Annotated in this window: 45 protein-coding genes (1 of these 45 running past the window's edge); 17 read left to right on the forward strand and 28 right to left on the reverse strand. The window is 73.3% G+C overall.

From position 1 onward, the window contains the following. Positions 1-197: 197 nt before the first annotated feature. Complete coding sequence (locus tag ACFY2K_RS32620; RefSeq protein WP_380521155.1) at positions 198-872, forward strand: alpha/beta fold hydrolase; 675 nt, start codon at positions 198-200, stop codon at positions 870-872. A 54-nt stretch (positions 873-926) separates the two neighbouring features. Here ACFY2K_RS32620 and ACFY2K_RS32625 read toward each other — a convergent pair whose 3' ends face one another. The 7 genes from ACFY2K_RS32625 to ACFY2K_RS32655 all read right to left on the reverse strand — a co-directional run bounded on the left by ACFY2K_RS32625 (position 927) and on the right by ACFY2K_RS32655 (position 9,608). Beyond that, on the reverse strand, positions 927-2,204 hold the full coding sequence (locus ACFY2K_RS32625) for a thymidine phosphorylase (RefSeq protein WP_380397285.1): 1,278 nt from the start codon (positions 2,202-2,204) through the stop codon (positions 927-929). Positions 2,205-2,348: 144 nt separating this feature from the next. After that, complete coding sequence (locus tag ACFY2K_RS32630) at positions 2,349-2,741, reverse strand: cytidine deaminase (protein WP_375882289.1); 393 nt, start codon at positions 2,739-2,741, stop codon at positions 2,349-2,351. Then, complete coding sequence (locus ACFY2K_RS32635; RefSeq protein ID WP_375882286.1) at positions 2,738-4,003, reverse strand: ABC transporter permease; 1,266 nt, start codon at positions 4,001-4,003, stop codon at positions 2,738-2,740. Before ACFY2K_RS32635 ends, ACFY2K_RS32630 begins: the two co-directional genes overlap by 4 nt. Continuing rightward, the gene (locus ACFY2K_RS32640; protein ID WP_380592790.1) at positions 4,000-5,154 is read right to left on the reverse strand and encodes an ABC transporter permease; all 1,155 of its coding nucleotides are present in this window, start codon (positions 5,152-5,154) and stop codon (positions 4,000-4,002) included. The genes ACFY2K_RS32635 and ACFY2K_RS32640 overlap by 4 nt, the downstream gene beginning before the upstream one ends. A gap of 3 nt (positions 5,155-5,157) precedes the next feature. Then, on the reverse strand, positions 5,158-6,738 hold the full coding sequence (locus tag ACFY2K_RS32645; RefSeq protein WP_387716280.1) for an ABC transporter ATP-binding protein: 1,581 nt from the start codon (positions 6,736-6,738) through the stop codon (positions 5,158-5,160). Positions 6,739-7,042: 304 nt separating this feature from the next. Further along, positions 7,043-8,098, reverse strand: a complete 1,056-nt coding sequence (locus ACFY2K_RS32650) for a BMP family protein (protein ID WP_375882277.1) — start codon at positions 8,096-8,098, stop codon at positions 7,043-7,045. 256 nt (positions 8,099-8,354) lie between these two features. Next, positions 8,355-9,608, reverse strand: a complete 1,254-nt coding sequence (locus ACFY2K_RS32655) for an amidohydrolase (RefSeq protein ID WP_380521158.1) — start codon at positions 9,606-9,608, stop codon at positions 8,355-8,357. Between the two features lie 335 nt (positions 9,609-9,943). Between ACFY2K_RS32655 and ACFY2K_RS32660 the strand changes: the two genes are divergently transcribed. The 7 genes from ACFY2K_RS32660 (at position 9,944) to ACFY2K_RS32690 (ending at position 16,941) form a co-directional block, all read left to right on the forward strand. Continuing rightward, the gene (locus ACFY2K_RS32660) at positions 9,944-10,699 is read left to right on the forward strand and encodes an SDR family oxidoreductase (protein ID WP_380643476.1); all 756 of its coding nucleotides are present in this window, start codon (positions 9,944-9,946) and stop codon (positions 10,697-10,699) included. Between the two features lie 78 nt (positions 10,700-10,777). Continuing rightward, on the forward strand, positions 10,778-12,427 hold the full coding sequence (locus ACFY2K_RS32665; protein WP_380521160.1) for an alpha/beta hydrolase: 1,650 nt from the start codon (positions 10,778-10,780) through the stop codon (positions 12,425-12,427). A gap of 119 nt (positions 12,428-12,546) precedes the next feature. Continuing rightward, on the forward strand, positions 12,547-13,197 hold the full coding sequence (locus ACFY2K_RS32670) for a 2-oxo-4-hydroxy-4-carboxy-5-ureidoimidazoline decarboxylase (RefSeq protein ID WP_375882266.1): 651 nt from the start codon (positions 12,547-12,549) through the stop codon (positions 13,195-13,197). A gap of 299 nt (positions 13,198-13,496) precedes the next feature. Further along, a complete protein-coding gene (gene sdhC / locus ACFY2K_RS32675) occupies positions 13,497-13,877 on the forward strand; it encodes a succinate dehydrogenase, cytochrome b556 subunit (protein WP_033332398.1) in 381 nt (126 codons plus the stop codon). A gap of 8 nt (positions 13,878-13,885) precedes the next feature. Beyond that, on the forward strand, positions 13,886-14,377 hold the full coding sequence (gene sdhD, locus ACFY2K_RS32680; protein ID WP_375882263.1) for a succinate dehydrogenase, hydrophobic membrane anchor protein: 492 nt from the start codon (positions 13,886-13,888) through the stop codon (positions 14,375-14,377). A 51-nt stretch (positions 14,378-14,428) separates the two neighbouring features. Beyond that, positions 14,429-16,171 carry a succinate dehydrogenase flavoprotein subunit gene (sdhA, locus tag ACFY2K_RS32685; RefSeq protein WP_380521163.1) on the forward strand — a complete coding sequence of 581 codons (1,743 nt, stop codon included), beginning with the start codon at positions 14,429-14,431 and terminating at the stop codon, positions 16,169-16,171. Then, complete coding sequence (locus ACFY2K_RS32690; protein WP_375882257.1) at positions 16,171-16,941, forward strand: succinate dehydrogenase iron-sulfur subunit; 771 nt, start codon at positions 16,171-16,173, stop codon at positions 16,939-16,941. The genes sdhA and ACFY2K_RS32690 overlap by 1 nt, the downstream gene beginning before the upstream one ends. A gap of 66 nt (positions 16,942-17,007) precedes the next feature. Here ACFY2K_RS32690 and ACFY2K_RS32695 read toward each other — a convergent pair whose 3' ends face one another. The 3 genes from ACFY2K_RS32695 to ACFY2K_RS32705 form a co-directional block, all read right to left on the reverse strand. After that, entirely contained in the window at positions 17,008-18,627 is a 1,620-nt protein-coding gene (locus tag ACFY2K_RS32695) for a hypothetical protein (protein WP_387716284.1), read from the reverse strand. A gap of 166 nt (positions 18,628-18,793) precedes the next feature. After that, entirely contained in the window at positions 18,794-20,389 is a 1,596-nt protein-coding gene (locus tag ACFY2K_RS32700) for a hypothetical protein (protein ID WP_387716286.1), read from the reverse strand. A 99-nt stretch (positions 20,390-20,488) separates the two neighbouring features. Then, positions 20,489-20,746, reverse strand: a complete 258-nt coding sequence (locus tag ACFY2K_RS32705; protein WP_387716288.1) for an SCO4848 family membrane protein — start codon at positions 20,744-20,746, stop codon at positions 20,489-20,491. A 145-nt stretch (positions 20,747-20,891) separates the two neighbouring features. Between ACFY2K_RS32705 and ACFY2K_RS32710 the strand changes: the two genes are divergently transcribed. After that, positions 20,892-22,094, forward strand: coding sequence for a D-alanyl-D-alanine carboxypeptidase family protein (locus ACFY2K_RS32710; RefSeq protein ID WP_387716289.1), 1,203 nt, complete (start codon positions 20,892-20,894; stop codon positions 22,092-22,094). Positions 22,095-22,122: 28 nt separating this feature from the next. Here ACFY2K_RS32710 and ACFY2K_RS32715 read toward each other — a convergent pair whose 3' ends face one another. Together ACFY2K_RS32715 and ACFY2K_RS32720 are read right to left on the reverse strand one after the other, a co-directional pair. Further along, positions 22,123-23,070, reverse strand: a complete 948-nt coding sequence (locus tag ACFY2K_RS32715) for a YihY/virulence factor BrkB family protein (RefSeq protein WP_380521168.1) — start codon at positions 23,068-23,070, stop codon at positions 22,123-22,125. 66 nt (positions 23,071-23,136) lie between these two features. Further along, positions 23,137-24,135: a glycosyltransferase family 2 protein gene (locus tag ACFY2K_RS32720; RefSeq protein WP_387716291.1), complete on the reverse strand. Its 999-nt coding sequence runs from the start codon at positions 24,133-24,135 to the stop codon at positions 23,137-23,139. 133 nt (positions 24,136-24,268) lie between these two features. Here ACFY2K_RS32720 and ACFY2K_RS32725 point away from each other — a divergent pair, with 133 nt between their 5' ends. Further along, positions 24,269-27,841: a CDP-glycerol glycerophosphotransferase family protein gene (locus tag ACFY2K_RS32725; protein ID WP_387716293.1), complete on the forward strand. Its 3,573-nt coding sequence runs from the start codon at positions 24,269-24,271 to the stop codon at positions 27,839-27,841. 278 nt (positions 27,842-28,119) lie between these two features. Further along, complete coding sequence (locus tag ACFY2K_RS32730) at positions 28,120-30,630, forward strand: CDP-glycerol glycerophosphotransferase family protein (protein ID WP_387716295.1); 2,511 nt, start codon at positions 28,120-28,122, stop codon at positions 30,628-30,630. 1 nt (position 30,631) lies between these two features. Here ACFY2K_RS32730 and ACFY2K_RS32735 read toward each other — a convergent pair whose 3' ends face one another. The 6 genes from ACFY2K_RS32735 to ACFY2K_RS32760 form a co-directional block, all read right to left on the reverse strand. Further along, complete coding sequence (locus ACFY2K_RS32735) at positions 30,632-31,168, reverse strand: 2'-5' RNA ligase family protein (RefSeq protein ID WP_375882236.1); 537 nt, start codon at positions 31,166-31,168, stop codon at positions 30,632-30,634. Positions 31,169-31,182: 14 nt separating this feature from the next. Then, positions 31,183-32,223, reverse strand: coding sequence for a tryptophan--tRNA ligase (gene trpS / locus ACFY2K_RS32740; RefSeq protein WP_375882234.1), 1,041 nt, complete (start codon positions 32,221-32,223; stop codon positions 31,183-31,185). A 30-nt stretch (positions 32,224-32,253) separates the two neighbouring features. After that, positions 32,254-33,579 carry a hemolysin family protein gene (locus ACFY2K_RS32745; RefSeq protein WP_375882231.1) on the reverse strand — a complete coding sequence of 442 codons (1,326 nt, stop codon included), beginning with the start codon at positions 33,577-33,579 and terminating at the stop codon, positions 32,254-32,256. Between the two features lie 347 nt (positions 33,580-33,926). Continuing rightward, on the reverse strand, positions 33,927-34,919 hold the full coding sequence (locus ACFY2K_RS32750; protein ID WP_375882229.1) for a malate dehydrogenase: 993 nt from the start codon (positions 34,917-34,919) through the stop codon (positions 33,927-33,929). A 256-nt stretch (positions 34,920-35,175) separates the two neighbouring features. Next, positions 35,176-35,601, reverse strand: a complete 426-nt coding sequence (locus ACFY2K_RS32755; protein ID WP_387716298.1) for a DUF3017 domain-containing protein — start codon at positions 35,599-35,601, stop codon at positions 35,176-35,178. Between the two features lie 19 nt (positions 35,602-35,620). After that, positions 35,621-36,475 (reverse strand): bifunctional methylenetetrahydrofolate dehydrogenase/methenyltetrahydrofolate cyclohydrolase, encoded by an 855-nt coding sequence (locus ACFY2K_RS32760; RefSeq protein WP_375882225.1) that lies wholly within the window; start codon positions 36,473-36,475, stop codon positions 35,621-35,623. A 472-nt stretch (positions 36,476-36,947) separates the two neighbouring features. Between ACFY2K_RS32760 and ACFY2K_RS32765 the strand changes: the two genes are divergently transcribed. Next, positions 36,948-37,559, forward strand: a complete 612-nt coding sequence (locus tag ACFY2K_RS32765) for a hypothetical protein (protein WP_375882223.1) — start codon at positions 36,948-36,950, stop codon at positions 37,557-37,559. 67 nt (positions 37,560-37,626) lie between these two features. Here ACFY2K_RS32765 and purH read toward each other — a convergent pair whose 3' ends face one another. Together purH and purN are read right to left on the reverse strand one after the other, a co-directional pair. After that, entirely contained in the window at positions 37,627-39,204 is a 1,578-nt protein-coding gene (gene purH / locus ACFY2K_RS32770; protein ID WP_375882220.1) for a bifunctional phosphoribosylaminoimidazolecarboxamide formyltransferase/IMP cyclohydrolase, read from the reverse strand. Then, the gene (purN, locus tag ACFY2K_RS32775) at positions 39,201-39,860 is read right to left on the reverse strand and encodes a phosphoribosylglycinamide formyltransferase (RefSeq protein ID WP_375882217.1); all 660 of its coding nucleotides are present in this window, start codon (positions 39,858-39,860) and stop codon (positions 39,201-39,203) included. The genes purH and purN overlap by 4 nt, the downstream gene beginning before the upstream one ends. 378 nt (positions 39,861-40,238) lie before the next feature. Between purN and ACFY2K_RS32780 the strand changes: the two genes are divergently transcribed. Next, complete coding sequence (locus ACFY2K_RS32780) at positions 40,239-40,922, forward strand: hypothetical protein (RefSeq protein ID WP_380521181.1); 684 nt, start codon at positions 40,239-40,241, stop codon at positions 40,920-40,922. A gap of 47 nt (positions 40,923-40,969) precedes the next feature. Here the strand turns inward: ACFY2K_RS32780 and ACFY2K_RS32785 are convergent, their stop codons facing one another. Then, positions 40,970-42,430 carry a DUF6350 family protein gene (locus tag ACFY2K_RS32785; RefSeq protein ID WP_387716301.1) on the reverse strand — a complete coding sequence of 487 codons (1,461 nt, stop codon included), beginning with the start codon at positions 42,428-42,430 and terminating at the stop codon, positions 40,970-40,972. Positions 42,431-42,562: 132 nt separating this feature from the next. On the opposite strand from ACFY2K_RS32785, the gene ACFY2K_RS32790 reads away from it, so the two are divergent. After that, entirely contained in the window at positions 42,563-44,395 is a 1,833-nt protein-coding gene (locus ACFY2K_RS32790; protein WP_387716303.1) for a LuxR C-terminal-related transcriptional regulator, read from the forward strand. A 75-nt stretch (positions 44,396-44,470) separates the two neighbouring features. Here the strand turns inward: ACFY2K_RS32790 and sucD are convergent, their stop codons facing one another. From sucD to ACFY2K_RS32815, 5 genes are all read right to left on the reverse strand, one after another. Continuing rightward, entirely contained in the window at positions 44,471-45,361 is an 891-nt protein-coding gene (sucD, locus tag ACFY2K_RS32795; RefSeq protein ID WP_375882209.1) for a succinate--CoA ligase subunit alpha, read from the reverse strand. Positions 45,362-45,379: 18 nt separating this feature from the next. Then, positions 45,380-46,552, reverse strand: a complete 1,173-nt coding sequence (gene sucC, locus ACFY2K_RS32800) for an ADP-forming succinate--CoA ligase subunit beta (protein ID WP_375882207.1) — start codon at positions 46,550-46,552, stop codon at positions 45,380-45,382. 342 nt (positions 46,553-46,894) lie between these two features. Next, positions 46,895-48,076, reverse strand: a complete 1,182-nt coding sequence (locus ACFY2K_RS32805) for a VWA domain-containing protein (protein WP_380521186.1) — start codon at positions 48,074-48,076, stop codon at positions 46,895-46,897. 42 nt (positions 48,077-48,118) lie between these two features. Next, on the reverse strand, positions 48,119-50,503 hold the full coding sequence (locus ACFY2K_RS32810) for a DUF5682 family protein (protein WP_387716306.1): 2,385 nt from the start codon (positions 50,501-50,503) through the stop codon (positions 48,119-48,121). After that, a complete protein-coding gene (locus tag ACFY2K_RS32815; RefSeq protein ID WP_380521189.1) occupies positions 50,500-51,582 on the reverse strand; it encodes an AAA family ATPase in 1,083 nt (360 codons plus the stop codon). The genes ACFY2K_RS32810 and ACFY2K_RS32815 overlap by 4 nt, the downstream gene beginning before the upstream one ends. A 179-nt stretch (positions 51,583-51,761) precedes the next feature. Here ACFY2K_RS32815 and ACFY2K_RS32820 point away from each other — a divergent pair, with 179 nt between their 5' ends. Both ACFY2K_RS32820 and ACFY2K_RS32825 read left to right on the forward strand, forming a co-directional pair. Then, on the forward strand, positions 51,762-53,075 hold the full coding sequence (locus ACFY2K_RS32820) for an SWIM zinc finger family protein (protein WP_387716308.1): 1,314 nt from the start codon (positions 51,762-51,764) through the stop codon (positions 53,073-53,075). A 65-nt stretch (positions 53,076-53,140) separates the two neighbouring features. After that, entirely contained in the window at positions 53,141-54,787 is a 1,647-nt protein-coding gene (locus ACFY2K_RS32825) for a DUF5691 domain-containing protein (protein ID WP_387716310.1), read from the forward strand. A gap of 123 nt (positions 54,788-54,910) precedes the next feature. Here ACFY2K_RS32825 and ACFY2K_RS32830 read toward each other — a convergent pair whose 3' ends face one another. Continuing rightward, positions 54,911-55,318, reverse strand: coding sequence for a cobalamin B12-binding domain-containing protein (locus ACFY2K_RS32830; protein ID WP_375882192.1), 408 nt, complete (start codon positions 55,316-55,318; stop codon positions 54,911-54,913). 338 nt (positions 55,319-55,656) lie between these two features. Between ACFY2K_RS32830 and ACFY2K_RS32835 the strand changes: the two genes are divergently transcribed. Further along, positions 55,657-56,445: a M23 family metallopeptidase gene (locus ACFY2K_RS32835; protein WP_375882190.1), complete on the forward strand. Its 789-nt coding sequence runs from the start codon at positions 55,657-55,659 to the stop codon at positions 56,443-56,445. 24 nt (positions 56,446-56,469) lie between these two features. Here ACFY2K_RS32835 and pcrA read toward each other — a convergent pair whose 3' ends face one another. After that, positions 56,470-57,671: the end of a DNA helicase PcrA gene (pcrA, locus tag ACFY2K_RS32840; RefSeq protein ID WP_387716312.1), read on the reverse strand. 1,441 nt of this gene lie beyond the right edge of the window; only the last 1,202 of its 2,643 coding nucleotides appear in the window; the start codon falls outside the window, past its right edge; its stop codon occupies positions 56,470-56,472.

Consider the following 57,671-nt stretch of genomic DNA (forward strand, 5'->3'; position numbering starts at 1 on the left):
GCCGCTCGTGATCCGACAACACCAGCTCGGCCAGCCTCGGCCCAGGACGTCCCATGCACTGACCAACGACGGATCAAGGACTCAGGACACTAGTGGACCCTCGACACCGGCGTGCTGCGGACGTACGCCTGACACCCCGCCCGGCGGGCCCGTAAGTTTCCTCTCGTCAGTTCGTACGAACAGCAGAGGAATTCGCCATGGCCACCTTCGTCCTCGTCCCCGGCGTCCTGCACGGCGGCTGGTGGTACCGGCCGTTGACCGGGCGGCTGCGGGCGGCCGGGCACGAGGTGTACCCGGTGACGCTGAGCGGGGTGAGCGAGCGCGGGCACCTGAACAACGGGGCGATCAACCTGGACACCCACGTCCAGGACGTGCTGGGCCTGCTGGAGGCGGAGCAGGTCACCGACGCCGTGCTGGTCGGGCACAGCTACGGCGGCATGGTGATCTCGGCGGTCGCCGACCGGGCGCCGGAGCGGGTGGCCGCGCTGGTGCACGCCGACGCCTTCGTCCCGCGCGACGGCGAGTCGGCCCACGCGATCGTCGACGACCTCTGGAAGCAGCGGTACCTGGCCGGCGCCGCCGCCGGGAACGGGCACACCATGGTGGGGCTCCACCCGGCCCTCGACCCGCGCGCGACCGTCCACCCGATGGGGACCCTGCTCCAGCCGGTGCGCCTCACCGGGGCGGTGGACGGGATCGCCCGCCGCGTCTACATCCACGCCGAGCGCTTCGAGGGCACCCCGTTCCTGGAGACCTACGAGCGCCTGCGCGACGACCCGACCTGGGCGGTGCACGCCCTCCCGGTCGGCCACGACCTGGTCCGGGAGGCGCCGGAGGAGTTCCTCAAGATCATGCTCGCCGCGGCGGAGTAGCCGGGCCGCGGGGGGCGCGGCGCGATGCGGTCGCGCCACGCCCCCGTCCGACCACTACGCGATGCGGTCGAGGACGATCGGGTTCGGGGTGAACGCCGTACCCGCCGGGGAGACCCCGATGCCGCCGGCCAGCGCCTCGATGGCGTACTCGTAGCGCTCCGGGGTGTCGGTGTGCAGGGTCAGCAGCGGCTGGCCTGCCACCACGGTGTCACCAGGCTTGGCGTGCATCTCGACGCCGGCGCCGGCCTGCACCGGGTCCTCCTTGCGGGCGCGGCCGGCGCCCAGGCGCCAGGCGCAGACGCCGATCGCGTAGGCGTCCAGCTCGGTGAGCACGCCGGAGGCGGGCGCCGGGATGACGTGCTGCTCGCGGGCGACCGGGAGCGGGGCGTCGACGTCGCCGCCCTGGGCGGCGATCATGCGGCGCCAGTGGTCCATCGCGGAGCCGTCCCGCAGCGCGTCGGCCGGGTCCTTGCCGTGCACGCCGGCGGCGGCGAGCATCTCGCGGGCCAGGGCGAGGGTCAGCTCGACGACGTCGGCGGGACCACCGCCGGCCAGCACCTCGATCGACTCGCGGACCTCCAGCGCGTTGCCCGCGGTGAGGCCGAGCGGGGTGGACATGTCGGTGAGCAGGGCGACGGTGTTGACCCCGGCGGTGGTGCCCAGGCCGACCATGGTGCGGGCGAGTTCGCGGGCGTCGTCCAGGTTCTTCATGAAGGCGCCGGAGCCGACCTTGACGTCCAGCACGAGCGCGCCGGTGCCCTCGGCGATCTTCTTCGACATGATCGAGGAGGCGATCAGCGGGATGGCCTCGACGGTGCCGGTGACGTCGCGCAGCGCGTACAGCTTCTTGTCGGCGGGCGCGAGACCGTCGCCGGCCGCGCAGATGACCGCGCCGGCGTCGCGCAGCACGTCCATCATCTCGTCGTTGGAGAGCAGGGCGCGCCAGCCGGGGATGGACTCCAGCTTGTCCAGGGTGCCGCCGGTGTGGCCGAGGCCGCGGCCGGACAGCTGCGGGACGGCGGCACCGCAGGCGGCGACCAGCGGGGCGAGCGGGAGGGTGATCTTGTCGCCGACGCCGCCGGTGGAGTGCTTGTCGCTGGTGGGCAGCGGCAGCGAGGAGAAGTCCATCCGGACGCCGGAGCGGATCATGGCCTCGGTCCAGCGGCTGATCTCGTGCGGCTTCATGCCGTTCAGCAGGATCGCCATGGCCAGCGCGGACATCTGCTCGTCGGCGACCTCGCCACGGGTGTAGGCGTCGATGACCCAGTCGATCTGAGCGTCGCTCAGCTCTCCGCGGTCGCGCTTGGTCCTGATGACGGAGATGGCGTCCATGCGTGCTCCAAGAGGGGTTTCAGATGCGTCGTGCACATGCGTCGTGCACATGCGTCGAGAAGATGCGTGGAAAGCGAAGAGTGCCGCGAGATGACCGGGTTCCGACCCACTCGCGACACTCTACGCGCGTAACAATTGCCGAGGCTAGAGCCGCTCCGGACCGAACGCGTCGGGCAGGACCTCGCTCATCGGCTTCACGCCGGAGGCCAGGTCGACCAGCAGTTCCGGCCCGCCGTGCTCGTACAGCAGCTGGCGGCAGCGCCCGCACGGCATCAGCAGTTCGCCCGCGCCGTCGACGCAGGTGAAGGCGACCAGCCGGCCGCCGCCGGAGGCGTGCAGCGCGGACACCAGCCCGCACTCGGCGCACAGCGCGAGCCCGTACGAGGCGTTCTCCACGTTGCAGCCGCTGACCAGCCGACCGTCGTCGACCAGCGCCGCCGCGCCGACCGGGAACTTGCTGTACGGGGCGTACGCGCGGCCCATGGCCTCGCGCGCCGCCTCGCGCAGCCGCTCCCAGTCGACCGCGGGGGCCGTCACTTGCCCTGGCCCTTGCGGTAGACCTGACCGTCGGCCTTGGGCATCCGCAGACGCTGCGAGGCCAGCGAGAGCACCACCAGGGTGATCAGGTACGGCGTGGCGACGATCAGCGGACGCTGCACCTCGTCGGTCAGCGCGTACCAGGCGCCCAGGCCGCCGGCCACCACGAAGGAGACCACGGTCGCGGTGAACTTGCGGCGGTACAGCTGCCACAGGGCGAACAGCGCCATCGCGATCGCGACGACCAGGATCAGCACGTGCACCGACTCCGGGTCGCGCAGCTGGAGGCTGTCGGTGAAGCCGAACAGGCCGGCGCCGATGGCGAGGCCGCCGGGCATCCAGTTGCCGAAGATCATCGCCGCGAGGCCGATGAAGCCGCGGCCCAGGGTCTGGCCGTCCTTGTAGAAGTGCGCGGCGACCAGCGAGAGGTACGCGCCGCCGAGGCCCGCGAAGGCGCCCGAGGCGATGACCGCCAGGTACTTGTACTTGTAGACGTTGACGCCCAGCGACTCGGCGGCCGTCGGGTTCTCACCGCAGGAGCGCAGCCGCAGGCCGAACACCGTGCGCCAGAGCAGGAAGTAGCTGGCCACGATCAGCACGGCCGCCAGCACCACGACCACCGAGAGGTTGGTGACCAGGCCGCCGAGCACGCCGGCGACGTCGGAGACCAGGAACCAGTGGTGGTTCTCGATGCTCTTCAGGCCGGAGGACAGCCCCGGGACGGTGATGTACGGCAGCGGGTCCGCCGGCGGGGACTGGTTCGCCCCGGCACCGGCCGAGATGTAGTCCTTGTAGTAGATCCGGTTGACGTACGCGCAGATGCCGGGGATCAGCAGGTTGATGCCGACGCCGGAGACGATGTGGTCGACGCCGAAGGTGACCGTGATGACCGCGTGCAGCAGACCGCCGAGCGCACCGCCGAGCATGCCGGCCAGCAGGCCGACCCACGGGTTGACCAGGTAGCCGGCCCAGGCGCCGCAGAAGGTGCCGGCGACCATCATGCCTTCGAGGCCGATGTTGACCACACCGGCCCGCTCGGACCAGAGACCGCCCAGACCGGCCATGCCGATCGGCACGGCGGAGCCGAGCGCCGCGGCGACCTGACCGGAGGAGGTCAGCGAGTGGTTGCCGGTGGCCATGCCCACGGCGGCGAAGAGGACCAGGGCGCCCGCGATCAGCAGGAGCACCACGGGCCAGGACAGCTTGCGCTTCTTCGCGGGCGCGCCCGGCGCCTTCGGACGAGCGGCAGTCGCCGTGCTCACGCGGACACCTCCTTCTTCTCAGTGGCCGCGAGCTGGGCGGCGAGCTGGGCGCCGACCTTCTGCTGCTGGCGCTTCAAGCCGTAGCGGCGCACCAGCTCGTACGCGACGACGACGCAGATGACGATGGTGCCCTTCATGACGTCGACGATCTCGAAGGGGAACCCGCCCTTGAGCGGCAGCTGCGAGCCGGTGGCGTCCAGGAAGGCGAAGAGCAGGGCCGCGAAGGCGATGCCGATCGGGCTGTTCCGGCCGAGCAGGGCGATCGAGATGCCCAGGAAGCCGAGGCCGGGCTGGAAGCTCTGGCCGTAGTAGTACGAGTTCTGCAGGAGTTCGGGCAGGCCGATCAGACCGGCGATGGCGCCCGAGACCACCATCGAGATGACCACCATGCGCTTGACGTTCACGCCGGACGCGGTCGCGGCGGACTCCGAGCGGCCGGTGGCGCGCAGGTCGAAGCCGAAACGGGTGCGGCTCAGGGTGAACTGGAAGACCACACCGACCAGGGCGGCGATGAAGATGAAGCCCCAGAGGTCCCCGCCGGCGGTGGGGATGGTGAAGAAGTGGCTGGACTGCGAGACCGGGTCGGTCTGGATCGAGTTGCTGGTGCCGCTGACCTTCGGGGCGAAGATGCCGGGCACGAGCAGCAGACCGACGATCGCGAGCGAGATCGAGTTCAGCATGATGGTCGAGATGACCTCGCTGACGCCGCGGTAGACCTTGAGCAGACCGGCGATGCTCGCGTACAGACCGCCGACCAGCATCGCGGTGACCAGCAGCAGCGGGATCTGGATGATCGCCGGCAGGTCGACCTGGGCGCCGACGAAGGCCGCGAACAGCGCGGCGACCTTGTACTGGCCCTCGACACCGATGTTGAACAGGTTCATCCGGAACCCGAACGCGGCGGCCGCGGCGGCCAGGTAGTAGGTGGTGGTCCGGTTGAGGATGCTCACCTGGCCGTCCGACTTGGTGGCGTACGTGATCATCACGTTCCACGCGTCGAACGGGTTCTTGCCCGAGGTCGCCAGCAGCACGGAACAGATCGCGACGGAGAGCACGACCGCGAGCACCGGCGCCGCCAGTGCGAGCACGATCCGCTCACCGCTGATCCGCTGCGCCAGGCTGCGCTTGGCGGCGGGGTTGGGACTGGTCATGGGTTACTCCCCCGCCTGCGGGTCGTCGGCGGTGTCGGTGTGCGGGTGCTCGGCCGCGGCCTCGGTGCCCTCGGCGGCGACGGCCTGGGCCTCGGCGACGGCCTCCGGCTCGGACTCGATGTGGCCGGCGGCGGCACCGGTCATCGCGGTGCCGAGGTCCTCGGCGGTGACGGTGGCCGGGTCGGCGTCGGCGACCAGGCGGCCGCGGTAGATGACCCGGATGGTGTCGGAGAGGCCGATCAGCTCGTCCAGGTCCGCCGAGATCAGCAGGACGGCCAGGCCCTCCCGCTGGGCGACCCGGATGTGCTCCCAGATCTGCGCCTGCGCACCGACGTCCACACCGCGGGTGGGGTGGGCGGCGATCAGCAGCTTCGGCTGGTGGCTCATCTCGCGGCCGATGATCAGCTTCTGCTGGTTGCCGCCGGAGAGCGAGGCCGCGGTGACCTCGATGCCGGGGGTACGGACGTCGTACTCCCGGACGATCCGCGCGGTGTCCTCGCGGGCGGCGGCCGGCTTGAGCAGCACACCGCTGGAGTTGGGCGCCTCGGTGACGTGGCCGAGGATCCGGTTCTCCCAGAGCGGGGCCTCCAGCAGCAGGCCGTGCTTGTGGCGGTCCTCGGGGATGTAGCCGATGCCGGCCTCGCGGCGGGCCCGGGTCTGGGTGCCGGAGAGGTCCTTGCCGTCCAGGGTGACGGTGCCGCCGTCCAGCGGCAGCATGCCCATGATGGCCTCGACGAGTTCGGCCTGGCCGTTGCCCTCGACACCCGCGATGCCGAGGATCTCGCCCTTGTGGATGCGCAGCGAGATGTCGTCCAGGACGACGCGCTCGATGCCCTCGGCGTCGGTCTTGGCGATCCTCAGGTCCTCGACCTTGAGCATCTCGGTGGTGGTGACGGTCGACTCGCGGCTCTCCGGGGAGGGCAGCTCGGCGCCGACCATCAGCTCGGCCAGCTGGCGGGCGGTCACGGCCTTCGGGTCGGCGTCGCCGACCGTGGTGCCGCGCCGGATGACGCTGATCGCGTCGGCGACCGCGAGCACCTCGTGCAGCTTGTGCGAGATGAAGATGACGGTGACGCCCTCGGCCTTGAGCTCGCGCAGGTTGTCGAACAGCGCGTCGACCTCCTGCGGGACGAGCACGGCCGTCGGCTCGTCGAGGATCAGGATCTTGGCGCCGCGGTACAGCACCTTGAGGATCTCGACGCGCTGGCGGTCGGCGACGCCGAGGTCCTCGACCAGGGCGTCCGGGCGCACGCCCAGGCCGTACTGGTCGGAGATCTCCTTGATCTTCGCCTTCGCCTTGGCACCGATGCCGTGGAGCTTCTCGCCGCCGAGGACGACGTTCTCCAGCACGGTGAGGTTGTCGGCCAGCATGAAGTGCTGGTGCACCATGCCGATGCCGCGCGCGATGGCGTCACCGGGGGTGTTGAACTCGCACAGCTCGCCGTTGATCGCGATGGTGCCCTCGTCCGGCTTCTGCATGCCGTAGAGGATCTTCATCAGCGTCGACTTGCCGGCGCCGTTCTCGCCCATGAGGGCGTGCACCGTGCCGGTGCGGACGGTGAGGTTGATGTCGTGGTTGGCCACGACACCGGGGAAGCGCTTGGTGATGCCGCGCAGTTCGACGGCCGGGGTCGCCGTCCCCGCGCTGGGGGTTCCGTCCTTGCGCAGGGGGACGGGGTCTGATGCGGTGATGGCGGTCTCCTGGTGGTCTGGAGGCGCGTCGTTGCGCTCGGAGGGCCAAGGGGGGACAGGGGGGAAACGTGGAGACGGAACGGGGCCCGGGGGTGCGCGTCGAGCGCACCCTGCCGGGCCCCTCCCGTTGATCGAGTCGATCGTCACGCTGCCGGGCAGGCGGCAGCGTCAGGTCGCGTCCCGGGACGCGCCGGCCTCAGGAGGTCGGCGCGGTCGGGATGGTGGTCGCGCCGCTGGTGATGGCGTCGCTGGCGGCCTTGAGCTTGTCCTGGATGTCGTCGATCTTGCCGCCGGTGGTGGCGAGCGAGACACCGTTGGCCTTGAGGTCGAAGAGCTTGATGCCGGTGAACGGCGTGCCCTTCTTGACCGAGTCGATGTACGCGAACACCGCGTTGTCGACGTTCTTGACCATCGAGGTCAGGATGCTGTTCTTGAACTTCGCCAGGGCCGGCTGGTTGGCCTGGTCGGAGTCGACGCCGATGGCCCACTTGCCCGCGTTGGCGACGGCCTCGATGGAGCCGTTGCCGGAGGAGCCGGCGGCGGCGTAGATGACGTCCGCGCCCTTGTCGAGCTGGCCCTGCGCGGCCTCCTTGCCCTTGTCGGGCGAGTTGAAGCCGGTGAAGTCCGGGGGGGTGGTCAGGTAGGTGGTCTCGACCTGGATGCTCGGGTCGACGGACTTGGCACCCGCCTTGTAACCGGCCTCGAACTTCTTGATCAGCTCGGACTGCACACCGCCGATGAAGCCGATGTGGTGGGCCTTCGACTTGCTCGCGGCGGCGACGCCGGCGAGGTACGAACCCTCCTGCTCGGCGAAGAGCAGCGAGGTGACGTTGGACGGCTGGTCCTTGTCGTTCGAGTCGATGATCGCGAACTTGACGTTCGGGTTGTCCTTGGCGACCTTGTTGACCGCCGGCTGGTAGACGAAGCCGACCGCGATGATGGTCTTGTAGCCGGCGTCGACCAGGTTCTTGAGGCGGGTCTCCTTGTCGGCCTCGGCCTCGCCCGACTTGGCCTCGGCCTCGGTCACGGAGACGCCCAGGTCGGCCTTGGCCTTGTCGAGACCGCGCGCGGCGGAGTCGTTGAAGGACTGGTCACCGCGGCCGCCGATGTCGTAGGCCATGCCGACCTTGAGAGCGTCGGAAGACCCGGCGGAGGCGTTGGTGTCATTGCTCTTTGCGCCGCAAGCGGCGAGCGAGGCCATGCCCAGGGAACCCGAGAGCACAACCGCGGCGAGCTTCATTGAACGGCGCAAGGGAGTTTCTCCTTCTCACACGCACCCGATTAGCGTGGTCGGACGCCACCGTAACGCGCGTAGAACACGGTTGGGTTACGGGCTGCCGGAGCATTCGGGTTGTTATCAAACCGTGGTCTGACGGCCGTCCCCGAGCCCTTTTCCCGTGCGCGGACGGTGAATCCGAGACTTGGTCCGGCCCAGTCTACGGAACCGTTTCGAAACCCCGGATCTCGACAACGTGCTCACGCGTCGCCCGCAAACCCCCTTGAAACGGTCAGATCCGGTCATCCTCCAGGGCCAGCGCCGCGAACAGCTCCACACCCACGCCGATCGCCCGCTCGTCCACGTCGAACCGGCCCTGGTGCAGGTCACGGACGGTGGTGTCGCCGGGGGCCCGGACGCCCAGCCGGGCCAGCGCGCCCGGGGCGTGCTCCAGGTACCAGGAGAAGTCCTCGCCGCCCAGGCTCTGTTCGGTGCCCTCCACCACCTCGGCGCCGTCCCCGCCGAACCGGGCGGTCATCGTCTCCTCCAGCCGCGCGACCGAGACCGCCTCGTTGACCACCGGCGGCACCCCGCGGTGGTAGTCCAGGGTCCACTTGGCCCGGTAGGTCTCGGCGAGCTTGGCGATCAGCTCGTGCAGCAGGTCCGGCGCCTCGCGCCAGCCGTCCAGCTCCAGGCAGCGGACGGTGCCCTCCAGTTCGGCGTGCTGCGGGATGACGTTGGGCGCGGAACCGGAGGCGATCCGGCCCCAGACCAGGCTGACGCCCCAGCGCGGGTCCATCCGGCGGGCCAGGGCGGCCGGCAGGTCCGCGGCCATCCGGGCGATCGCGGTCACCAGATCGGTGGTCAGGTGCGGGCGGGCGGTGTGCCCGCCGGGGCCGTCCAGGTGCAGCACCAGGCGGTCGCAGGCCGAGGTGATCGCGCCGACCCGCAGGGCGATCCGGCCCACCTCCACCTTGGGGTCGCAGTGCACCGCGAAGATCCGGCCGACGCCGTCCATCCCGCCCGCCTTGATGACGTCCAGCGCCCCGCCGGGCATGACCTCCTCGGCCGGCTGGAACACCAGCCGGACCGGGCGGCGCAGCTCGCCCGAGCGCAGTGCCCCGGCCAGCACCAGCCCGGTGCCGAGCACCACCGAGGTGTGCACGTCGTGGCCGCAGGCGTGGGCCCGGCCGGGGACGGTCGAGCGGTACGGCACGTCGGTCTTGGCGTCGTCGATCGGCAGCGCGTCGATGTCGGCGCGGAAGGCCAGGAACTCGGTGCCCGGAGCGGTGCCGGCCGGGACGAGGTCGACCAGCAGCCCGGTGCCGCCGGGCAGCACCCGCGGCTCCAGGCCCGCCGCGACCAGCCGGTCGCGCAGCAGGTTGGTGGTGCGGAACTCCTGGCGGCCGAGCTCCGGGTGCCGGTGCAGATCACGGCGGAAGGCGATCAGCTCGGGCTCCAGCCTCCGCACCCGGGCGCGCAGTTCGGCGGCGGGGCGTGCGACGGCGGGAGTGACGCCCGGCTGAGCGGGCTCAGGACGGTTCATCTCCCCAAGAGTAGGCCCGTTGGGGGGATTTGGCCCGACTTCCGGAAAACTAGTCCCCGGATGGGCGCATACCGGCCTGACAGGTGGGTATGACATCTCGTTTCAGCCGCCTTCCCCGGGTTGCTTGCCCTGTGCAACGATCACCCTGGCCGGCGGTCACGGCCGCCACCGGCTTGACGGCCGGGCCCCCTGACGGCCGCTCAGCGGGCCCGTTCTGCGGCCGCTCCCCCCGTCGTACGCCCGGCGCCCGGCTGACGGGCCGGACCGGAGCGCTCGCTCCGCGCACCCGGTTGAGATGATCGGACGAACGACCGGATGAGCCCCAGGGAGTGGCAATGACCGAGCAGAAGGTGGCCGTGGTCACCGGTGCCAGCAGCGGAATCGGCGCGGCGACCGCCCGCCGGCTGGCCGCCGAGGGCTTCGAGGTGGTGCTGACCGCACGCCGGACCGAGCGGATCGAGGCGCTGGCCAAGGAGATCGCCGAGCGGGGCGGCGCGGCCAGGGCGCTCACGCTGGACGTCACCGACCGGGCCGCCGTGGACGCCTTCGCGGCCGAGGTCGGCCGGGTGGACGTCCTGGTGAACAACGCGGGCGGCGCGATCGGCGCGGAGAGCGTCGAGCACGGCGACCCGGCCGACTGGCGGGCCATGTACGAGGTGAACGTGCTCGGGGTGCTGCACGTGACCCAGGCACTGCTGCCCGCCCTGCGCGCCACCGGCGACGGCACCGTACTGGTGCTCTCCTCGACCGCCGCGCTGACCGCGTACGAGGGCGGCGGCGGGTACGTCGCGGCCAAGCACGCCGCCCACACCATCGCGGCGACGCTGCGGCTGGAGCTGTGCGGGGAGCCGATCCGGGTGATCGAGATCGCGCCCGGGATGGTGAAGTCCGAGGGCTTCGCCGTCACCCGCTTCCGCGGTGACGAGGAGAAGGCCGCCGCCGTGTACGCAGGCGTGGCCGAGCCGCTGACCTCGGAGGACATCGCGGACACCGTGGCCTGGGCGGTCACCCGGCCCTCGCACGTGAACATCGACCTGCTGGTGGTCCGCCCGCGGGCGCAGGCCGCCAACCACAAGGTCCACCGCGGCTGACCGGCCCCTCCCCCGGCGGGCGGCCCGACGACACCCCCTGATCGAACACGTGTCGTACACGAGTGGTACACACGTGCGATGACGATCTTCCGGGCCGCCCGCCCACGGGTGCTGCTGACCGCCTTGGCGGCAGGCACCCTCCTGCTCACCGCCGCCTGCGACAACACCGTGACGACGGCCCAGGACAAGGCCTCCGGCACCACCGCGCCCGCCGCCGGCAGCCCGACGACGGCCCCGACGCCCACCCCCGGGCCCAAGGGCGAGGCCGACCCGGCGCTCAAGGCCTTCTACGGCCAGCAGATCACCTGGGCGGACTGCCCGGCCGACCCCAAGGCCGACAAGGCGAAGATCGACACCTCCGGCATGCAGTGCGGCAAGCTGCACGTCCCGCTCGACTACGCGAACCCCGCCACCGACGCGATCGACCTCGCCCTGATCAAGTACGCGGCGGCCGACCGGGGCAAGCGGGTCGGCTCACTGATGGTCAACCCCGGCGGCCCCGGCGCCTCCGGCGTCGAGATGGTCAAGTACGGCGCCAAGGACTTCGACGGCACCCTGCACGACCGCTTCGACGTGATCGGCTTCGACCCGCGCGGCACCGGCGACAGCGCGCCCGTGGTCTGCTACGACGACAAGCAGCTCGACGCCGCCAACCAGGAGGACGCGCCGGACGACCCCGCCGAGCGCAGGGCCGCCCACGTCAAGCAGTCCACCGACCACGCCACCGCCTGCCAGGCCAGGTCCGGCAAGCTGCTGCCCTTCGTCGGCACCCGCAACACCGCCCGCGACCTGGACGTGCTGCGCGCCGCCGTCGGCGACCGGAAGCTCAACTACCTCGGCATCTCCTACGGCACCTACCTCGGCGCCCTGTACGCCGAGGAGTTCCCGCAGAACACCGGCCGGCTGGTCCTGGACGGCGCCGTCGACCCGGCCCAGGACACCCTGGACCACGGCGTCGACCAGCAGGTCGGCTTCGAGAAGTCCTTCGAACGCTTCGCCGCCGACTGCGTGGACAACCACCCCGACGAGTGCCCGCTCGGCACGGACCGGACCAAGGCCGCCAAGAAGGCCGCCGACTTCCTGGACGGCCTCCACGACCACCCGCTGACCACCAAGGACGGCCGCAAGCTCGGCCGCGACATGGCCTGGACCGGCGTCATCTCGCTGCTGTACGGCGACGAGAAGACCTCCTGGCAGTACCTGCGGGCCAGCCTCGGCTGGGCGATGAAGCGCGACAAGGGCGACTACCTGCTGGCCTTCGCCGACGACTACAACGGCCGCGACGAGAACGGCCACTACAGCCCGATGGACGAGGCCAACAGCGCGATCAGCTGCGCCGACGCGGCCCGCCCCGCGCCGACCCCCGAGCACGCCCGGCAGGCCGTCGAACGGCTGCGGGCCGAGGCGCCGCTGCTCTCCAAGGACGTCACGGTGGACGACTACACCGAGCCCGGCTGCGCCTACTGGCCGTTCAAGACCCAGGAGAAGCCGCACACCATCCGCGCCGAGGGCGCCGCCCCGATCCTGGTGGTCGGCACCACCGGGGACCCGGCCACCCCGTACTCCTCCGCCCAGAAGCTGGCCCAGGGCTTCGCCAGGGCCACCCTGCTCACCCGGGTGGGCGAGGGCCACGGCGCCTTCGGCAAGGGCAGCGCCTGCACCGACCTCGCCATGGCCGCCTACCTGACCGACGGCACCATGCCGGCCGAGGGCACCCGCTGCGGCTGAGCCGCTAGCAGATCCGTACGGGGAGGGCGCTGACGAGAAGGTGTCAACGTCACAACTTGATAGCTCGTCCGGATGAATTCCGCGCGCGCCCTCCCCAACTGATGAGCGCTCAACTACCTTTGAGGAGCTGCCAGAACGGCGCCGCGCGCCCCCTCCGCAGCCCCATACTCCACCTGCTCCACCACCCCACACCAGCCGCTTCCCGCCCTCACGAGGAGGACCCGCTGGCCAGCGACATCCCGTCACAGCGGCCCGACGTCCGCAGCGAGCCGACCCTCCTCGGCCTGCACCGCTTCAACGAGGCGGACGCCGGCGCTGCCGAGGAGGCCCTGCTGGCCTGCTGCGGCAGCCACCGCTGGGCCCTGCGCCTCACCGCCCACCGCCCCTACCCCGACATAGAGTCCCTGCTGGCCGCCGCCAGCGAGGCCTCCTACGACCTGCGCCCGGCGGACCTCGCCGAGGCCCTAGCCGACGAGAGCTGGATGCCGCAGCCGCTGCTCGGCATGCGCGCCCCCGGCAGCCAGGCCGCGCACACCGCGCTGCGGGCCGCCCACGCCGCCTACGAGGCCCGGTTCGGCCACGTCTTCGTGGTCTGCCTGGACGGCGTCGACCCGGAGGAGATGCTCGACGCCGTGCTCTCCTCCATCCGCACCCGGCTGGCCAACGACCCGGACGAGGAGCGGCTGACCGCGGCGGACGAGCTCCGGCGGATCGCCCTCACCCGACTGGAGCACCTGGTCGCCACCCACTCCGAGGCCGGAGCGCGCTGAGCCACCGCCCCCGGCGCGCCACGCCGGGGGCGGTGCGGCCGGACCCGATTTCATCCCCCTGGGTGAATCCGATCGCCGCCCGTCACCGCGAAGCCCCAGGCTGGTCACTCAGCGTGACCGAAGTGGCCTGGGTTCCCTCCGCACTAGGCCAGAAGTGCCTGATTGATCACACCTGGGTACCCCGGAGGCGGTTCCCGACGAGGCGTCGATAGGATGCTGGCGGCCGGTGGACCGTACCCGGCCGGGCTGACCGACACCGAAGCCGGCCGAGCCCCCAATCGCTTCCGGAGGGTTTTTCCGTGCCGGCTGGAACGCTGTACCGCGGCCGGGAAGGCATGTGGAGCTGGGTGGCTCATCGAGTCACCGGCGTCCTCATCTTCTTCTTCCTGTTCGCCCACGTCCTGGACACCGCCCTCGTGCGAGTGTCGCCGGAGTCCTACGACACCGTCATTCAGACGTACAAGACTCCGCTCGTGAACCTGATGGAGTACGGCCTGGTGGCCGCCATCCTGTTCCACGCGCTCAACGGCCTGCGCGTCGTCGCGGTGGACTTCTGGTCCAAGGGCCCGAAGTACCAGAAGCAGATGCTGTGGACCGTCGTCGGGGTCTGGGTCGTCCTGATGGCCGGCTCCTTCTACGGCATCCTGCAGCACACGCTGATCTCCTGGTTCGGGAAGTGAGCTGACTGATGTCCACGGACTACTCCGACGCGATCGTCGTCCCCTCCAAGCAGGCGCACACCGGCAAGGGCCTCGGCACGGGCAACCCCGCCGACGCCTTCGTCATCGAGCCGCCGCGCAAGCGGACCGGGAAGACCCCGCGCCGCACCCGCACCAACTTCGAGATGCTGGCCTGGCTCTTCATGCGCCTGTCCGGTGTCGTCCTGGTCGTGCTGATCCTCGGCCACCTGCTGATCATGCTGGTCCTGGACGGTGGCGTCTCCAAGATCGGGTTCGCCTTCGTCGCCGGTCGCTGGGCCTCGCCGTTCTGGCAGGGCTGGGACCTCCTGATGCTCTGGCTCGCCATGCTGCACGGCGCCAACGGCATGCGTCAGGTCATCAACGACTACGCCGAGAAGGACTCGACCCGGCTCTGGCTCAAGGGGCTCATGGGTACCGCCACGGTCTTCACCGTGCTGCTGGGCACCCTGGTGATCTTCACCTTCGACCCCAACATCTGAGCCGCGAGCACCATCGACCATCGGCAGAGGCCAGAGGCGAGTTAACCCCCCATGCAGATTCACCAGTACGACACCGTCATCGTCGGCGCCGGCGGCGCCGGCATGCGCGCGGCCATCGAGTCGACGCAGCGCAGCCGCACCGCCGTCCTGACCAAGCTCTACCCGACCCGGTCCCACACCGGCGCGGCCCAGGGCGGCATGTGCGCCGCCCTGGCCAACGTCGAGGAGGACAACTGGGAGTGGCACACCTTCGACACGGTCAAGGGCGGTGACTACCTGGTCGACCAGGACGCCGCCGAGATCATGTGCAAGGAGGCCATCGACGCCGTCCTCGACCTGGAGAAGATGGGCCTGCCCTTCTCCCGCACCGAGCAGGGCCGGATCGACCAGCGCCGCTTCGGCGGTCACTCCCGCAACCACGGCGAGGCCCCGGTCCGCCGCTCGTGCTACGCGGCCGACCGCACCGGCCACATGATCCTCCAGACGCTGTTCCAGAACTGCGTCAAGCACGGCGTCGAGTTCTTCAACGAGTTCTACGTCCTCGACCTGCTGATCAACGAGGGCAAGACGGCCGGCGTCGTCGCCTACGAGCTGGCCACCGGCGAGATCCACGTCTTCCAGGCCAAGTCGGTCGTGTTCGCCTCCGGCGGCACCGGCAAGTTCTTCAAGGTCTCCTCCAACGCCCACACCCTCACCGGTGACGGCCAGGCCGTGGCCTACCGCCGCGGCCTGCCGCTGGAGGACATGGAGTTCTTCCAGTTCCACCCGACGGGCATCTGGCGCATGGGCATCCTGCTCACCGAGGGCGCCCGCGGCGAGGGCGGCATCCTGCGCAACAAGGACGGCGAGCGCTTCATGGAGCGCTACGCCCCCGTCATGAAGGACCTCGCGTCCCGTGACGTCTGCTCCCGCGCGATCTACACCGAGATCCGCGAAGGCCGCGGCTGCGGTCCGGACGGCGACCACGTCTACCTGGACCTGACCCACCTGCCGCCGGAGCAGCTGGACGCCAAGCTCCCGGACATCACCGAGTTCGCGCGCACCTACCTCGGCATCGAGCCCTACACGGACCCGATCCCGATCCAGCCCACCGCGCACTACGCCATGGGCGGCATCCCGACCAACGTCGAGGGTGAGGTCCTGCGCAACAACACCGACGTCGTCCCGGGCCTGTACGCGGCCGGCGAGGTCGCCTGCGTGTCCGTGCACGGCGCCAACCGCCTCGGCACCAACTCGCTGCTGGACATCAACGTGTTCGGCCGTCGCGCGGGCATCGCCGCCGCCGACTACGCCAACGCGAACGAGTTCGTCCCGCTCCCGGAGGACCCGGAGGCGCTGGTCCAGGGCATGGTCGACAGGCTCCGCGAGTCGACCGGCACCGAGTCCGTGGCGCAGATCCGCAAGGAGCTGCAGGAGACCATGGACGCCAACGCGATGGTCTACCGCACCGGCGCCACCCTCAAGCAGGCCGTCGAGGACATCGCCGCCCTGCGGGAGCGCTACAAGCACGTCTCCATCCAGGACAAGGGCTTCCGGTACAACACGGACCTCCTGGAGGCCATCGAGCTGGGCAACCTGCTCGACCTGGCCGAGGTGCTGGCCGTCTCCGCGCTGGCCCGTGAGGAGTCCCGCGGCGGTCACTACCGCGAGGACTTCCCGACCCGTGACGACGTGAAGTTCATGCAGCACACCATGGCGTACCAGGAGGTCGCCGCCGACGGCAGCACCTCCATCCGCCTCGACTACAAGCCGGTCGTCACGACCCGCTACCAGCCGATGGAGCGTAAGTACTGATGAGCACTCCGACTGTGGAGCACTCGGCCGCTCTGGACGCGGTCGAGGCCGGTGGCGTACAGCTGATCACCGTCACCTTCCGGATCCGCCGGTTCAACCCGGAGGAGCACCCGGACCCGGTGTGGGTCGACTACCAGCTGACCCTGGACCCGAAGGAGCGCGTCCTGGACGCGCTCAACAAGATCAAGTGGGAGCAGGACGGCACCCTCACCTACCGCCGTTCCTGCGCGCACGGCATCTGCGGCTCCGACGCCATGCGGATCAACGGCCGCAACCGGCTGGCGTGCAAGACCCTGATCAAGGACGTCGACCCGGAGAAGCCGATCACGATCGAGGCCATCAAGGGCCTGACGGTCCTCAAGGACCTGGTCGTGGACATGGACCCGTTCTTCCAGGCGTACAAGGACGTCATGCCGTTCCTCATCACCAAGGGGAACGACCCGACCCGCGAGCGCCTGCAGTCCGCCGAGGACCGCGAGCGCTTCGACGACACCACCAAGTGCATCCTGTGCGCCGCGTGCACGTCGTCCTGCCCGGTGTTCTGGAACGACGGCCAGTACTTCGGCCCGGCCGCCATCGTCAACGCGCACCGCTTCATCTTCGACTCGCGCGACGAGGGTGCCGAGCAGCGCCTGGAGATCCTCAACGACCGTGAGGGCGTGTGGCGTTGCCGCACCACCTTCAACTGCTCCGAGGCCTGCCCGCGCGGCATCGAGGTCACCAAGGCGATCCAGGAAGTGAAGCGGGCGCTGGTCACCCGCCGCTTCTGATCCCCGCCCGACACCCACGGAGGCCCCCGTCCGATCCTTCCGATCGGACGGGGGCCTCCGTGTTCCTCACTTCAGCGCACCGGCACCGGAGGGGTCGCTCCAGCCGCTGTAGTACACCAGGTGCCGGTCGGCCGTGACGGCCCACAGGTCCGGCTTGCCGTCACCGTCCACGTCGCCCGAGCTGCCGAGCGTCGGGTACTTGTCGACGGTGAAGCCGCTCGCGACGACGCCCGCCTTCGGGTCGGCGAGGGCGGAGAAGTCGAAGGTGCCGTCGGCCTTCTTCGCGATCGGGTAGGCGTGCAGCTCCCCGGTGGCCCGGTCACGCGCCCAGAGGGCGAGGTTGCCGGCCGCGTCCGGGCCCGGGGCGACCAGGTCGTAGCCCGCCCAGGCGCCGTCGGTGGTGAGCTGGCGGGCGGTCCGCAGCCGGTAGGAGAAGCCGGGGTTGGCGAACAGCCAGAGGTTGCCGTCCTCCACGGTCATCAGGGAGGAGACCATCCGGCTGTCCAGGGAGCCGATCAGGGCGATCTGGTCGGCCTTGTGCCAGTCGGTGGCGAAGCCGGCCGGGCAGGCGGCGGCCGTTCCGGCGGCGTTCTGGCAGGCGGACGGCCGGGAGATCGCCGACGGGTACCCGGTGAACGAGGCGTAGTCCTGGTTGCTGTAGAAGTACAGCGCCGGCGAGCCGCTCGGGTGCATCAGCAGGTCGTCCATCGGCGCGTGCATGTTGGCGTCCCAACCGCGGTGCGCCACCTGGACGTTGGACCAGGAGGTCTGGTTCGGGGACTGGACGGCCCGGATCACCGCGGACGGCGTGGTGTCACCCGAGCCGCTGCTGATGATCTGCAGGTTGCCCGCTGCGTCCGGCAGCAGGACGTCCGGGACGCCGTCCCCGTCGACGTCGCCGGGCGCCTTGGGCGGGTTGGGGTTCGACGGGGCGTAGAAGGTGTAGCCCGCCCCGCCGACGTTGCCCGCGTCGTCGATCACCTGGACGTTGAGGGTGTTGGTGCCCCAGTTCAGGACCCGCAGGCTGACGGTCGCCGTGCCGTCGTCCTCCGGGACGACGGCGTCGGGCGAGTCGCAGCCACCGACGCCGAGGTTGCCCCAGCCGTAGCGGATGCAGGCGATCCCGGAGGACTCGCCGCCGGCCGGCACCGGGTCGGTGGTCCTGACCACGAAGGTGCCGACCTGGCCCGCGAACTTGGGGGCGGTGCCGCTCGCCGGGAAGTCGGTCGAGGAGACCGTGGCGGTCGGGCTGGTGGTGTCCACCGTGAAGTGGCAGTCCGCCGACGGGGCGGAGACCTGGGCGCCCTGGAGGGCCCAGGCGTGCCAGGCGTAGCTGTGGCCGTCCAGCAGACCGGGGACGGTGAGGCCCGCCTGCGGGGCCCCGTTGGCCTGGGCCTCGCCGGTGAACACCGGGTCCTCGGCGCCGGTGGTCACGTCCCAAACCCCGAACCGGGCGCCGGTGCCGGCGACCTTGACGTTCAGCGCCGGCCCGTTGACGCTCCGGCCGATCCAGGCCGGGTCGCCCGCCGGGCCGCAGGCCCCGAGGTGCTGGGCGTCGACGCCCTGGCTGGTCCCCAGGACGGCCGGCCCGGCATCGGCCACCGCCACCGTCGGCGTGGCCAGCAGCCCGGCGGCCACGGTCGCCGCGGCGACCCCGCCGAATCTGCGCAGGTGCACGTGCTTCATCGAAATTCCCCCCACCCATCGTGCTCGGCGCGTCCGGTACGCGCGTACGAGCGGAGAGGATCTTGCCAGCGGAGAACCACCGGCGGCAACGGGGATTCCGACCGGTGGCCCGCGCACGGCACGGAGGCCCCGCCCGAGTTGATCGGGCAGGGCCTCCGTCGGCGGATCAGTTCAGCGGGCCGAGGTCGTTGGCATCGGTCCAGCCGCTGTACATCACCAGGTGCCGGTCGGCCGTGACGGCCCACAGGTCCGGCTTGCCGTCACCGTCGGCGTCGCCCGAGCTGCCGAGGGTCGGGTACTTGTCGACGGTGAAGCCGGTGGCGACGACGTCAGCCTTCGGGTCGGCGAGGGCGGAGAAGTCGAAGGTGCCGTCGGCCTTCTTCGGGACCGGGTAGGCGTGCAGCTCGCCGGTGGCCCGGTCACGCGCCCAGAGGGCGAGGTTGCCGGCCGCGTCCGGGCCCGGGGCGACCAGGTCGTAGCCCGCCCAGGCACCGGAGGTGGTGAGCTTGGTGATCTTGTCGAAACCGGAGGTGGCCCCGGCGAGCAGCCAGAGGTTCCCGCTCTCCAGCGTCAGGAGTGACGGCGAGGTGCCGCCGGCCACCGGGCCGAAGGCGACGATCTGGTCGGTCTTGGACCAGTCGGCGGCGAAGCCGGCCGGGCAGGGCTGCGGCTCGAACGGGTCGCCGCACACGCGGTCGCCCGAACGGTCGAAACCCTTGGTCATGCCTCCGTAGTCCCAGTTCCGGTAGACGGTCAGGGAGGCGTCGCCCGGCTTGTGGATGAACAGGTCGTCCGAGGACGGCGCGTGGTAGTCCCACCCCCGGTGGGCGATCTGGTAGGGCGCCCAACTCTGCCCGGAGGGAGCGAGGTTGGCCGCGATGACGGCGTTCGGCGTCGTGTCGGTCGCGTTGACGCCGATGTACTGCAGGTTGCCCTGGGCGTCGGGGAGCAGGATGTCCGCGACACCGTCCCCGTCCACGTCGCCGAGGGTCTTCGGCGCGCTGGGGTTCGACGGGGCGTAGAAGGTGTAGGTCGTCCGGCCGACGTTGCCCGCGTTGTCGATCACGTTGACGACGAGGTTGTTGCTGCCCCACTGCAGGACCTTGAGGTCGATCTTCGCCGTACCGTCGGCATCCGGCTCGACGGCCTCCGGCGAGTTGCAGTCGGTCCCGGCGTACATCCAGGCGTACCGGAAGCACGCGATTCCGGAGGCCTCACCGCCCGCGGGGACCGCATCGGCGCCCTTGAGGACGAAAGTCCCCTTCTGCCCCGCGTACTTCGTGGCGGTGCCGCTCGCCGGGAAGTCGGTCGAGGAGACCGTGACGGTCGGGGCGGTGGCGTCCACGGTGAAGTGGCAGTCCGCCGAGGGGGCGGAGGCCTGGGCACCCTGGAGGGCCCAGGCGTGCCAGGCGTAGCTGTGCCCGTCCGCCAGGCCGGGCACGCTGAGGCCTGCCTGCGGGGTTCCGTAGGTCTGGGCCTCACCGGTGAACACCGGGTCCTCCGCACCCGTGGTCACGTCCCAGACACTGAACCGGGCACCGGTACCGGTGACCTTGGCGACGAGGTCGGTGCCGGTCCCGCTCCGGCCGATCCAGGCCGGATCCGTGGTCGGACCGCAGGCCGCGGTGTTCCGGTCCGCGCCCTGGGCGGTACCGACGACGGCCGGCGCGGAGTCGGCCGAGGCCGCCGGCCCGGTGAGCAGGCCGGCGGCGAGAGCCGCCACGACGACCCCGCCGAGTCTGCGGGCACGCGAAAATGTCATGAAGGTTCCCCACCCCTTGTGTTCGGCGCGTCCGGTGCGCGCGCGAGAACGGTGAGGATCCTGCCAGCGGGCACTGACAGCGGCGACGGGGATTCGGGGTCAGTCCGTGGCCGGGGTGCGGCGGGTGGCGCGGAGGCCGCGGAGGCCGATGGTGCCGACGGCGATGCCGAGGAGGAAGGAGGTGACGGCGAGGAGCAGGTGGATCCAGAAGAAGGCGGTGGGCTGGGAGTGGTCGCCGTTCACGAAGGCCTGGTTGCCGGAGTCCTTCCACAGGTTCTTGACGAAGGTGGTCCAGATGATCATCGACCAGACGCCGAAGGCGGTCAGGAACCAGGAGGTGCGGCGGCTGAGCTTCATGGGGTGGTCCTCGGCGGGGGTGCGGTGGCGGCGGGGTGCCTCCCCAGTATGCGCGGGCCGCCGATCGGCGTAGGGCGGGCCCCTCCTGCGGAGGACCGGTCCGGTGTGGCGGACGGCGGCGCTCCGCAGTGGGTACGGTCAGCTGGTGTCCACACCCCGTCACACCTTCGCGCAGTTGTGCGCCGCGGTCACCGCGGCCCTCCCGGTCCTGCTCGCCGCGCCCGCGGCGGTCGCGGCTCCGCAGGCGCCGCCCCCGCCGTCCGCGATCGGCGGTGAGCGGCTGGGGCTGCCCGGGGTCCAGGTCAATCCGCTGACGGGGGCGCCGGCCCTGCCGACGGACCTCACCGGCCAGTCCTGGATAGTCTCCGACGCCACGTCGGGGGACGTGCTGGCGGCCTACAACCCGCATCTCAGGCTGCCCCCCGCGAGCACCTTGAAGATCCTCTTCGCGGACACCGTGCTGCCCAAGTTCGACCGCAACGCGGTGCACCGGGTCGCCGACGAGGAGATCCAGAACATCGGCGCCGGCAGCAGCCTGGTCGGCATCAAGGAGAACCTGGACTACCGGGTCGAGGACCTGTGGCGCGGGGTGTTCCTGAGTTCGGGCAACGACGCCGTGCACGTCCTGGCCCACATGAACGGCGGTATCCAGCCGACCGTCAACGAGATGCAGGCCCGGGCCGAGGCCCTCCAGGCGCGGGACACCAAGGTGATCTCCCCTGACGGCTACGACATGGACGGCCAGCTGTCCTCGGCCTACGACCTGTCGCTGTTCGCCCGCTCCGGCCTGCGCAACCCGGACTTCCGCGGGTACTGCGCGACCCGGGACGCGATGTTCCCGGGCGCCGTCGACAAGAACACCGGCCAGCGCGGCAGCTTCGGGATCGCCAACACCGACCGGCTGCTGGGCAAGTACCCCGGGCTGATCGGGGTGAAGAACGGCACCACCACCAACGCCGGTTCGACCTTCGTCGGCGCCGCCGAGCGGAACGGGCGGACCCTGCTGGTGACGGTGATGCACCCGGCCAGCTACCAGAAGGTGTACGACGAGACGGCCGAGCTGCTGGACTGGGGCTTCGCCGCGGCGGGCAAGGTGCAGCCGGTCGGCCGGCTGGTCGACGAGCAGCAGGCCGGCGGCGAGGAGCCGACCGGTCAGGCGGGTGGCGCCGCCGGTGCCCCCGCGCCGCCGCCGCACCCCTCCCCCACCGCGGGCCGGGCCGCCGCCGGACCGGCCGGGGACGACGGGCCAGGCCCGGGCACCTGGACGGCCGTGCTGGTCGGGGCCGTGGTCGCGGCGGGCGCCGTGGTGGCCCTCCGGCGCCGGGCGTCGGGCCGCGCCGGGGGCTGAGCCGAGGTCCGACGCCCCGGTCCCGGCCTCAGGTCCGGGGCCGGGGCGTCGCCGTGGGCGTGGTGTCCTTCGCCTCGGCCTCGTCGGCCGCGGCCAGCAGCGCCCGGCCGTGCTCCCTGGTCCGCTCCCGGGCCGCCGCCGGGTCGGCGGTGGCCGTCCAGGCCACGCAGTACATCAGCAGCCGGCTCACGAAGTTGATCCACAGCAGCAGCGCCACCGGGGTGGCGAAGGCCCCGTACAGGCTCCGTCCGGCGACCGAGCCGAGGTAGGAGGAGAGCAGCAGTTTCAGCAGCTCGAAGCCGACCGCGCCGATCAGGGCGCCGGTCAGCAGGTCGCGGCGGCGCTGGTCGGTGATCCCGGGGAAGGGCGCCAGCAGGTAGGCGAAGAGCAGCATGTCGCACGCTATGGCGATCAGCACGCCGACCCCGGTCAGCAGGTAGCCGCTGCCCAGGCCGATCGCGTCGGCGATCCGCCCGGCGAGCGTGGTGCCGGCGGCGGAGGCGGCCACCGAGAACAGCGACACCAGGCCGAGGCCGGCCAGCACCAGGACGTCCCAGGCCTTGCGCAGCACCGGGTTGCCGTCCTCCTCGGGCAGCTGCCAGAGGTCCCTGATCGAGGTGCGCATGGTGTCCACCCAGCCGAGGCCGGAGACCAGCAGCAGGGCGCCGCTGACCAGCCCGAGGGTGCCCGCGTTCGCCACCAGGGACGGCAGGTTGAGCGAGTCCGACAGGCCCGGCAGCTGGTCGGAGATGTGGTGCTGGAGGTCGTCCACCTGACTGCCGTTCAGCGTGGCGACGGCGATCGCCAGGCCGACCGTGAGCAGCGGGAACAGGGCCAGGAAGCCGAAGAAGGTGACGGCTCCGGCCAGCCGGTTGCCGCGGGCGGCGGAGAAGTACTCGTACACCCGGTAGGGGCGGCTGCGCAGCACCCGGGCCACGAGCGGGCCCAGGACCGGAAGGCGGGTCAGGAAGTCCACCCGACCGGTTATACCTGCCCGTCCCCCGAACGGCCGTCAGGCGCGGGCCTGATCCGGGGGACGGGCTTACCGGTTGACGAGCCGTCGGGCCTTCGCCAGGGCGCGGACGGCCTGGTAGGCGGCGTACCGCCCGTGGCCGAGCAGTTCGGTGCGCACGCCGTCCACGCCGGGTGGCGGGCGGTAACCGGCCGGGCGCAGCCGGGCGCAGTGCGCGGCGGAGCGGCGGAAGTACTCGCGGCGGTCGCCGGGCGGGATCCGGCCGGGCTTGGCGACCACGGTGTTGAGGTGGTTGAGCATCTTGCCGAAGACCACCGGGCGCCACCGGTCCAGGTCGGGGCGGCGGTCCAGGAAGGCGAAGACCAGGTCGTACTGGGCGAAGACGTCGAAGTGCTTGCGGCTGGCGGTGGCCAGGATGTTGCCGCCCTCCTGGCGCTGGCGGTAGTGCACGCCGACCCGGTCGAGCAGGGTGATGCTGGCGGCGGCGAGCAGCGCCGGGTACGTCCAGGGGGTGTCCTCGTAGTAGCCGGCCGGGAACTCCAGCTGCTGCTCGGTGACGAACCCGCGGCGGTAGGCCTTGTTCCAGACGACCTGGAGCAGGTCGAGCAGGTCGGGGCGGGCGGCGAGGTCGAAGACGTCCGGGGAGTCGGCGCCGAAGACGTGGCCGGCGGCGGCGCGGGTGATCCGGCCGTCGGCGTAGGTGCGGGCGTAGTCGTAGACCAGGACGTCCGGGTCGCCGGTGGCGGCGAGGCGGTCCTCGACGGCCGCCAGCAGGCCGGGGGTGAGGGTGTCGTCGCTGTCGAGGAAGAGCACGTAGTCGCCGGTGGCGACCTCCAGGCCGGCGTTGCGGGCCCGGCCCAGGCCGACGTTCTCCGGCAGGTGCAGCACCCGGACCCGGGGGTCGGCGGCCGCGGCCTCGTCCAGCATCGCGCCGCAGCCGTCCGGCGAGCGGTCGTCCACCGCGATCAGTTCGAAGTCCGGTCCGCCCTGGCCGAGGACCGATTCGAGGCACTCGGCAAGGTAGTCCTGGACCTGGTACACGGGGACGATGACGCTGAAGCGGGGCACGGGGGCCAGCGTAGTGGGCCCGGGGAGGGCCGGGCCCCGGAGGTAGGATCGGGGGGCACGTACGCACCGATCCAAGTGCGGCCAGACCCCCTGCGGGCTGCCACGCTCCTCCCGAGAAAGGCCTGCGTAGCCGATGGCTCCCCGCCTCTCCATCGTCGTTCCGATCTACAACGTCGAGCGTTATCTCGTCGAATGCCTCGACTCGATCGCCGCCCAGACCTTCTCGGACTTCGAGTGCGTCATGGTCGACGACGGTTCGAAGGACGGCAGTGCGGCGCTCGCCGATGCGTACGCAGCGAAGGACTCGCGGTTCCGGCTGGTCCGGCAGGTCAACAAGGGCCTCGGCGCGGCCCGCAACACCGGCATCCGGCACATCGACCCGGACTCCGAGTTCCTGTGCTTCGTGGACAGCGACGACTCGATGCCGCCGAGTGCGTACGAGCTGATGATCAACACGCTGGAGGAGACCGGCTCGGACTTCTGCACCGGCAACGTGCTGCGGTTCCGCGCGGTGGGCTACTACCAGTCCGGCGGGCACTCCAAGCCGTTCAAGGAGACCCGGCTCAAGACCCACATCACCGAGCTCCCGGCGCTGGTCACCGACCGCACCGCGTGGAACAAGGTGTACCGCCGCTCCTTCTTCGACGCCGCCGACCTGCTCTACCCCGAGGGCATCCTGTACGAGGACGCGCCGGTCAGCGTGCCGCACCACTACCTCGCCCAGAGCGTGGACGTGCTCTCCGAGCCGATCTACCACTGGCGCGAGCGCGAGGTCGGCGAGATGTCGATCACCCAGATGCGCACCAACCCGAAGGGCCTGGTCGACCGGGTCGCCTCGGTCGAGCTGGTCCGCGCCTGGTTGAAGAAGCAGACCGAGCCGCGCTTCGCCGAGTACCTGCGCTCCTACGACGAGAACACCCTCGTCGAGGAGATCCCGATGTTCTTCTGGTCCGTCGTGGACGGCGACAAGGAGTTCCGGGACGCCTACGTCCAGCACGTCAGCCGGCTGCTCCGCTCGATCGGCCAGGAGCAGGTCCGCAAGCTGCGCGCGCCGCTGCGGCTCAAGTACCACCTGACCCTGCAGAACCGGGTCGACGAGCTGGTCGAGCAGATCAAGTACGAGGGCGAGAGCGGCGGCGGCGTGCAGGCCCGCGGCCTGCTGCGGCCGTACGCGGACTACCCGTTCCTGCGCGGCGGCCGCAAGAGCGTGCCGGCCGGCGTGCTCAAGCTGGACAACTCGCTGGTCATGCGCAGCCGGCTGTACAAGAGCGCCTGGGTGGGCGGGAAGCTGGAGCTGACCGGGCACGCGTACCCGGAGCAGCTGGGCGCGTCGAACAAGCACGACATGGTGCGCACCCTGGTGCTGCGCGAGGCCAAGGGCCGCCGGGTCATCGCGGTGCCGATGAAGACCCAGTACAGCCCCGAGGCCACCGCGAGCTGCAACCACGACCTGTACAACTGCGACTGGTCCGGCTTCTCCGTCGCCCTCGACCCGAAGAAGCTCAAGCACCGCGGCCAGTGGAAGGACGGCCACTGGCGCGTCCTGGTGGCCGGCGCGGGCAAGGGCGGGATCTACAAGGGCCGGATCTCGGCGGGCTGGAGCGACTCCGCCGAGTCGATCCCGCAGCACTGGGTCGAGCCGGACGTGCGGATCGTGCCGTGGGTCCGGGACGGCTTCGTCTACCTCCAGGTGGAGACCGTCAAGGCCCGGGTGACCGGCCTGGCCGCGCACGGCGGCAGGGTGGAGGTCTCCGGTGCGGCCCGCTCCGGGGCGAGCTTCGCCGGGGCCCGGCTGCGGCTCACCCACCTAGAGTCGGACCGCGAGCTGACCTTCCCGGTGGAGCTGGGCACCCCGGCCGGCACCCTGCAGCCGTTCAGCTCCTCGGTCGAGGTGGCCGAGCTGACCGCCGTCCGCGAGGCCTGGGCCGAGCTGGACCCGGTGGCCGACGAGCGCGTCCGCGACCGCTGGGACAGCGCGCTGCTGCTGGCCGACGGCAGCGTGCTGCCGCTGGTCTGGGACGACCGCAACGCGCCCGAGCAGCTGCACGTCCCGCTGGACCCGCAGGCGCCGGTCGAGGAGCGCCGGGCGATCTACACCAAGCCCTCCCCGAGCGGCCACCTCCAGCTCTCCGACCAGCTGCTGCAGCCGATCGTGGACGAGGTGTCGGCGCGCGGCGCCGACGGCTTCCTGCTGAGCGGCTCCTTCCCGCAGCCCGGCGCGCACCGCTGGGAGCTGGTGGTCCGCCACCACTGGCGCGAGGAGGAGCACGTCTACCCGGTGGAGATCTCGGACGGCCGGTTCCGCACCGCGCTGCCCGCCGTGCCGACCGCCACCTTCGCCGGCCGGGTGCCGCTCGCCCAGGGCACCTGGAACGTCTTCTTCCGCCCGGTCGGCGTGTCGGCCTCGGCCCTGCCGGACAGCCACGTGCAGATCTCCCCGGACTGCTTCGACTCGCTGCCGGTGGAGGTGGAGTCCCGCGGCAAGCGGATCGCGCTGGAGCGCCGCCTGCACGACTGCCTGTCGCTGGAGTCGCACTCGGCGCTGCTCCCCGAGGAGCGGTCCGGCTTCCGCCAGCGCCGGCTGCGCACCACCGACTACCCGGCCGCCCGCCGCCTGCCGGTGCGCGACACGGTGCTCTACAACGCCGGGCACGGCAGCGCCTACGCCGACTCCCCGCGGGCGATCCACGAGGAGCTGGTCCGCCGCGGCCTGCCGCTGGAGCACCTGTGGGGCAGCGACGACATGCAGACCGAGCTGCCGCGCACCGCGCAGCCGATCCGGCTGTGGAGCCCGGAGTGGTTCGAGGCGCTGGCGACCGCCAAGTACATCGTCACCAGCACCCACCTGCCTGACTTCTTCGTCCGCCGCCCCGGCCAGGTGGTCCTGCAGACCCGGATGGGCAGCCCGCTCAAGCAGGTCGGCCTCGACTTCGAGAAGGTCTGGTTCACCGACTCGAACTACCTCAAGGGCCTGAGTCGCGAGGTGCCGAACTGGAGCCTGCTGGTGGCCGGCAACAGCTGGTCCGCCCCGGTGCTGCGGCGCGCCTTCGACTACCAGGGCGAGATCCTGGAGAGCGGATCGCCCCGGAACGACCTGCTGTTCGCGGCCGACCGGGAGAAGACCGCCGAGCAGGTCCGTGAGCGGCTCGGCCTGCCCGAGGGCAAGAAGGTCGTGCTGTACGCGCCGACCTGGCGCGAGGACCGGCGCCGGCCGAACGGCGGCTACCAGATCGACCTGCGGATCGACCTGGCGGCGGCCAAGGCCGCGCTCGGCGACGACCAGGTGCTGCTGGTGCGCCGGCACAGCGTGATGTGCGGCCAGATCCCGGGCGCCGGCAACGGCTACATCTGGGACGTCGGCAGCTACCCCGACATGGCGGAGCTGCTGCTGATCGCCGACGTGCTGGTCACCGACTACTCGTCGAGCGTCTTCGACTTCGCCACCACCGGGAAGCCGGTGCTGTTCTTCACCCACGACCTGGAGCACTACCGCGACAACCTGCGCGGTTTCAGCCTGAACTTCGAGGCCGAGGCGCCGGGCCCGCTGCTGGCCACCTCCGAGGCGCTGGTCGACGCGCTCGGACGGGTGGACGCGGTGGCGGCCGAGTACGCGGACAAGGCAGCCGCCTTCCGTGAGGCGTACTGCGACCTGGACGACGGCAAGGCCTCCGTCCGGGTGGTCGACGCGATGCTCCGCAAGGAGTAGTCACCGGCCATGACAGCGGGGCGCCCGGCGTGATCCACGCCGGGCGCCCCGCTGCTGTCTGGGAATTCCCTGAGAACTACCTGTCCTTTACGTCCAGTTTGCACTCGAACTCACGTTTAGTCGAAGAATTTCAAAGGAAATTCTACGAACCGTACAGTTGACCCGAGGTGCCCTTCCGGGATGGGATAACAAATCGGCCCCGGTCCGGCCGACACCGGCACGGCGGCCTCCCGGCCACCGCCATGACCGGGATCCCGTCCCGAAGGGCCTCCGGCACCATGTCTTCGCTCACCCGGTTCGTTCTGCCGCACGCCGCCCCCCGGGTGGCCGACGGTCGGCCTGCCGTCGACGAGGACGTGGCGTTCGGGCTGCTGCGCGCCCGCTGGCACGGCCGCGGACTGGAGCTCACCGGCTTCGCCCGCCCGCTGGACCTGGACACCGGCCGCCCCGGCTCCGCCTGGACCTGGCTGACCCTGCGCCACGAGGACGCGGCCGAACCACCGCTCCACCTGCGCTCCAGGCCCCGCAGGCTGCCCGAGGTCACCGACGACAGCGCCCAGCCGGAGCACAACCACGACTGGTCCGGCTTCACCGTCCTGCTGGAACCCTCCCGACTGCGCCGGGACGACCGCTGGCTGCTCGGCGACTGGCAGATCGGGACCACCCTCTTCACCCGTCCCCGCCCCACCCGGCTGCGCCGCCAGTACGGCACCCTCGCCCCCCACTGGTGCGGCTCCGGCGAGTACCCGCCGGCCCGCTGGGTGGACCGTGACGTCCGCCTCCAGCCGTACTTCGCGGACGACCGGCTGCAGCTGCGGCTGGAACGCCCCGGCGCCCGGCTCGACCGCGCCGAGCCGGCCGCCGACGGCATCCGGCTGGGCGGCGTCGCCGACCACTGCCCGGCCGGCACCGTGCTGCGGCTGCGGCACCGGCAGAGCGACGCGGTGATCGAGCAGCCGCTCACCCGCGCCGGCAACACCTTCGCCGTCGAACTGCCGTACCGGCCGCTCACCGCCGACGGCCGCGGCCGCGAGGACCTGGAACACTGGGACGTCGAGCTGCTGCGCCCCGACGGCGGCACCGAACAGCTCTGCCTGGACGAGCGCGGCGGCCCGGTGGCCGGCCAGTACCCGCTGCCGCACACCCCGGACCGGGTGCTCTACCTCAAGCACCTCGCCGACGGCCGGCTCCAGGTCTGCGTCCAGCCCGCCGCCGGGATGGTCGACCGGATCGCGGTCCACTTCGGCGGCTTCGAACTGTCCGGCCACTGCCCGGACCCGGCCGCCGGGCGACTGGAGCTGGTCCTGCGGCACGGCGGCACCGCGGGCGAGGTCCGCACCCCCGTCGAGCCCGAGCCGGACGGCCGCTTCCGGGTCCGGGTGCCCGCCACCCGCACCGGCTCCGACGGCGCCGTGCTGCCGCTGCGCAAGGGCGTCTGGGAGGCCGCCCTGGAGCCGGCCGACCGCTCCGGCCCGGCCCGGCCGCTGCTCGCCGCCCCGACCGTGCTGCCCGCCCTGCCCGCCACCGCGACCACCGGCGGCAAGGACGTCCTGCTGCAGCGCCGCTGGCACGACACCCTGCTGGTGGACTCCACCCCGGTGCTCGACGCCACCGAGCGCAGCGCCTGGACCCAGGCCCGGCTGCGCACCGAGCAGTACCCGGCGGCCCGCCGCGAGCCGCTGCGCGAGGCGGTGCTGTACGACGTGTTCGGCGGCCGCGGCTACGCCGACTCCCCGCGCGCGGTGCACGCCGAACTCGTGCGCCGCGGCGAGCCGTTGGAGCACCTGTGGGTGGTCGACGACGGCCAGGCCGAACTGCCGCCCGGGGTCGTCCCGATCCGGATCTGGAGCCCCCAGTGGTACCGGGCCCTGGCCACCTGCCGGTACCTGGTCGGCAACACCCACTTCCCGGACTTCCTGGAGCGCCGCGAGGGCCAGGTCGTGGTGCAGACCTGGCACGGCTCGCTGCTCAAGCGGATCGCCCACGACGTCGACAACCCCTGGCTCGCCGACCACGGCTACCTGGAGGCGCTCGACCGGGAGACCCCGCAGTGGAGCCTGCTGCTCTCCCCCAGCCCCTTCGCCACCCCGATCCTGCAGCGCGCCTTCCGCTACGACGGCGAGGTGCTGGAGTCCGGCTACCCGCGCGGCGACGTGCTGGCCCGGTCCGAGCCCCGGGCCGCCGCGGCCGTCCGCCGCCGGCTCGGCATCCCCGAGGGCAAGCGGGTCGTGCTGTACGCGCCGACCTGGCGCGAGGACCAGCAGCGCGGCGACGGCGACGGCTTCCGGCTCGACCTGCGGCTCGACCTCGACCACGCCCGCCGGCTGCTCGGCGAGGACCACGTGCTGCTGGTCCGCCCGCACTCGCACGTGCGCGACCCGCTGCCCGGCGCCGGCGACGGCTTCCTGTTCGACTGCGGGGACTTCCCCGACCCGCAGGACCTGCTGCTGATCGCGGACGTACTGGTGACCGACTACTCGTCGATCATGTTCGACTTCGCGATCACCGGCCGCCCGGTCTACTTCTTCACCTACGACCTGGAGCACTACCGCGACACCCTGCGCGGCTTCTACTTCGACTTCGAGGCGGACGCGCCCGGCCCGCTGGTGCCGGACTCCGCGGAACTGCTCGGCGCGCTGCGCGAACTCGCCGACAGCGGCGAGCGGTCGGCGCCCGGCTACGCGGAGCGCTACCGGCGCTTCCGGGCCGCGCACTGCGCCCTGGACGACGGCGGCGCGGCCCGCCGGGTGGTCGACCGGATGATCGAACTCGGCCGCACCGCGGGGTAGTTCAGGAGAACCGGTAGGCCCGCCAGGGCCGCCAGACCTCGTCCGCGTCGAACCGGGAGAGCGAGAAGCCCGGCACCGGGAAGGACGCCCGGAACCCGCGCGCCTGCTCGTACGCGCGATCCAGCGCGTCCTCCGACAGGCCGTGGGCCACCGTCACGTGCGGGTGGTACGGGAAGGCCAGCTCGCGGGCCAGCGGGCCGGACCGCACGCCCGCCTCCAGCAGCCGGCACTCGTGCGCGCCCTCCTCGACCCGGACGAACACCACCGGGGAGACCGGCCGGAAGGTGCCGGCGCCGCGCAGCAGCATCCGGAACGGCCGGTGCGCCGCGGCCACCGCCGACAGGTGGTCCTCGATCTTCGGCAGCAGCTCGGCCGGCACCTCGGTGGGCGGCAGCAGCGTGACGTGCGTCGGTATCGAGCGGGCCTGCGGGTCCCCGAGCCCGGCCCGGGCGTCCTGGATCCGCGCGCCGTGCGGGTCCGGCACGCTCACGGACACGCCGATGGTGACGACCTCCGGGAGGTCGCCACCATCGGGCATGCGCGAGAGCGGAGTCACCGCTTGGCGGCCGGGAGGAAGCCGATCCGGTCGTACACGGTCGCCAGCGTCTCGGAGGCCACCGCGCGGGCCTTCTCGGCGCCGATCGCCAGCACCCGGTCCAGCTCGGCCGGGTCGTCCAGGAAGGTGCTGGTGCGCTCCTGGAAGGGGGTGACCCACTCGGTGAACAGCTCGGCCAGCTCGGTCTTGAGGGCGCCGTACATCTTGCCCTCGAAGTGCGCGACCAGCTGCTCGACCGACTGCCCGCTGAGCGCGGAGTGGATCCGCAGCAGGTTGGAGACGCCCGGCTTCTGCTCCTCGTCGTAGGAGACCACGGTGCCGGTGTCGGTGACGGCGCTCTTGAACTTCTTGGCGCTGACCTTCGCCTCGTCCAGCAGGCTGACCAGGCCCTTGGCCGAGGAGGCCGACTTGCTCATCTTGATGCCCGGGTCCTGGAGGTCCATGATCTTCGCCGTCTCCTTGAGGATGTACGGCTTCGGGATCGTGAACGTGGGGGCGTAGCGCGAGTTGAACCGCTCCGCGATGTCGCGGGTGATCTCCACGTGCTGGCGCTGGTCCTCGCCGACCGGGACGGCGTCCGCCTGGTAGAGCAGGATGTCCGCGATCTGCAGGATCGGGTAGGTGAACAGGCCGACGGTGGTGCTGTCGGCGCCGTACCGGGAGGACTTGTCCTTGAACTGGGTCATCCGGGAGGCCTCGCCGAAGCCGGTGAGGCAGTTCATCACCCAGCCGAGCTGCGCGTGCTCGGGCACGTGCGACTGGACGAAGAGGGTGCAGTGCTCCGGCTCCAGACCGGCGCCGAGCAGCTGGGCGGCGGACACCCGGGTGTTCTGGCGCAAGGTCACCGGGTCCTGCGGCACGGTGATCGCGTGCAGGTCGACGACCATGTAGAAGGCGTCGTTCTCCTTCTGCAGGTCGACCCACTGGCGCACGGCGCCCAGGTAGTTGCCGAGGTGGAACGAGCCGGAGGTGGGCTGGATCCCGGAGAGCACCCGGGGGCGATCCTTGACCGGACCGGTGACCGCTGCGTTGACCATGCGGGCCATTCTTCCAGTTCCCCCGGTCGCTCAGGAAACCTCCGGCCCCGCAGGCTCCTCCGGTGTGACCGCACTCACCCTCACCCGGGCGATCCGCCGGCCCTCCACCTTGGCCACCGTCAGCAGCACCGCGCCGCCGCCCTCGACCGGGATCCGGGCCTGGTCACCGTCCCGGGGCAGCCGGCCGAGCGAGGCCACCAGGCAGCCGGCCACCGTCTCGTACGGGCCCTCGGGCAGGGTGACGCCGGTCTCCTCGGTGAAATCGCCGAGGTTGAGCAGGCCGTCCAGCTCCGTGCCGCCGCCGGCCAGTCGGCGGGTCGGCGCGGACTCCGGCCGGTCGTACTCGTCCCGGATCTCGCCGATCACCTCCTCGACCAGGTCCTCCAGGGTGACGATGCCGGCGGTGCCGCCGTACTCGTCCACCACGATCGCCAGGTGGTGGCCCTCCCGGCGCATCTCGCCCATCGCCTCCAGCACCCGCTTGGTGCCGGGCAGCAGCTTGACCGGGCGGGCCAGGTCGCGGACCTTGACGGCCTGCTCGCCGCGGGCGCCGTAGAGGTCCCGGACGTGCACGAAGCCGACCACCGCGTCGGCGCTGCCCTCGACCACCGGGTAGCGCGAGTGCGGCGAGGTCTCGGACTGGTGCCGTACGGCGGCCAGCGGGCGCTCCGCGTCCAGGAAGGTCACCTCGGTGCGCGGGACCATCACCTCGCGCAGCTGGCGCTCCCCCGCGGCGAACACGTCCGCGATCAACGCCCGCTCGTCGCTTCCCAGTTCGGTGTTGGAGGCGACCAGGCCGCGCAGTTCCTCGGAGCTCATCGAGCCGCGCCCGGCCGCCGGATCGCCGCCGAACAGCCGGACCATCAGGTTGGTGGAGTGGCCGAGCAGCCAGATCACCGGGCGCAGCGCCACCGACATCACGTCCACCACGGGGGCGGCGATCACCGCGATGGACTCGGCGCGCTGCAGGCCGATCCGCTTGGGGGTGAGCTCGCCGAGCACCAGCGAGACGTAACTGATCAGCAGGGTCAGGCCGACCAGGGCGAGGGCGTCCGCCACCCCCTGGGACAGCCCCGCCCGGACGAAGAGCGGGGCGACCTTGCCGGCCAGGGTGTCCGCGCCGAACGCGGCGGACAGGAAGCCCATGCAGGTCACGCCGACCTGGACGGCCGCCAGGAAGCGGTTGGGGTCGGCGGCCAGGTGCGCGGCCCGGGCCGAGCGCCGGGTGCCGTGCGCCTCCAGCGTCCGGATCTGGCCCTCGCGCAGCGAGATCAGCGAGATCTCCGCGACGTTGAACAGGCCGCCCAGCAGGATGAAGACGAGGACGAGCGCGGCGTCCCCGAGGGTTTCGTTCACAGCGGGCCAGTGTAGGCGGCCGAGGTGTCCCGGCCCGGGCCTCCACCCCGGGGGCGAGCGGGCGAACACCCGCCCCGCACCGGGTCGGAGCGCCCCGGAGGCGAGCGGGCGAACACCCGCCCCGCACCGGGTCGGAGCGTCCCGGAGGCGAGCGGGCAAACACCCGCCCCGAGCCGAAGGGGCGCGCCGGTGCCGAAAGGGAGAGCGCGAGGGAGTGAGGAACGAGCGAGGGAGCGCCGACCGTCGGCACCGGGTCGGAGCGCCCCGGAGGCGAGCGGGCGAACAGCAGACGGCCCGCCGCCCCCGGGCGGGGGTGGCGGGCCGTCGCAAGGGCCGTGCGGCGGGGCTCAGATGAGGCCCAGCTCCTGGACCGCGTCGCGCTCCTCGGTCAGCTCCTTGACCGAGGCGTCGATGCGGGCGCGGGAGAAGTCGGAGATCTCCAGGCCCTGGACGATCTCGAACTTGCCGTCCTTGGTGGTGACCGGGAAGGAGGAGATCAGGCCGGCCGGGACGCCGTAGGAGCCGTCGGAGACGACGCCCATGGAGGTCCAGTCGCCCTCGGCGGTGCCGTTGACCCAGGTGTGCACGTGGTCGATGGCGGCGTTGGCGGCCGAGGCGGCCGAGGAGGCGCCGCGGGCCTCGATGATGGCCGCGCCGCGCTTGGCGACGGTCGGGATGAAGTCGTTCTCCAGCCAGGCCTGGTCGCTACCGACGGCCTCGAAGGCCGGCTTGCCGGCGATCTCGGCCTGGAAGATGTCCGGGTACTGGGTCGCGGAGTGGTTGCCCCAGATGGTGACGCGCTTGATGTCGGAGACCAGGGCGCCGGTCTTGCCGGACAGCTGGCCGACCGCGCGGTTGTGGTCCAGGCGGGTCATCGCGGTGAAGCGCTCGGCCGGGACGTCCGGGGCGTTGCGCTGGGCGATCAGGGCGTTGGTGTTGGCCGGGTTGCCGACGACCAGGACCTTGATGTCGTCCGCGGCGTGGGCGTTGATGGCCTTGCCCTGCGGGCCGAAGATGCCGCCGTTGGCCGACAGCAGGTCGCCGCGCTCCATGCCGGCGGTGCGCGGGCGGGCGCCGACCAGCAGCGCGACGTTGGCGCCGTCGAAGGCCACGTTCGGCTGGTCGGTGATGGTGATGTCGCGCAGCAGCGGGAACGCGCAGTCGACGAGCTCCATGGCGGTGCCCTCGGCGGCCTTGAGGCCCTGCGGGATCTCCAGGAGGCGCAGGTTCACCGGCACGTCGGCACCGAGCAGGTGGCCCGAGGCGATGCGGAAGAGCAGCGCGTAGCCGATCTGGCCGGCCGCTCCGGTGATGGTGACGTTGACGGGGGTGCGGGTCATTTCTACCTTCTCCAGCAAATCGCCAGGTGCCCCAGGCACACCGGCGCACTGGAGCCGAGGATGATCTCTCGACATCGAGAGACCGGCGTCAGGTTATCGCAAAGGGAAGCGTACGCCGCGTGTGCGGGCGTGGCTGATGCGTCACAGCGGACTCCGCCCGGGAGGGCCCGGAACGCGCCGAGGCCCCGCCCGGGAGTCCCGGACGGGGCCGCGGCGCTCGGCGCCCAACCGCGGCTCGGCGCCGCCGGGCCGCGGCTCAGTGCTTGGGCCGGCCGATCAGCTGGCCGATGTTGTCCAGCAGCGGGACCTCCAGCCACGGGTTCGGCTGCGCGACCAGGGTCAGCAGCACGATCGAGGCGCCCAGGAAGGCCAGCACGATCACGTCGGTGAAGCGGCTGCGCACGGCCAGCATCCCGACCTCGGGCAGCACCAGCCGCAGCACCGCGCCGAGCAGCACGCCGGTGCCGAGGATCAGCAGCCCGTACTTGAAGCCGTCCTTGAAGTCGGCGAACCAGGTGACCGCGAGGCCGGCGCCGACCACCGACAGGACCAGCGTTATCGGCCACTGCCGGACCGGCAGGGCGTGGTCGCGCCCGAGGGCCGGGGCGGCCCCCTCGGGCGGCAGGGTGCCGGTGGTCTTGACCGGCCGTTGCCGGGACCGCGCCGGACGCGGTTCAGTCATGCTCGCCGTCCCTCGGGGGTCAGACGCCGGCGCGGCGCTCGGCCGCCTCGACGATGTTGTTGAGCAGCATCGCGCGGGTCATCGGGCCCACGCCGCCGGGGTTCGGGGAGATCCAGCCGGCCACCTCGGCCACCCCCGGGTGCACGTCGCCGACGATCTTGCCCTCGCTGCGGCTGACGCCGACGTCCAGCACCGCGGCGCCCGCCTTGACGTCCTCCGGCTTGACCAGGTGCGGCACGCCCGCGGCGGCCACGATGATGTCGGCCTTGCGCAGGTGCGCGCCGAGGTCCCGGGTGCCGGTGTGGCACAGGGTCACGGTGGCGTTCTCGCTGCGGCGGGTCAGCAGCAGGCCGATCGAGCGGCCGACGGTGACGCCGCGGCCGACCACGACGACCTCGGCGCCGTCGATCTCGACCTCGTGCCGGCGCAGCAGCTCGACGATGCCCAGCGGGGTGCAGGGCAGCGGGCCCTCGATGCCCAGGGCCAGTCGGCCGAGCGAGGTCGGGTGCAGGCCGTCGGCGTCCTTGTCCGGGTCCATCAGCTCCAGGACCGGGTTCTGGTCCAGGCCCTTGGGCAGCGGCAGCTGGACGATGTAGCCGGTGCAGGTCGGGTCGGCGTTGAGCTCGCGGACGACGTCCTCGACGTCCTGCTGGGTGGCGGTGGCGGGCAGCTCGCGCTGGATCGAGGCGATGCCGACCTCGGCGCAGTCCTTGTGCTTGCCGTTGACGTACCAGCGGCTGCCCGGGTCGTCGCCGACCAGGACGGTGCCGAGGCCGGGCGTGACGCCCTTCGCCTTGAGGGCCGCCACGCGGGCGGCGAGTTCGGACTTGATCGCGGCGGCGGTGGCCTTGCCATCGAGAATCTGGGCAGTCATGACCCCATTCTCCCGGATCGCGGCCGCCTCCCGTACCGGGGCCGCCCCGGCGACCGGACGGGCACGGAAGGCCCGCACCACGTTGCGGTTGCGCCACAGTCTCCGCACCACGCCCACAACCGGCTGGACAGCGCGCTGCCGTCCGGTTGACGATATGCGGGCATCCCCTGCCGCGACCGGGCCCGGTGACGGGCCGACGGTCCCGCAGCAGGGCGTACCCGGGGGAAAGAGCCAGTGATCCGACCACAGCACACCGCGCAGCCAGACCGCCACGGCGCCCTCACCGCGCCGTGCCCGTCCTCGCGTTCGATCACTGGCCCGTCACAGCACTGAGCCGGCCGCGCCCGTCACCGCCGCCGGGCTGTCACCGCGCTCCGATACCGTCCCGTTCCGTCGGCGACCCGACTCGCCGGCCGCAACCGGGCCCTCCGCCGTCCCGTCCCCGCGTTCCCGCAACTGCCCGGAGGCATCCATGAGTTACCCGCCCGACCCGAACAACCCGTACGGCCAGCAGCCGCCCGCGCCGGGCTACGGCTACCCGCAGCAGGCCCCGCCGCAGCCCGCGCCGGGCTACGGCTACCCGCCCCAGGCGGCCCCCGGTTACGGCTACGCGCCGGCCGTGCCGCAGTCCATGCCGGGCCTGGTGACGACCGCCCGGGTGCTGCTGTTCATCGTGGGCGGTGTGCAGGCGATCCTCGCGCTGGTCTACCTGCTCATAGGCGCCGCCGCCAAGGACGTCACCAACACGGCCAAGGCGACCACCAGCGACAACCCGTTCACCGCGCTGGGCGACGCCGCCGCCGGCATCCTGATCGTCGTCGCGGTCCTGTTCGCGCTGTTCGCCGCGCTCTCCATCACGCTGGGCGCCAAGTTCGGCAAGGGCGGCAACAACGTCCGGATCACCACCATCGTGTACGGCTCGCTCGGCAGCCTGGTCGGCCTGCTGATCCTGGCGGGCGCCGTCAGCGCCGGCACCGCCATCGGCTATGTGATGGCCGGTCTGTGGCTGGCCATCAGCATCATCTGGATCACCGCCATGTGCACCCAGGAGGGCTCCGGCTGGTTCAACCGGCCGCGCTACTGAGCACACGGCACGACCACGACGAAGCGGCCCGGCCCCTCGACCGAGGGACCGGGCCGCTTCGTGCCGCTCAGTGGAAGAAGTGGCGGGCGCCGGTGAAGTACATCGTCACGCCGGCCTCCCGGGCCGCCTCGACGACCTGCTCGTCACGGATCGAACCGCCCGGCTGGACGATCGCCCGGACACCGGCGGCGATCAGGATCTCCGGGCCGTCCGGGAACGGGAAGAAGGCGTCCGAGGCGGCGTACGAGCCCTTGGCCCGCTCGCCGGCCCGCTCGACCGCGAGCTTGCAGGAGTCGACCCGGTTGACCTGGCCCATGCCGACGCCGACCGAGGCGCCGTCCTTGGCCAGCAGGATCGCGTTGGACTTGACGGCCCGGCAGGCCCGCCAGGCGAAGGCCAGCTCGGCCAGCTCGGCCGCGGACAGCGCCTCGCCGGCGGCCAGCGTCCAGTTCGCCGGGTCGTCGCCCTCGGCCTGCACCCGGTCCGCGTCCTGGAGCAGCACGCCGCCGGAGATCGGGCGGACCTCCTGGTGGTTGGCCGGGGCCCCGGGGGCGACCAGCACCCGCAGGTTCTTCTTCCGGGCCAGCACCTCGACCGCGCCGTCCTCGTACCCGGGGGCCACCACGACCTCGGTGAAGATCGGGGCGATCTGCTCGGCCAGCTCGACGGTGACCGGGCGGTTGACCGCGATCACGCCGCCGTACGCGGAGACCGGGTCGCACTCGTGCGCCTTGCGGTGCGCCTCGGCGACGTCGGCGCCGGTCGCGATGCCGCACGGGTTGGCGTGCTTGATGATCGCGACGGCCGGCTCGGCGTGGTCGTACGCGGCGCGGCGGGCGGCGTCGGTGTCGACGTAGTTGTTGTACGACATCTCCTTGCCGTGCAGCTGCTGGGCACCGGCCAGGCCGCCGGTGCCGTCGCTGTACAGCGCGGCGCCCTGGTGCGGGTTCTCGCCGTAGCGGAGCACGTTCTGGCGCTCCCAGGTGGCGCCCAGGAACTCGGGGAACCGCTCGTCGCTGGGGGCGTAGCCGGCCTCGAACCAGGAGGCGACGGCCACGTCGTAGGCGGCGGTGTGGGCGAACGCGGCACCGGCCAGGCGCTTGCGGGTGGCCAGGTCGAAGCCGCCCTCGCGGACGGCGGTCAGCACGTCGGCGTAGCGGGCCGGGTCGACCACGACGGCCACCGACGGGTGGTTCTTGGCGGCGGCGCGGACCATGCTCGGGCCGCCGATGTCGATCTGCTCGACGCACTCGTCCGGGGTGGCGCCCGAGGCGACGGTGGCCTTGAACGGGTAGAGGTTCACCACGACCAGGTCGAAGGGCTCGACACCGAGCTCGGCCAGCTGCGCGCGGTGCGACTCCAGGCGCAGGTCGGCGAGCACGCCGGCGTGCACGCGCGGGTGCAGCGTCTTCACGCGCCCGTCCAGGCACTCCGGGAAGCCGGTCAGCTCGGAGACCTCCGTCACCGGGACGCCGGCGGCGGCGATCCGGCCGGCGGTGGAGCCGGTGGAGACGATGGCGACCCCGGCGGCGTGCAGGCCCTGGGCCAGCTCCTCCAGACCGGTCTTGTCGTACACGCTGATCAGCGCGCGACGGATCGGACGGATGTTCTCCGAAACGGGGGGCGTGGTGGAGCTCGCGCTCATGCCGGGATCCATACCTTTCGGTCCTCGATGCGGTGACCTTCGCGGGCCAGCCGGCCCACGACGTCGACGAGCAGCTTGCGCTCGACAGTCTTGATGCGCTCGTGCAGCGCGTCGCCGCCATCGGCGTGGTCGGCGTCGAGCACCTCGACGACGCCCTGCGCGATGATCGGCCCGGTGTCCACTCCGGCGTCGACCAGGTGGACGGTGCAGCCGGTGACCCTCACCCCGTACGCGAGCGCGTCGGTGACGCCGTGGGCGCCGGGGAAGGACGGCAGCAGTGCGGGGTGGGTGTTGACGATCCGCCCCGCGAAGGCCGCGATGAACTCGGGGCCGAGGATCTTCATGAAGCCGGCCGTGACCACCAGGTCGGGCTGGTGGGCGGCGACGGAGGCGGTCAGCGCGCGGTCCCAGTCGGCCCGGTCCGCGAAGTCCTTCACCCGGTGGACGAAGGTCGGCAGGCCCGCCCGCTCGGCACGCTCCAGGCCGGCGATCCCGTCCCGGTCCGCGCCCACGGCGACGATCCCGGCGCCGTACGCCGGGTCGGCGGCGGCGTCGATCAGGGCCTGGAGGTTGGTGCCGGAGCCGGAGACCAGCACCACCAGGCGGGCCGGTCCGGGCGTACGGGGCGGGAAGAGCTGGGCGGGGGCGGCGGCCACTGCGCGATTCTCCGTAGGTCGGGCGCCGCCCGCTGGTACGTCCACCGGCGGTGGGGCCACTACGAACGGCAGGTCGAGCGAGGGGGAACACCAGGAGAACCCGCCGCGACGCGGGACCGGGGGAACCCGTGGGAGCTGCTGACCGTCACCACGATAACGGCTGGTCGGAGGCCCCCTGCACCCTCCCTCCGGCGCTACGCGCGTAGTTGAGACGGGGATCTCCTCGGGCCCTTCGCACCGGAGTTGCGGGCGACCGGCCCCGGTACGGGCAGGCCCCCGACGGGCCCTCGAACGCTTGCGGGATCATTGGGGCGGAGGAGACCGCCCCCGAGCGCGACCCTCCGCACGAGCCCCGACCGAGAAGGAACGGCTGAACCCATGAGCAGCGGCGACGACACCGACGAGCGCAACCCCTTCGCGCCGCCGCCCGCGGACGCCCCGGACCAGCCGTGGCGGCCGCGCAGCCCCTGGCCCGGCCAGGGTCCGGAGGGCGACGGCGGCCAGGCTGGCGGTCCCGGCGGCGACCGCCCGCCGCACCCCCAGCAGTGGGGACCGGGCCCCGGCGAGGGCGGGCCCGGCCGTCGCCCCCAGGGTCCGCAGCCGCCCCGGCTCGACCTGGCGAACCCGGCCCACCGCAAGGCGCGCAACGCCGCGCTGGCCGGACCGTTCGCGCTGGTCTGCCTGTTCACCGGCTTCCACTGGATCGCCCTGCTGGCCGGCGTGCTCGGCATCGTCTGGGGCGTCGGCGCGCTCCGGGCCGGGCGGACCGCGACCGCCCCGGCTCCCGCCGCGGCACCGGCCGGGGCGTACGGCCAGGCCGGCCCGTACGGTCAGACCGGCCCCGTCGGTGCCCCGGCGCCGAACCCGCTCACCCCGGCCGCGCTCGCCGGGATCCTCACCGGCGCGATGACCGTCATGGTCGCCACCTCGGTGATCGGGCTCAGCGTCCACTACCGGGACTACGTCACCTGCGTGCGGGACTCGCTCACCAACGTCGGCGCCGAGAACTGCGACCGGTACGCGCCGCAGTGGTACGTGGACTTCAGCGGGAACGCCGAGTAGCGGGAACGCCCAGGAGCGGGAACGCCGAACGGCCGGCCCGACCGGGGTCAGTCGGCGGGGCGCCGGGCGGACAGCCGCAGCACGAGGGCGTGGGCACCGGCGCGCAGCCGCAGCGCGCTCCCGCGCGTCCGGGTCGCGAGCCGGGCGTAGGCGCCCGCGACGGACGCCGGGGCCCGGACCAGGTCCCCGGCCGGAGCCCCGGCCAGGTCGTCGTCCAGTGCCTCGGCCGGGTCCTCGGCCGGGGCGGGGCCGAGCGCGCGGTACCGCACCAGCAGGGCGCCCGGCACCGCCACCAGAGCGAGCCAGCCCGCCGCCGCCAGGCCCGTCCACCACGGCACCGGCCCGAGCCGGGCCATCCGCTCGGCCGCCAGCGCCCCGCCGGACAGCCAGCCCAGCACCGTCGCCCCGGTGCCGAGCAGCAGCGCGGCCGCCAGGGCCGCCGTCGCCGTCGCCGCGGGCGGCCACGGTCCGCCCCCGCCCGCCGGGGAGGGCCGGCCCGCCGCCGCCCGGCCCAGCAGGAGCGCGGGCACCAGCCCCGCCAGCAGCGGGAGCAGCAGCGCGGCCAGCCGCCAGCCGCCCGGGCCCTCCTGGGGCAGCAGGGCGAACAGCGGGAACTCCGGCACCGCGCCGAGTTCCGTCCCGCCCGGCGACACCAGCGACCCGGCGCCGACCTCGAAGCCCGGGCCCAGCGCGTACGCGGCGCCCCACAGCACCGCGTTCGGCAGCAGCACCACGGTGACCAGCAGCAGCCCGACCAGCGCGGCGGGCCCGCCGCCGAGCAGCGCCGTCCCGCGCCCGCCCCCGGCCACCGCGTCCAGCACCGCCGCCACCGCCACCAGCAGCCCGCCCGCCGCGAGCAGCCCCGCCGCGGCCGCACCCGCCGCCCGGCACACCGCGGGCGTGCCCCCGGTCGGCCGCCAGCCCGGCGGGAGCCGGTCGAACAGCGCCTCGGCATGGATCCGCGCCGCGCCCCCGGCCCCCTCCGTCCCGGCGGCTCCGCCGGACCGTGCGCCCGCCGCCGTCGCCAGCCCGGCCACCAGGCCCACCACCAGCAGGTCCGGCAGCACCCGGCTGCGGAACAGCCCGGCGCCCGCGCTGTGCAGCGCCACCACGACCGCCACCGCGCAGTACCCCGCCCAGAGCGCCAGCGGGCCGCCCCAGCGCGAGCGCAGCCCCCGCCGTGCCGCCACCCCGGCCCCCGCCCGGTACAGCCGCACCACGGCCAGGGCCCCGAGCAGCAGCGGAGTGACCGTCAGCGGGGCGTCCGCGCCGCCGCGCAGGACCGGCGCGCCGTGCCCGAGCAGCCAGAGCGCACCCGCCAACCGGGTGGCACCGGCCGCATCGGAGTCCGCGTACGGCGTCGCCACCCAGAGCCCGAGGACCGGCACCCCGACCACCGCGAGACCGACCAGCGCCGTCCGCACCCCCGCCAACAGGTCGGCCAGCGCCGGGCGTCCACCCAATTCGCCGGGCACTTCCAGGAGCGGACGGCCCATCAGCTGCGTCATGCGCCTCATGGTGCCAAGGCGACTCGCCATGCTCCGTGAACCGGCAAACCGCCGCCGTGTCCCAGATTATTGTCTTATGCGCCTTTTCAGACCCTGCCCCCAAGCCGCCGCCGCCCCGGCCCGGAGCGTCTGATGACCACGCCACCCGCCCGTGCCACCGATCCCCTGCGGAAGCTGACCCCCCGTGAGGCCCAGGCCCTCACCCACCTGGCCGCCGGACACGGCCTCGATCACACCGCCGCCGCACTCGGCGTCACCACCGCGACCGCCCGCAGTTATCTGCACCGGGCCATGCGCAAACTCGGCTGCCCCACCGAAGCCGCCGCGATCGCCCTGCTCAGGACCGCACCCCCGACCGGCCCGGGCCGGCGCCCCCCGGCCGCCCCCACCGGCACCGACCGTACGCGAGTGGCCCCCACTGCCCCGGGAGAACGCAGCGGCATGACCAAGACCACCCCGACCGGCGGGAAGCCCGGCACCGACAGCGACCGCCGCCACCGCTCCCCCGGCGTCGGCAGCGGACCCGGCACCGGCCCCGGCCGGTCGACGGCGCACGGCGAGCCCGGCACCCCGGCGGCCTCCGGGCCGAGCCGGCAGTCCGGCAAGCACCAGGGCCAGCCGCAGGGCCCGGCCGCGCGCCCCGGGCCCGCCCCGGGCAAGCCCGAGGGTCGGCGCCGTCGTCCCGCGGACGGCGCGCGCGGCCCACAGGGGGCCGGGCGCAAGCCGGGCACCCCCACCGCCCCCACCGCCGCCGCGGTCACCGCCCCGACCGCCGCCCCGGGCCCGGCCGCTCCCCAGCCACCTGCGGCCGCCCGGCCCGCGGCCGCGTCCGTGGCCGGTCCCGGTTCCGGTTCCGGTTCCGCCCCCGGCGGGCGGGACGCCGCCGACTCCCGTGAACGGATCAGCGCGGCCCTCAGCGAGGCGGGCCACGGACGGGACCTGACGGAGAGCTTCGAGGAGCTGTACGAGGCCGCGCACACCCGGCTGGTGCAGCAGGTGTTCCTGCTGACCGCCTGCCGACACCGCGCGGTGCACTGCGTGCGGCGGGCGTTCGGGGAGGCCCGGCAGGACTGGGGCGGGGTGGTCGGCTCGGGCGATCCGGAGGGCTGGGTGCGGGTGCGGGCCTGCGAGCTGGCGCTGTCGCCGTGGCGGCGCGGCGGCCCCCGGCGGGTGCACGCGTGGACGCTGCCGCACCGGCGGATCCGGGTCCGGCCGGCCGACGAGGCCCAGTCGGTGCTGCCGGACCACGACCGGTTGACCGACCGGGACAAGGCGCTGTTGAAGGCCCTGCGGCGGCTGTCCCGGCCGCAGCGGCGGGCGCTGGTGCTGCACGACGGGCTGGGGCTGCCGGCGGCGGCGGTCGCGGTGGAGGTGGAGTCGACCCGGGCGGCCGCCGAGGGGCGGGTGTGGGCCGCACGGACGGCACTGGCGCAGTGGGTGCCGGAGCTGGTGGGGCCGGACCCGGCGGCGCCGGGGTTCGCGGACGGGCTGAGCGGGCTGCTGCACCGGGCGGCGGTGCGGGGCTGCCCGGAGCCGCACCGGGCGCCGGTGCCGGTGCTGCGGGCCAAGCACCGGATGGGCACGGCCGCTCGGACGGGCGCGGCGGTGCTGCTGACGGTGGCCGTGGGCGGGGCGACGGTGGCGACGCTCTCCGGGCTGCGTCCGGCGGCGCTGTTCCACCGGCCGGAGCAGCCGGTCCCCGCGCTCTGCGTGCCGGCCCCGACGGCGGAGGTGGAGGCCCCGGGCGTGCCGCTGCTGCCGGGCGGGGCGCCGAACGGCATCACCAGCCTGTGGTGCAGTCCGACGCCGGGGCTGGAGGCGGTGGTGGCGGAGCCGCAGGCCCAGGCGGTCGCGCGCTGGGAGCTGCCGGCCGCGGCCCGGGGCGTGGCCCCGCCGCCGCAGCAGGACCCGGCGGTCTGCCCGACCTGGTCGCCGCTGCCCTGCGCCACCGGTCCGGGGCACTGACGCGCCGACGGCACCGGGAACGGCGAGCGCCCCCGCCCACAGGGGCGGGGGCGCTCGGCGCGCGGGTGACCGGGATCAGCCCTTGGCGGCGATGATCTCGCGGGCCAGGCGGGCGGTCTCGGACGGCGTCTTGCCGACCTTGACACCGGCGGCCTCGAGGGCCTCCTTCTTCGCCTGGGCGGTGCCCGAGGAGCCCGAGACGATGGCGCCGGCGTGGCCCATGGTCTTGCCCTCGGGGGCGGTGAAGCCCGCGACGTAGCCGACGACCGGCTTGGTGACGTGCTCGGCGATGTAGGCCGCGGCACGCTCCTCGGCGTCGCCACCGATCTCACCGATCATGACGATGATCTCGGTCTCCGGGTCCTCCTGGAAGGCCTTGAGGGCGTCGATGTGGGTGGTCCCGATGACCGGGTCACCGCCGATGCCCACGGCCGAGGAGAAGCCGATGTCGCGCAGCTCGTACATGAGCTGGTAGGTCAGGGTGCCCGACTTCGAGACCAGACCGATCTTGCCGGAGGTGGTGATGTCGGCCGGGATGATGCCGGCGTTCGACTGTCCGGGGCTGATCAGGCCGGGGCAGTTCGGGCCGATGATCCGGGTCTTGTTGCCCTTCGAACCGGCGTGCGCCCAGAAGGCGGCGGTGTCGTGCACCGGAACGCCCTCGGTGATGACGACGGCCAGGCCGATCTCGGCGTCGATGGCCTCGATGACGGCGGCCTTGGTGAAGGCCGGCGGCACGAAGAGGACGGAGACGTCGGCGCCGGTCTCCTTCATGGCCTCGGCGACGGAGCCGAAGACCGGGATCTCGGTGCCGTCGACGTCGACCGTGGTGCCGGCCTTGCGCGGGTTGACACCGCCGACGATCTGGGTGCCGGAGGCGAGCATGCGGCGGGTGTGCTTCATGCCCTCGGCGCCGGTCATGCCCTGGACGATGACCTTGCTGTCCTTGGTAAGGAAGATAGCCATGGTGTTAAGTCCCCTTCCTTACTTGTTGGCCAGCTCGGCGGCGCGGTCAGCGGCGCCGTCCATGGTGTCCACGCGCTGGACCAGCGGGTGGTTGGCGTCGTCGAGGATCTTGCGACCCAGCTCCGCGTTGTTGCCGTCCAGGCGGACGACCAGCGGCTTGGTGACGTTCTCGCCCTTGCTCTCCAGGAGCGCGAGGGCCTGCACGATGCCGTTGGCGACCGCGTCACAGGCGGTGATGCCACCGAAGACGTTGACGAAGACCGACTTGACGTCGGGGTCGCCCAGGATGATCTCCAGGCCGTTCGCCATGACCTCGGCGGAGGCGCCGCCACCGATGTCCAGGAAGTTGGCGGGCTTGACGCCGCCGTGGTTCTCACCGGCGTAGGCGACCACGTCGAGGGTGCTCATGACGAGGCCCGCGCCGTTGCCGATGATGCCGACCTGGCCGTCGAGCTTGACGTAGTTCAGGCCCTTGGCCTTGGCAGCGGCCTCCAGCGGGTTGGCCGCGGCCTTGTCCTCGAGCGCCTCGTGCTCGGGCTGACGGAACTCGGCGTTCTCGTCCAGGGAGACCTTGCCGTCGAGCGCGATGATCTTGCCGTCGCCGGACTTGATCAGCGGGTTGACCTCGACGAGGAGGGCGTCCTCCTTGATGAAGACGGTCCACAGCTTCTGCAGGACGTCGGCGACCTGGTCGGCGACCTCGGCCGGGAACTTCGCCGCGGCGACGATCTCGGCGGCCTTCTCCGGGGTGCAGCCCTCGTTGGCGTCGACCGGGATCTTGGCGAGCGCCTCGGGGTTCTGCTCGGCGACGACCTCGATCTCCACGCCGCCCTCGACGCTGGCCATGGCCAGGAAGGTGCGGTTGGTGCGGTCCAGCAGGAACGAGACGTAGTACTCGTCCTTGATGTCCGCGGTCTGGGCCAGCATCACCTTGTGAACGGTGTGGCCCTTGATGTCCATACCGAGGATCGCCTCGGCCTTGGCGACGGCGTCGGCCGGGTCGGCGGCGAGCTTCACGCCACCGGCCTTGCCACGGCCGCCGACCTTCACCTGAGCCTTGACGACGGCGCGTCCGCCGAAGCGCTCGGCGATGGCGCGAGCGGCTTCGGGGGTCTCGATGACATCACCGTCAAGCACGGGCACGCCGTGCTTGGCGAAGAGGTCCCTCGCCTGGTACTCGAACAGGTCCACGTGTGTTCGTCCTTGTTCGTGGTCGCGGATTGTGTCTCTACGAGCGTGCCACGGCAGGATCTTCGCTGCGGGTCGTCGAAGCGGTGCGGGTACGCAGAGGTACGGCCTTGCGGCCCACACAGCCACGGGCGCACACGTCAATCAACACGCGCGTCACGTCCGTCTGGCAGGTTATCCCCGTGGGACGGGACTGTTCCGCCCGGGGCCTGTCCGCCATGGGTGAGAACCGTCACAGATCGGCCTCCGGCCGTCGACGGCACCCGCGGTCCACCGATCGAGTGATTCACACGTTCGAGTGAAGTCGTCACCCCCCGGTCAAAGCTCCCGGTCAGGGGCTCCCGGTCAGGGCTCCCCGTCGGCCGCCCCCGTCGGGTGCTGCGGGATCGGACGCTTCTCGATCGCCGCCGCCATGATCCCGGGGAAGGCGTCCGGGGTGCAGGCGAAGGCCGGGGCGCCGAGCGCGGCCAGGGCGGCGGCGTGGGCGTGGTCGTACGCGGGGGCGCCCTCGTCGGACAGCGCGAGCAGCGCGACGAACTGGACGCCCGCCGCCTTCATCGCGGCGACCCGCCGCAGCATGCCGTCCCGGACACCGCCCTCGTACAGGTCGCTGATCAGCACCACGACGGTCTCCGACGGCCGGGTGATCCTCGACTGGCAGTAGGCGAGGGCCCGGTCGATGTCGGTGCCGCCGCCGAGCCGGGTGGCGAACAGGACGTCCACCGGGTCGGTCAGCTGCTCGGTGAGGTCGACCACCGAGGTGTCGAAGACGACCAGCCGGGTGTCCAGGCTGGGCATCGAGGCGAGCACCGCGCCGAACACCGCGGCGTGGACGACGGACGGCGCCATCGAGCCGGACTGGTCGACGCAGAGGATGACGTCCTTCCTCACCGCCCGCCGGGCCCGGGCGTGGCCGACCAGCCGCTCGGGCACGACGGTGCCGTGCTCGGGCAGGTAGTTCCTCAGGTTGGCCCGGATCGTCCGGTCCCAGTCGATGTCCCGGTGGCGCGGCCGGTTCACCCGGGCGCTGCGGTCCAGGGCTCCGCCCAGGGCGGTCCTGGTCCGGTCCGCCAGTCGGCGCTCCAGGTCGGCGACCACCTTGCCGACCACGGCCCGGGCGGTCTCCCGGGTGGTCTCGGGCAGCGCGTGCCGGAGCGACAGCAGGGTGCCGACCAGGTGCACGTCCGGCTCGACGGCCTCCAGCATCTCCGGCTCCAGCAGCAGCCGGTCCAGGCCGAGCCGGGTGATCGCGTCCTGCTGCATCAGCTGGACGACGGTGGACGGGAAGTACTCCCGGATGTCGCCCAGCCAGCGGGCCACCTGCGGGGCCGAACCGCCCAGCCCGGCCGCGCGGCGGCCGCCCCGGGGCGTCCTGCCGCCCTCCTCCGGCGCACCCCGGTAGAGCGCGGCGAGGGCGCCGTCCATCGCGGCGTCGCGACCGCGCAGGGTGCAGCCGGTCCCGTCGGCCGCGCCGCCGAGCACCAGGCGCCAGCGGCGCAGCCGTTCGTCGGTCGGGGTCGATGCCATCGGGTCCTCCTGGTGCGGCGGGCGGGTCGGGGGCGGGCGGGGTCAGGTGTCGCGGCCGGCGGGCTGGCGGGGGATCCGCGGGCGGACGCCGAGCAGGACGGCCAGCACCGGGACGGCCGCGTCGGCGCGGTCCGGGTCCAGTGCGCCGCCGGTCCCGGGCGCCGCCGGGGCGGCGTCCAGCGGACCGGCGGCGACCCGGGCGCCGATGGTGGTGCGCACGCCCGCCTCCAGCCCGGCGAAGGTGCGCCGCAGCAGTGGCAGGACATCGGTGAACACCTCGCCGCCGACCCCGCAGAGCCACTCGTCCAGCAGGGCGAGCAGCCGGGGGTCGTGCAGCAGCAGGGCGCCGCCGCCGGCGAGGAAGCCCTCGACCCAACCGGCCGCGTCGGCCGGGGCGTTGGCCGTCGACAGCACCAGCCGGAGCCGTCGGCCGACCTCCTCCGCGTCCAACCGGCCGTCATCGAGCAGCAGCCGGACGGCGCGGCCGCGCAGCAGGCCGGGGACGCCGGTGGCCGGGGAGCCGGCGGGCTCGCGGCGGGCCAACGAGCGCAGGGCGGTGGCCCAGCGCTCGGGCAGTCCGTCGGGCAGTCCGTCGGGGGCCCCGGCGGCATCGGCGACAGCAGCAGTACCGACAACAGTGGTACCGGCGGCGGCCGGGCCCGGGCCGAGCAGGGCGATCGCGCCGTGCACCTCGTCGATCCGGGCCCGCATCGCCGCCGCCCCGTCCGCGTCCAGGCCGACGCAGGCGGGTGGCAGCCCGACGCAGACCCGCTCGGCCAGCCCGGCCGCGGCCCCGGCCAGCGCGCCGTGGTCGGTGCCGCGCACGTCGCCGTAGCGCAGCGCCCGGACCAGCGCCGGCAGCGCGGCCGCCAGGTGCGCGACATCGGTGTCCAGGGCCGCGCAGTCCGCCAGCACCCGCATCACCGCGGGCAGCGCACCGGACAGCCCGGCCAGCAGGCAGGTCTCCACCAGGCCGGTCAGCTCGGCGAGTTCGACGGCGGCGCGGGCGGTGCCGACCGCCTTGCCGACGGCGGCCTGCTCCACCGTGGTGCCCCACTGGGCGGCCTCGGCGATCCGGACCGCGAACTCCGGCTGCCAGCAGAGCCGCCAGCTCTCCCGGAAGGTGCCGGTGGAGTGGACCGGGGACCGGGCCGGCACGCCCCACCCGACGCCCAGCAGCCGCAGCCGGTGCAGCAGCCGGGAGCGGGCCGCGTCGGTGTCCTTGCGCAGGTCGAGGTCGAGGTCCCGGGGCGCGGCCTCCGGTCTGAGCCGCAGCGAGCGCTGCAGCCGCGCCAGGTCGCGCTGCAGCGGCACCGCCGGTGCGCCGTCCGGCACCTCGCCGAGCGCGTCGCCGACCACCAGGCGGTCCCGGACGAGTTCCAGCGCGACGTCCGAACCCTCGCAGAGCACCGCGCGGACGGCGTCCAGGGTCTCGGTCAGCCCGGCGAGCGGGCGGCCGCGCAGCACCGCGAGGGTCTCGGCGAGCCGGACCGCCTCGATCACGTGGGCGGAGGAGACCGGGTGGTCCTCGGCGCGCAGCAGGTCGGCGGCCCGGGTGAGCCAGCGCGGCACCGGGTCGCCCTCGGTGCTGAACAGGTGGTGGTACCAGCCGGGCGACCGGACGCCCGCGCCGTAGCCGGCGGCCTGGGAGAGCCGGCGGTGCGTCCACGGGATCCAGGTGATGTCCGCCCGCACCCTCTTCGGCAGCCCGGCGAGCAGGGCCCGGTCGTGCGCGACGGTGGGCGCGGTCGCCAGCGCGGGCACGTGGAAGGCGCCGCAGACCACGGCGATCCGGCGGTGACCGGCCCGCCGGGCGGCCCGGATCCGCTGACGCATGTGGGCCTCCCGCAGTTCGTCCCGGCGGGACTCGCCGAGGCCCTCGGCGCGCAGCGCCGCCATCGCCTCGGCGACGGCGGCGAACGGTGCCAGCGCGTCCGCGCCGGGGGCGCGGTGCTCGACCACGTCCTCCCACCAGCGCTCCGGGTCGTCGTGGCCGGCGGCCCCGGCGAGCAGCGCCAGCGGGTCCGCGGGCGGTTCCTCGGCGGCCTCCCCGCCCTCCTCGGCCGGGTCGTCCGCCCGGTCCCAGGGCCGGTCCCCCGCGGCCGGTACGAAGGCGTACCCGGCGGGCAGGTCGATGAAGTGCACCGGCAGGCCGTGGTCCACCGCGTACCGGATCGCCACCCACTCCGGGGAGAACGCGGCGTACGGCCAGAACGCGGCCCGCGACGGGTCGTCCACCGCGTGGGCGAGCAGGGCGACCGGCGGCACCAGGTCCTTCCCGGCCGCCAGGTGGACGACGGCGTCGGCCTCCACCGGGCCCTCGATCAGCACCGCGTCCGGCCGCCACTGCGCCAGCGCGGCCGCCACCGCCCGGGCCGAGCCGGGGCCGTGGTGCCGGATGCCCAGCAGGGCGACCTCCGAGGTCACGCCGTCACCTCGCGGGCCGCGCGGTAGAAGTCCTTCCAGCCGTCGCGCTCGCGCACCACCCCTTCGACGTACTCGCGCCACACCGCCCGGTCCGCCACCGGGTCGCGGACGACCGCGCCGAGGATGCCGGCCGTCACGTCCCCGGCGCGCAGCACGCCGTCGCCGAAGTGGGTGGCCAGGGCCAGGCCGTTGGTCACGACCGAGATCGCCTCGGCGGTGGAGAGGGTGCCGCTCGGGGTCTTGACCTTCGTCCGGCCGTCCACGGTGAGACCGGCCCGCAGCTCCCGGAAGACCGTCACCACGCGCCTGATCTCCTCGGCGCCGCCGGGCAGTTCGGGCAGGTCGAGGGAGCGGCCGAGCTGGTTGACCCGGCGGGTGACGATGTCGACCTCCTCGTCCAGCGAGCCGGGCAGGGGCAGCACCACGGTGTTGAAGCGGCGGCGCAGCGCGCTGGACAGCTCGTTGACGCCGCGGTCCCGGTCGTTGGCGGTGGCGATCACGTTGAAGCCGCGCACGGCCTGCGTCTCGCCGCCCAACTCCGGTACCGGCAGGGTCTTCTCGGACAGGATGGTGATCAGGCCGTCCTGCACGTCGGCCGGGATGCGGGTGAGCTCCTCGATCCGGGCGAGCTTGCCGTCCGCCATCGCCCGCATCAGCGGCGAGGGCACCAGGGCGTCCCGGCTGGGGCCTTGGGTCAGCAGCCGGGCGTAGTTCCAGCCGTACCGGACGGCCTCCTCGGGGGTGCCCGCGGTGCCCTGCACCAGCAGCGTGGAGTCGCCGCTGACCGCGGCGGCCAGGTGCTCGGACACCCAGGTCTTCGCGGTGCCGGGCACGCCGAGCAGCAGCAGCGCGCGGTCCGTCGCCAGGGTGGTGACGGCGACCTCGACGATCCGGCGCGGACCGATGTACTTGGGGGTGATCCGGGTGCCGTCCGGCAGCTCGCCGCCGAGCAGGTACGTCGCCACGGCCCACGGCGAGAGCTTCCAGCGCTCGGGGCGCGGGCGGTCGTCCTGGGCGGCCAGCGCGGCCAGTTCGCCGGCGAACGCGTCCTCGGCGTGCTGCCGCAGAACGTCGGTCATGGGGGCTCCTTGAGGTCGGCCGCCGGGCCCGCGGGTGCCCCGGTGGTGAGGTGAACGGAGGGAGCCAGGTCGGCGTCCCGGCCTGTGGGAACCACCTTGCAACGCGGCACTGACAACCGCCGGACGGGCGCCGGACGGGCCGTCAGCCACTGTCAGTGCCCCCGCCTACCGTCGGTCGCATGGAGGAACGCTGGAGCACCGAACACGTCCTGTCGCTGGCCCCTGACGCCACGTCGCGCAAGGCCGCGGGCGAGCTGTCCGCGCCCGCGCCCTGGACCGGCACGGGCACCGACGGCGCCGCCCTCTGGGGCGAGTGCCGGGGCGGCGGCCGCACGCCGTACCGCACCGTGATCGAACTCGCCACGCCCGCCTACCGGTGCAGCTGCCCCGGCCGGAAGCTCCCGTGCAAGCACGCGCTCGGACTCCTCCTGCTGTGGAGCGGCGCCCCCGAGGCCGTACCGGCCGGCGAGCCCGCCGACTGGGCGGCCGAATGGCTGGAGGCCCGGCGGGAACGGGCCGAGAAGCGCGCGAGCGCCCCGGCCGACCCGGAGGCCGCCCGCCGCCGGGCCGAGCGGCGCGGCGCCCGGGTCGCGGCCGGCGCGGCCGAACTGCGGCTGCGGCTCGCCGACCGGATCCGGCACGGCCTGGCCGACCAGTCCTCGGCCGGCCCCTGGGAGGAGGTCGCGGCCCGGATGGTCGATGCCCAGGCCCCCGGACTCGCCGCCCGGGTACGGGAGTTGGACACCCTGCCGGAGGACCGGCTGCTGGAGGAGTACGCGATGCTGCACCTGCTGGCCACCGCCGCCACCCGGGTCGACGAGCTGCCGGCCGCGCTGGCCGCCACCGTCCGCGCCCGGGTCGGCTACACCCTGGACGCCGCCGAGGTGCTCGCCGGCCCGACCGTACGGGACCGCTGGCTGGTGCTCGGCAGCCGCACCGTGCCGATGGAAGGGGCGACCGACGAGCGGCTCACCACCCGCCGGGTCTGGCTGAGCGGCGCCAAGACCGGCCGCCCCGCCCTGCTGCTCGCCTTCGGCCGCCCCGGCCGGGCCCCCGACCTCGCCCTGCCCACCGGCCACCTGCTGGAGGCCGAACTCGCCTACCACCCCGGCGCCCGCCCGCTGCGCGCCGTGCTCGGCACCCGCTACGGCGCCCCCGGGCCCGGCCCGGCCGCCCCGCCCGCCGGGCTCACCGTCGCCGAGGCGGTCGCCGGGTACGGCGGCGCGGTGGCCGACGACCCGTGGCTGGACAGCTGGCCGACCGTGCTCGCCGGGGTCGTCCCGGTCCGCGCCCCGGACGGCTGGCACCTGACGGACGGCCACCACACCGTCCCGGTACGGCCCTCGGCCGTCCCCGAGGCCGCCCTGTGGCGGCTGGCCGCGGTCTCCACCGGCCGCCCGCTGACGGTCTTCGGCGAGTACGGCCACCAGGGTTTCGCCCCGGTCACCGCCTGGACCGCCGAGCACCGCCCGGTCGGCCTCACGTCCGTCTAGGCCCTGTCCGGCCGATCCCGCCGGGCGCGCCCCAAGGAGAACCCGACGTCCCAGGAGAACCGACGATGACCCTCACCCAGGACCCGTGGGAGCCGCTGCGGACCAGCGCCCTGCTCGGCACCGACCGGCGGCCGCTGCCGCCCACCGCGCTGCCGCTCGCCGAGGCCGTGGACCCGTCCGACCCGGCCACCGCCCTGCTGGAGCTGGCCGCGCTGGCCACCGTCCGCCGCCGGGCCGGCGCCCTGCCGGTACCGGCCGCCGGGCCGCCCGGGCCACCCGCCCCCGAGGACCCCCGCCCCGAACTGCCCGAGGCCGCCGCCCGCCGGCTGGCCGTCCTGCTCGGCGGGCGCACCGGCGGCACCGGCGGCGCCACCCTGGCCAACCTCGCCGAGCTGCTGCCGCAGTGGCTCGCCGCCGCCCGGGCCGCGGGCCTGCGGCCGCCCGCCGCGCTGATCCCCGGACTGCTCGACGCCGCCCGGGCCCGCAGCGAACTGCGCTCCGACGCCGTCGCGCTGGCCGGCCCGCCGGGCCGCTGGCTGGCCGCGCAGAACCCCGACTGGCGGTTCGTGCTGCGCACCACCGCCGCCGGGCCGGCCCGGCGGCCGGCGGACCCGGGCACCCCGGCCGACCCGGCGGACCCGGCGGACCCGGCCGACCACCGGCTGTGGCACGAGGGCCTGTTCGCCGAGCGGGTCACCCACCTGACCCTGCTGCGCCGCCACGACCCGGCCGCCGGACTGGAGCTGCTGCGCAGCACCTGGCCCACCGAGCGCGCCGAGGACCGGCTGCTCTTCCTGGACGCCCTCCAGGACGGCCTCTCCCCCGCCGACGAGCCCTTCCTGGAGGCCGCCCTGGGCGACCGCAGCAAGAACGTCCGCGCCACCGCCGCCGAACTGCTCTCCACCCTGCCCGACTCGGCGCTCGCCCGGCGGATGGCCGAGCGGGCCCGGGCCGCCGTCCGGCTCGCCGGCAGCGGCACCCACCTGCTGGTCACCCCGCCCACCGAGTGCGACGAGCGGATGCAGCGCGACGGCATCGCCCCCAAGTCCCCCACCGGGCGCGGCGAACGGGCCTGGTGGTTCGGCGAGTTGGTGGCCGCCGCGCCGCTGTCGGTCTGGCCGGCCGACACCGGTCTGACGCCCGGGCAGCTGCTCGCGCTGCGGGTCGGCGACAGCCTGGACGAGACCAGCAGCAGCTGGGCCGACGACCTGCGGGAGGCCTGGGCGCGCGCCGCCGTGCGCCAGCACGACGCCGACTGGGCCCGCGCCCTGCTCGGCCCGGCCCCCGCCCCGCCGGCCCGGGGCGCCGGGCGGGCCCGGGGCGCGCGGGTCACCGGAGCCCCGGCGAAGCTGCTGGCCGTGCTCCCGCCCGAGGAGCGGGCCGCCTGGACGGCCGCCTTCGTCGAGGTGCACGGCCTGGCCGAGGCCTTCCAACTGCTCGGGGCCTGCGCCACCCCGTGGACGCCGCCGCTGTCCACCGCCGTGGTGACGGCGCTGGCCCGGGCCGCCGCCTCCGGCGCGTACCCGTGGAGCCACAGCGGGGTGCTCGGGATGACGGAGCGGGCGCTCGCCCCCGGGACGGCCGCCGCGGTGGAGGAGCTGGCCGCCGGGGCCCCGCCCGACTCCGCCTGGTCGGAGACCTTCGCCCGGCTGGCCGGGACCCTGCGCTTCCGGGCGGCGATGCTCGACGAACTGACGGTCACGCCGGGTTGACGCACCGGCGGGCCGGGCAGCCGGTACGGCCGGGCGGGCAGCACGGCCGTACCGGAGCGCACCCCGGGAACGCCCGAGCGGGCCGGTCCAGGACGGACCGGCCCGCTCGGCGCGCGGCGGAGCTCAGCCGGCGGTCCGCAGGTTGGCCTCGACCCAGGCGACCACGTCCCGGGTGGTGGTGCCCGGGGTGAAGATGTCGGCGATGCCCATCGCCTTGAGCTCGGCGATGTCCTCGTCCGGGATGATCCCGCCGCAGAAGACCTTGATGTCCTCGGCGTCCCGCTCCTTCAACAGCTCCAGCACCCGGGCGCACAGGGTCATGTGGGCGCCGGAGAGGATCGACAGCCCGATGCCGTCCGCGTCCTCCTGGATCGCGGTGTCGACCACCTGCTCGGGGGTCTGGTGCAGCCCGGTGTAGATGACCTCCATACCGGCGTCGCGCAGGGCGCGCGCGATGACCTTGGCGCCACGGTCGTGACCGTCGAGCCCCGGCTTGGCGACCACCACACGGATCGGCCCCGACACACTCATCACTGCCTCCTGGACCTCGTCGTCCATCATCCGACCGGGCTTCGTGGGCCCACGGTGCGGTTGACGCGGTTAACGCTCGATAACCAACCAACCTGAGGGGAGATTAGCGCCACCCGCCCCGGTTGGCCGAGCCACCTCCCAAGAGGAGGGCAAAGTCACAGCGCCGGGCCTTGCTACCAGCGGGTACTCCCGTCGACGGGCCCCCGGACACCGCGCGGACCCCCGTGCGCCCCCTTGACAACCGGCGGTTTTTCCGGGGTGTCGGCCGTGGGGCTACAGTCACGCCTGTTTACCTCGCCCGACGACGTGACCGAGGCCCACCGAGGAGGCAGCCCCCGATGGCTCCCGAAGCAGCCGCCCGCCCCACCCGTGCGGAGCTGCGCCTCGCCGCCCGCGAGCAGTCCCGCGCCCAGCGCCGCGGCGCCGCCAAGGCGGCCACCCGGGCCGCCCTGTTCCGGGTCGCGGTGCCCTCGGTGGCCGCGCTCGGGGTCGCCGGGGCGGCGGGCGCGGCGGTGGTCCAGGAACAGGCCGACCGGGCGCCGGCCCAGGCCTCGGCGCCCGACGCCCCCACCGGACCGGCCGCAGCGCAGAGCGCCCGGCAGGCGCTCGCCCACACCGACCAGGACCAGGCCTCGCGCGGCGACGCCCGCGGGCCGCTGACCGGCACCCAGCCCGGCGACGGCACGCCCACCGCCACCCCGACCGCCCAGCCGACCCCCGAGCCGGTCAAACCCAAGGTGGTCATGCCGGTCGCCCGGCACGGCCTGGGCGAGCTGTTCGGCGCCTCCGGCGAGCACTGGGCCCGGCGGCACACCGGTATCGACTTCCCGGTGGACGGCGGCTCCGAGGTGTACGCCGTCACCGACGGCACGCTCCGGACGCAGTGGAACCCGTTCTACGGCTACATGTCGATGCTGAAGATGCCGGACGGCACCGAGGCCTGGTACTGCCACCTGCGCAGCTACAAGGTCCGCAAGGGGCCGGTGAAGCAGGGCGACGTGATCGCCTTCGTCGGCAGCAGCGGCAACAGCACCGGACCGCACCTGCACTTCGAGATCAGGCCGAAGGACAGCGGGCCGATCGACCCGCTGCCCTGGTTCCTCGCGAACGGGCTGGACCCGAGGTAGCCCCCGGGGCCCGCCGCGGACGCCCTACAGCTTCTCGACCGGCGCGTAGCGCAGCACCAGCCGCTTGCGGCCGCCCGAGCCGAAGTCCACCTCGGCCTGCGCGTTGTCGCCGGCGCCCGTCACGCCCACCACGGTGCCCAGCCCGAAGGTGTCGTGGGTGACCCGGTCGCCGACGGCGAGCGAGGCGACCTCGCGCTCCACGACCTTGCCGCCGCGCCGCACCGACTGCCCCCAGCCCGCCTTCGGCGCGGCCGAAGCGGACGACGAGGACCGCGAACTCCCGCCCCCGGACGAGGACTTGCCCCAGGAGGAGCCCGAGGAGAAGCCGCGCTGGACCGGCGCCTGGGCCGCCCCCGTCCGCTTCCACTCGACCAGCGCCCCCGGGATCTCCTCCAGGAACCGCGAGGCCGGGTTGTAGGCCGGCTGCCCCCAGGCACTGCGCAGCACCGAACGGGTCAGGTAGAGCCGCTCGCGGGCCCGGGTGAGGCCGACGTACGCGAGCCGGCGCTCCTCCTCCAGCTCCTTGACCTGGTTGAGCGCCCGCATGTGCGGGAAGATCCCGTCCTCCATGCCGGTCAGGAAGACGACCGGGAACTCCAGGCCCTTGGCGGTGTGCAGGGTCATCATCGTGATGACGCCCTGGCCCTCCTCGTCGTCGTCCGGGATCTGGTCGGAGTCGGCGACCAGCGCGACCCGCTCCAGGAAGTCGGCCAGCGAGCCGACCGGCGGCGCGCCGTCCTCCCCAGCGTCCGGCCGCTCGCCCGGGTCCTGCTCGTACTCCAGCGCCACCGACGCGAGTTCCTGGAGGTTCTCCACCCGGGTCTCGTCCTGCGGGTCGGTGGAGGCCTGGAGCTCGGCCAGGTAGCCGGTCTCCTCCAGGACGGCCTCCAGCACCGCCGCCGGGCCCGCGCCCGACTCGACGACCTGGCGCAGCCCGGCCATCAGGACGTTGAACTTCTTGACGGCGTTGGCCGAGCGCGCGGCCATCCCGTACGCCTCGTCGACCCGCACCAGCGCCTGGGCGAAGGAGATCCGCTCCCGGGCGGCCAGCGCGTCGACCATCGCCTCGGCCCGCTCACCGATGCCGCGCTTGGGCACGTTGAGGATCCGGCGCAGCGGCACGGTGTCCTCCGGGTTGGAGAGCACCCGCAGGTAGGCCAGGACGTCCCGGACCTCCTTGCGCTCGTAGAAGCGCACCCCGCCGACCACCTTGTACGGCAGGCCGA

The sequence above is a fragment of the Kitasatospora sp. NPDC001309 genome, from assembly GCF_042896295.1.
Classification (GTDB): domain Bacteria; phylum Actinomycetota; class Actinomycetes; order Streptomycetales; family Streptomycetaceae; genus Kitasatospora.

Coding starts and splice junctions, on each gene's coding strand:
- ACFY2K_RS32620 (WP_380521155.1), top strand. CDS start 198: ATGGCCACCTTCGTCCTCGTCCCCGGCGTCCTGCACGGCGGCTGGTGG.
- ACFY2K_RS32625 (WP_380397285.1), bottom strand. CDS start 2,204: ATGGACGCCATCTCCGTCATCAGGACCAAGCGCGACCGCGGAGAGCTG.
- ACFY2K_RS32640 (WP_380592790.1), bottom strand. CDS start 5,154: ATGACCAGTCCCAACCCCGCCGCCAAGCGCAGCCTGGCGCAGCGGATC.
- ACFY2K_RS32655 (WP_380521158.1), bottom strand. CDS start 9,608: ATGAACCGTCCTGAGCCCGCTCAGCCGGGCGTCACTCCCGCCGTCGCA.
- ACFY2K_RS32660 (WP_380643476.1), top strand. CDS start 9,944: ATGACCGAGCAGAAGGTGGCCGTGGTCACCGGTGCCAGCAGCGGAATC.
- ACFY2K_RS32665 (WP_380521160.1), top strand. CDS start 10,778: ATGACGATCTTCCGGGCCGCCCGCCCACGGGTGCTGCTGACCGCCTTG.
- sdhD (WP_375882263.1), top strand. CDS start 13,886: ATGTCCACGGACTACTCCGACGCGATCGTCGTCCCCTCCAAGCAGGCG.
- sdhA (WP_380521163.1), top strand. CDS start 14,429: ATGCAGATTCACCAGTACGACACCGTCATCGTCGGCGCCGGCGGCGCC.
- ACFY2K_RS32690 (WP_375882257.1), top strand. CDS start 16,171: ATGAGCACTCCGACTGTGGAGCACTCGGCCGCTCTGGACGCGGTCGAG.
- ACFY2K_RS32695 (WP_387716284.1), bottom strand. CDS start 18,627: ATGAAGCACGTGCACCTGCGCAGATTCGGCGGGGTCGCCGCGGCGACC.
- ACFY2K_RS32700 (WP_387716286.1), bottom strand. CDS start 20,389: ATGACATTTTCGCGTGCCCGCAGACTCGGCGGGGTCGTCGTGGCGGCT.
- ACFY2K_RS32705 (WP_387716288.1), bottom strand. CDS start 20,746: ATGAAGCTCAGCCGCCGCACCTCCTGGTTCCTGACCGCCTTCGGCGTC.
- ACFY2K_RS32725 (WP_387716293.1), top strand. CDS start 24,269: ATGGCTCCCCGCCTCTCCATCGTCGTTCCGATCTACAACGTCGAGCGT.
- ACFY2K_RS32730 (WP_387716295.1), top strand. CDS start 28,120: ATGTCTTCGCTCACCCGGTTCGTTCTGCCGCACGCCGCCCCCCGGGTG.
- ACFY2K_RS32735 (WP_375882236.1), bottom strand. CDS start 31,168: ATGCCCGATGGTGGCGACCTCCCGGAGGTCGTCACCATCGGCGTGTCC.
- trpS (WP_375882234.1), bottom strand. CDS start 32,223: ATGGTCAACGCAGCGGTCACCGGTCCGGTCAAGGATCGCCCCCGGGTG.
- ACFY2K_RS32750 (WP_375882229.1), bottom strand. CDS start 34,919: ATGACCCGCACCCCCGTCAACGTCACCATCACCGGAGCGGCCGGCCAG.
- ACFY2K_RS32755 (WP_387716298.1), bottom strand. CDS start 35,601: ATGACTGAACCGCGTCCGGCGCGGTCCCGGCAACGGCCGGTCAAGACC.
- ACFY2K_RS32760 (WP_375882225.1), bottom strand. CDS start 36,475: ATGACTGCCCAGATTCTCGATGGCAAGGCCACCGCCGCCGCGATCAAG.
- ACFY2K_RS32765 (WP_375882223.1), top strand. CDS start 36,948: ATGAGTTACCCGCCCGACCCGAACAACCCGTACGGCCAGCAGCCGCCC.
- purH (WP_375882220.1), bottom strand. CDS start 39,204: ATGAGCGCGAGCTCCACCACGCCCCCCGTTTCGGAGAACATCCGTCCG.
- ACFY2K_RS32780 (WP_380521181.1), top strand. CDS start 40,239: ATGAGCAGCGGCGACGACACCGACGAGCGCAACCCCTTCGCGCCGCCG.
- ACFY2K_RS32785 (WP_387716301.1), bottom strand. CDS start 42,430: ATGACGCAGCTGATGGGCCGTCCGCTCCTGGAAGTGCCCGGCGAATTG.
- ACFY2K_RS32790 (WP_387716303.1), top strand. CDS start 42,563: ATGACCACGCCACCCGCCCGTGCCACCGATCCCCTGCGGAAGCTGACC.
- sucD (WP_375882209.1), bottom strand. CDS start 45,361: ATGGCTATCTTCCTTACCAAGGACAGCAAGGTCATCGTCCAGGGCATG.
- ACFY2K_RS32805 (WP_380521186.1), bottom strand. CDS start 48,076: ATGGCATCGACCCCGACCGACGAACGGCTGCGCCGCTGGCGCCTGGTG.
- ACFY2K_RS32815 (WP_380521189.1), bottom strand. CDS start 51,582: ATGACCGACGTTCTGCGGCAGCACGCCGAGGACGCGTTCGCCGGCGAA.
- ACFY2K_RS32820 (WP_387716308.1), top strand. CDS start 51,762: ATGGAGGAACGCTGGAGCACCGAACACGTCCTGTCGCTGGCCCCTGAC.
- ACFY2K_RS32825 (WP_387716310.1), top strand. CDS start 53,141: ATGACCCTCACCCAGGACCCGTGGGAGCCGCTGCGGACCAGCGCCCTG.
- ACFY2K_RS32830 (WP_375882192.1), bottom strand. CDS start 55,318: ATGAGTGTGTCGGGGCCGATCCGTGTGGTGGTCGCCAAGCCGGGGCTC.
- ACFY2K_RS32835 (WP_375882190.1), top strand. CDS start 55,657: ATGGCTCCCGAAGCAGCCGCCCGCCCCACCCGTGCGGAGCTGCGCCTC.